The organism is Parcubacteria group bacterium (assembly GCA_041660065.1).
Classification (GTDB): Bacteria; Patescibacteriota; Minisyncoccia; order Moranbacterales.
On the sequence record JBAZXC010000001.1, the window covers coordinates 288,357 to 346,027 of the forward strand.

Below are 57,671 nucleotides of genomic sequence, written 5' to 3' on the forward strand. Positions count from 1 at the left end.
TTTATTATATCATGCCACAGCGCTCTTGCCTTTTTTGTAGCCCAGTAGCCAATTGCGGGGATATGGATCAACCGAACGGTTTTGCCGATATATTTTTTCATCAATGTATTATGGATGGGTTCTCCTCTCCCGTTAATAAACATCAGAATATCCGGCGCTACATACAACTGACCATTCTGATCCTCAAATTGTATATTTTCATTTTTTACCTGCATGATCCCGTCTGCACAAATGATCTCACCAGAGAGAAAACCTCCCCTGCTCTTGAGCTCCACTTTCTTAACAATGGTTGTGCTTATTATGGATCCGCCACATATTGTCGTGAGAGATTGCATGTCATCGCGATCCAACACCTGTCCAATCTGCAGTGCCAGCGTCAACGACCCCGTGATCGCATAGCGGGCAAAATCCTTGGCAGAAATGCCATACCCGATCAAGAGCCCACTTGATCCATTCAAATCAAAAAAATCTCGTGAAATTTTCTCGATGTCTTGTGCAGTGAATTGCCCTTCGAGATAGATGCTTTTACCATTAATCGCAATGAGTAGTGTCGGTGTGATTGGCAGATCATACACACTAAATACATCAAGCTGAATTTCCGGTGCCGCCCTCCCTCCGACAAGATCGGCATCTGCAACAGGGATGCCTGTAATGCGCGATATGAGAAATGACAATCCTTCCGCACCAATTTCACCAGGAATAATACCCGTGATCTCCTTTTGTGTCAGATCTTTATATTTTTGAAATGCCCGAACTACCGCGCGGTCAAAACCATCAGGAATACATGACGGATCACCCACGCCATAGGCAGAGATCAGATAATCCTCATCGGAGAAACTCCTTAGGTCTTTCGGTGAAATTTCTGAATCATCTCTTATGATCTGCGTAAATATTTTTTTGTGCATCTGCAATGGCAAACCGCCACCAGTTGCTAAAAACTGACTACCTTTGAGATATGTGTCCAAATTCTTTTTTGTAATTTTCATTCCAATAGATTTAATAATTAGTAGTATACCTCATCTGCATATATTATGCAGATGAGGTATCGATTATGATAGTGAAACAGTGACGACATCCTTGCGATGTCCGACACCCTTCTTGCTAAACGTCATATACGGATGTGGCACATCCATGACACAAAACCGCACGGGGATCTTGTGTCCCCTCATCTGTTCGGCGAGCATCGTGATCTTTACCTCAACGAGGTCTTCAATGGCAAAGAGAGATGACGCTGTCGCACCGAATTTTTCCGGATACAGATATGGAAAGAGATATGACTCTTCCGTAGTTATTGCACCCACGTTCATTGGAGAGATAAATTCATATCGGTCAAAATCAACACGTTTCATCTCCTGAAAAAAATATGCCTTCACCTTCTCCACGAGATCCGCCAGAATCTGTTCTGCGCCTACAATATTCTTGCCAATAAGTGCTTCCAGATTGCAAATATAGACCAAATATTCATGATGCGGAATGTGAAACAACAATTTCTCCGGCTGCGTTTGTGCAACCGTATCTGCTACAAAAGTGATCAGCTTGCGATGGTATGCTGTAAGTTCTGTCGGAAAGATCACTGCGCTTACTTCAAACCCGCGAGTTCTAATCCTATCCTCCACTCGCTCACGATCAAGAGGCAAGGCAATTGATCGTACACCTCCGGTCGTGAACACAACTCCCCATGTTGTATCCCAAAGACACACGCCCGCTACCGCATGCCTGTGTGCAATAGTAAAATTCCCGTGCACTCCCTCCCCAAAGATACCATCGTCACTTAACTTGATCGGAATAGTCACATTTCCGAGCGATGCGTAACATTCATCGACTTCCCATGCGCCATACTTTTTTTTCATCGTTCATCTCCTTTTTTATGATTTTTCACTATCTATAACCTGTCAAAGAACACCCTTCCCACAATTTTTGCATGCACAAAAAAACCCTTTTGGGAAGGGATTGGGTATAAGTATCATGTTTCTATTCTTTGCCAAGAAAAATCATAACCAATCTCTTCCTAAAAGAGTTGGATATGGCGCCAATTATTTTTTTGTAGACCAGAATAATTCATAATGTTCTCATTGTACATTATATATAGCACACAAATAAAATTTGTCAAATTTCTGAATCACACATTCGCTTTTGCATCCATAACAACACCGCTTTCAATATGCCATCCGCCATCCGGACACTTTTCTGTAAAAGTAATCATACATGTGACAGGTGTTAAAAACTCATTCGTCGCATGACCAATCGCTGTTTGCTTATTGATCGCATGTTTGCCACATGAGCAATGCTCGATCACATAATTCACTTTCGGATCGATCGCTTGATGCTTTCCACCACAGTGATGCACGTTGTGTACATCGCCCTCATGATGAATATGATGGAATAACGACAAGATGTCTGACATAAATATTGAACTAAACATATATGCTCACTATAGCAAATGACACCTCTAACTACAAATTAAAAACAGTATTGTGAAAGAGTTCTTTCACAATACTGTTTGATTTTTATTCTTCTTCAAGTGCGCTACAAAAACCCTTCTTTTCCCTTTTGATAATTTCCTCAGGAAGATATTTCTTTGCAATGGTGCGCAGAGGGATCTTACTTTCATCAAATGTCGTACGACTTTCCAGTGGGATCTTTGTAATATACGTTACAACATTTTTCTGCAAGTACGGCAAGATCACAAGTGTGCTAAAATGACGCGCTTTTCTTTCAAGAGGGATGAGGTGCTCTTTTTCAAGTCTCTTCCACAAACTTTGAAACGCTCGCGTCTTTTTTTGACCGTCCTCGTGTCTGCGATGCTCCCAATACCCGCCCAACAGTTCATCGATCCCATCATGTGTGATGACATTCACAAATCCATACTGGGAGATATGTTCATAGGTCAAAAATACTGCCACATCACCCAAAGAACATGGATCGTCTTTCCAGATAAAGCGCAACTGTTCCTGCGCCTTTTTGATCTCTTGTTGGTTTGGGATCAACTCGTGATGAATTGTCTTGAAACGCTGTGAAACGATACGAGCAAACTGTATGTCAGGCGTTTTTTCACTTCCTCCCGTTGTAAATGTGTGGATCGGGATATGATATCCCAATAACTCCCGCATTATCGCCAAACAAAATGACGAATCCAATCCTCCGGACAAGGTCGTACAGATTATGCCATCATTATTCCTCAAGCACTTCACCGCGCACCAAAGAATAGCCTCTGTCAAAACCTCCTCAAGCTTTCCATAGCCCCACTTTGATCTGGTGCCAACCACTGGTAATGCAATGACATCCTTCCAATCATTCACTTTCATATCCACCACCTCCGCTCTCGTAAGTTGTTAAGAAAACAGTCACGCAAGCATAATATGGATTTAGCCCCTTGTCAAACGTCAATACTTTTAGATTTATCGACACTTTGACACAAATGAAAGTGGCGCTTCTTTATAGAAAGCGCCACGACATGCTCAGTTATGTTTTACCTCGCAAATTAAAGATCTCAACGATATATAACCCATTTTCATCCGCACCCACATGCATGAGCCCATCGCCATTCTCAAAATGCAAGTCAGGCAATGATACGTATTCTTTGTCATTTTTTACCATTGCTCCTCGCATGATCTGTGAGAGATTTATGATGCTTTGTACGTTTTGATCGACCTCTAATTTGACATGATGCACATCTACGTCTTTCGCAATACCCCGAATGAGATAGCCTCGCTCGGTCACATGCCACTCTCCCGCAAGTATCTCATTGGCAATGCGCATCGCCACGCCGACCTTTTCGATCTGATCCTCAGATGATTCCAAAGGACCTTTTTCAAATTTCGTTTTGTAGCAAACGACGCTGATCATAAGATTGAATAATATTCCTCCCATATCACATCTGTTTTGCATGATATTCTCTCCTTGTATCGTTGACTATGCATTTGTGAACAATATTCGCCATTAGTAAAGAACGCCGTAATAATATGACGATGCCAATCCTCTGTCAACACAACTTGCGCCACATTCGTAAAAATTTTTATCTATCGGGCAAATCCCAGCATAAGAACACCCGCGACTGCCAATCCCGCTGATAGGATTTTCCTCATTGTGCCTTGTGTGTGTTTTAATATAAAAAATTCAAACAAAATAATTAAGAATATCTGAGAGTTATTTATCGCATCGATCCGTCCAACTTCTCCCCCAAGTCTGTAAGCGGTAAAAGTAAAAAAGTTATACAAAAAATAGCCAACACCCGAAATGAAGATCGGTTTATATGCATTCAGTTTTTTGTCCTTCAGAGAACGCACCACCCTCTTTGTTCCCAAAAGAAAACCCCACACGGCGATCATGGAGAATGTCCAGAATATATACACCAATGGATGAATATCCAGTATGATGCTTTTGTCAAAAGTATAACAAATACCAAAAATGCACCCGGCAACCAGACCATACCAGTGATTTTTTTCTAAAATGACATTTTTGTAATTTGCCATGATGATCGCCATCAGGATCAAAAAAATACCAAAGAATTTCACGACACTTGTCGATTCTGCGAAAAAAATGATACCCAGAAAAGTTGAGACAATCGCTGAAAAAGAAACAAAGATCGCGGAGATGCTGATATTTTTTACCTTGAAACTTTTTAAATAAAAGATCATCGCCACAGAAGAGATGAGCGACACTAAAAGAACTCTGGGAAAAACCGTCGGATCAAAAACAGAAAAAACCTGATCCGCGACCCCAAAGAGAAAAAGAAATGGAACTGTTATCAATGACTGCACTAAGAAAGTCAAAACGGCACTCGCTCTTTCATCAAAAGCGTTTTTTGCATTCAACAAATGCTGTTGCATCAATTCCGCCGTTGCCAAAGCAAAAATTGAAAGGATAGTAAGAATAAACCACATCATTTATCTACATTTACGAGATTTTTTCTTTAGAAAGAAAGGATTGTATATCATTGACCGTACCCATAAATTGCGCGGGGAAGATAATTGTGGAATTCTTTTCTACGCTGATCTCCGCCATGGTCTGCAAATTACGCAACTGCAATGCGATCGGATGTGCCGCCATCACATCTGCTGTCTATGCCAATTTTTGACTAGCCAAAAGTTCTCCCTCTGCCGCAATGATCTTTGCACGCTTTTCTCTTTCTGCCTCCGCTTGCTTTGCCATCGCTCGTTGCATATTTTCTGGAAGTTCAATATCTTTGATCTCTACCACAGAAACCAAGACGCCCCATGGCTCTGTGTTACTATCGAGCACGGTACTGATCTCTCTGTTGATCTCATCTCGTTCAGAGAGCACTTCATCCAATTGAAAGCGCCCTACGATATTTCGCACTGTCGTCTGCGCGATTTGATTGATCGCACTGCGCACATCTTCGATCGATACGATACTCTTTTCCGCGTCGACAATTTTATAATATGCTACTGCAGAGATGTCCACCGATACGTTATCCTTTGTAATGATCTTTTGTGGTGGGATTGGCAATGTCACTGTACGAAAATCAATTTTGCGCATCCGATCGACATATGGAATGATCCAATTAAGCCCCGGATCTCTACTGGAAATGATTTTCCCAAATCGAAAAACAACACCTTTTTCATATTGTTGCACCACACGAAATCCGGGAAGAATGAGAAAAACAAAAATCGGGAGTGCAATCGTAATAATAAAGCTCATAAATTCACATGTAAATAATTATACTTTGATTATAGCACGACTAAACAATAAATGCAGAGTTTTAAAAAATTATATTTTAAACATACCTACAAACCCCACATTTGTAACTATTTTTATAAGAGACGCCTATTAAAAACCTTTCACGTATGTGATCTCTGTCTCCCCTAAAGAAGTTTTCTGAAATGGTCCGAGATATGCTTTGGCGATCAACTTTTGTCCCGTCAATAATTGTGGAAACCACTCCTTGTCGGATGGCATCATTTCGTCAAAAGGAAGATGGTCTCTATCAAACCACGTAGGCGAAAGCATCTCTTCGGTTTCTTTTGGCTCTCCCGACCATTTGGTTGCCAAATACACATGGACTTTGCAAATAAAGATTTTTCCATCACTTTTTGTATTATGAAAATCGATGATAGCCACTTTTTCCAAAAATTTTTCTGATAACGTCAGATGTCCTTCTTCTTTTGTTTCTCTTATTACTGCTTGCAGTTCCGTCTCATGCCCATCGATACCACCACCATAACCGCTCCAACAACCCTCACCGATCTTTTTTGCCTTTCGCGCCAACAAGACTTTGTCATTCTTAACTAAATAACAAAGCACTGCATCCGTCAAAACTTTTTCTTCTTTCATGATCGTAATTTAGCCAATATACATCATTTTTATTTTTTCTTCCAATCACTGATCTCGATCTTTCCTCGCCCTTTATCCGTAATGACAAGTTTCTGATGTTCTTTCCAACCATACTTATCCACCATCTCTTTGGGGATGGTCACAGAATAACTATACGCACTGGACTTCTTAAGTTTATGGATAGATTTTTTGTCATTCATATGTTTTTTTAATTATCTTTATAGAAGCTTCTATAGAGGCCTCTATTACTATTTTATCATTTCTCTCCAATAAATCATCAATTAAATTTCTTCCAAATACCTTCAGAAACCACCTCAACCTTGCCGTCCACAACTTTGATGGCTGTGTTATCATCAATGGCATAAAAAGTTTCCGGCACTTCTTTGGATATTTTTTCCATGTTATTTAATGTTACTTCAGGGAAATATTGTGAGTTGAGATGCGGACGAACTAAAAATTCGATAAATCCAAGACCCTCATCTTTTTCATCACCCTTAAGCGGTTCAAAGTAAAATCTTTCCGCAGTGCTAAGATCCAAATTTGGGCACATCACCATACTGCCCGCGCTAATTCCGACATACACTTTTGTCTTAAGCATTTCTGGTAGTAATTCTTTTAATCCAGATTTTTCAATCCAGGACATCAAATAGTATGTGTGCCCACCTTCAAAAAGTAAAATGTCTGCAACTTGCAACCTCGGCAACCAAAGTTCTTTTGGAATAGCAGAGATATCTACGATATCAATTGAGTTAAATCCAAGGTCTTTGCAATAATTCAAATCATCAATCACCCAGTCCTTGTCGCCAATTTCCACATTGGCCGCTGTAGGAATAAATGCCAAATTCAACTCCGCAAAGGGACGTTCGGTCAGTTCCAAAAGCGCGTTGGAAATTGTTTTATTGGTCAGCCCAGCTGATGTGAGAAGTAGTTTCATTTTTTTAAATTATATATTATAGAAGCTTCTATAGAGGCTTTTATCTTTTATTATTCTAGCACTGCATATAGAGAAAAGCCAGAAAAAAGCTCACCTGTATCACTGCATAAGTAGTGGATAAATAGCTCAAATTTCTCACAAAAAAGTGACTCTTTCACGAAAGTGATCATCTAGAATTTTGTGAAGACAGACTCTCGCCTTCTTTTGTCACATGTGCACATAATTTGCTTTTTCGCACGATATTCACTATTCTGTGTACTAAGGAGATTGCGCTATCTCTCTCCTCGTTCATTGATAATACCGTGTATATACACTTCATGACATTCATAACCCAGATCGCTTAGATCATCAAAAGGAGAATTGCCCTATGACCCCATCGCCAGAGAAGATCTTTACAGCAACTGTACTATCCAATCATCCGGAAACAGAAGGTTCACATGTGCATGAATTGCAACTGCGTTTGGACAAAGATCATTTTTCGGCGACGGCAGGACAATTTATCAGTCTGGCCCCCATTGACCGAACGACAATCGCCCCGCGACCATTCACGATCGTTTCCTATCATGACACCGTACTCACACTGCTGATCAACACGATTGGCACAAACACGCGCGCATATGCATGTATGCAACCAGGAGAACAGATCAATCTCTATGGTCCTTATGGAAAAGAGATCGATCTTGGTCAAAATTGCACATCCTGCATTTTCATTGGTGGCGGGATCGGCAATGCGGCACTGGTCCAACCAATGCACAAAGCACTGGATCAGCACATGGATGTGACTGTCTACCTTGGCGCAAGAGAAGAGGGATTGATTCCCGCTCTTGCACAATTCAATAACCCTCCCATCAATCTTGAAACCATCACGGAACGCGGATCTGCGCGCACAGGCCTTGTCACGCAACTTCTGCATGACGCTCTGCGCACTGACAACGGTCGTTCAACGGTTGTTGCATGCGGTCCAAAGATCATGTTGCGAAAAGTCCACGATCTCTGCGAAATGCATGGAAATCCCTGTATCGTGATCGTGGAAGAGGTCATGGTCTGTGGCATGGGCTCGTGCAAAGAATGTGCGATCTTTGGTGGTGTTGATGGCAAGGAGGTACGCCATGTATGCGCTGACGGTCCCGCATTTGATTCCCAGTGGATCTGTTGGGATCTATTCTCACCTCGATCTACACCACGCATAGTTACGCCTCGCACAATCATTAACAAAAAGGACATCGACACACGATGTACGATTGGCAATCTCATGCTTGCGACACCATTTATGAATTGCTCCGGCACATTGGATCTTGATGCGTGCATGGACGGTAGTGTCGATCTTACAGGGTTGGGCGCATTTGTCATCAAGGGACTTTCACTTTACCCTCGATCCGGTAATCCCATGCCACGTGTGTGCGAAACACCCTCCGGCATGCTCAATTCGATCGGTTTGGAGTATATCGGCATTGATGCTTTTATCACAGATATACTACCGCGTCTGCTTACACTAAACATCCCGATCATCGCAAACATCAACGGCATTTCGATCGAGGAATACCAGGCAATGACAGAACGGCTCAATGACACAGATATTGGCGCTCTGGAAGTAAACATCTCCTGTCCGAATGTAAAAGAAGGCGGAATGATCTTTGGTGTAGATCCCCATTTTGCAGCACGTGTGACATCTGCAGTAAAAAACATTTCACGCTTTCCCACCATCGTCAAACTCACCCCAAACGACACTGATATTGCAATGATCGCACGGGCTGTAGAAGATGCTGGTGCTGATGCGATCTCAGCCATCAATACTGTACTTGGCACTGCGATTGATATATGGAATCGCAAACCCGTACTTGCCAAGGTTGTCGGCGGACTATCGGGGCCGGCAATTCGCCCCATCGCCTTGCGCTGTGTGATGAGTATTGCACAAGCCGTAAAAATCCCGATCATCGGTATGGGCGGTAATGAGAATGGGTACACGGCAGCGGAATTTATGATGGCAGGTGCGACGGCAACAGCCTTTGGCACATCAGGATTTGCCAATCGCACGATCTTTCCCCAAGCGCTTGAAAAGTTGCGAGAAGTGGCGCATTTTCACGGATATACGTCAACGTCTGAGATTGTAAAAAGTCTCAAACGTTCCTAAATGTATGATGATCTCATCATATAAAAATAGAGGCAGTCGACACCTTTGTCGCACTGTCTCTTTTATTTCTTTACTCAACACAAAGCCTTCCATGGAAGCTTCTATCCCGGATCATTAAACACTCACTCTGTAAAAAACCACTCGGCGTCCTATGCATGCCGTTGCACATGATTTGATCTTTCGTGAACCATATTTCCCTTATGCACTTTGACCTCATATGTACATCCTTCTCCACAGACGTGATCCACCGCCTTTTTGATCTGTTCATCATGATCATCATGAGATAATTCATGTAATGGCTGGACATTATCAACCCATATCACAACATGTGTTGCCTCCTGAGAAACGTCCACAACATGTGTTGTAAAAAGATCTTGCGTTTGTTTGCGCGTCATAGACTCTACAAATGCTTTGATTTCATGCTTCATAAACACGTTCTTAATAAATTATTTAACCTACATAAAAAATCACAATGCACCGGATTGCATTAGTAGTACATAAAAAAACATTTTTTATTTCATGATCACTATGATACATAAAAATAGAAGATTCCCCAGAGATCTCCAACCAGTTTTCATCACACTCTGCTGAGCATGATCAATTCCTTGAGTCTTTCATCCATATCTTCACTAATATCCAAATGTTTGGGAAGAATACTCTCATATTTTATATCTTCACTCCCAAAAGGCAGGACGAGAATATTGCCACTTTTTGGATCTATCCCAAAAGAAACTTTCATGCCCTCCTGTTTGAATCTTTCTATCAATTCATCTATCAGCGTAACAAATCCTGGAAATTCCTCTTCCTCTGCTTTTAATTTTGCATAACTATGTGAATTGATTCCGGGAAAAGGAAACCTTTCACCACTTTCACTGCATTCTTTTGTCAAAGCGATGCGTCTTTCTCTCCTCTGTATTTTTTCAATGTCCAAATTTCTTTTTTCTTGTTCCTGCGCTCCGCCAATATTTACGCTTGGGATTTCGTAATTTACCATAATTATGTGTTTAAAAAATAGCGATTCTCATACCAATATTACTATAGATAAAAAATAGAAGCCAATCTCATGTTCTGAGATTGGCTTCTGACCGGGATGATCGTATTATTTTTTCTCCAACCAGTTGGAGATTGCCGTATCGTAGGCGGCGGTGAGGGCAAACACTTTCTTCATAAGCATGAAGCGCGTTTCCGGGTTGGTATTGCCCGTTGCCCAGATCTCCTCCAGCACTTGTGGATAATCTGCCGGGTCGACAATGACCGTTACATCATGCCAATTTTTTGCCGCTGCACGCAGAAGCGTCGGTCCACCGATGTCGATGTTTTCGATGGCATCCTCCAATGAGCAGTCCGGGTTGGCAACAGTTTTTTCAAACGCATACAGATTGACTGCAACGAGATCGATGGGTTTTATGCCATGCTTCTCGCACGTCAATTGGTGCTCCGGATTATCTCGCTGATGCAAGATGCCACCGTGGACCATGGGGTGAAGCGTCTTGACCCGTCCGTCAAGCATCTCGGGAAATCCGGTGAAATCAGAAACATCGATGACGTCTATACCGAAATCCCGCAATTTTTTTGCAGTACCACCAGTCGACAAGATCTCGATGTCCACTTTTGCCAACTCCGCGGCAAATCCTTCAATCCATGTCTTATCTGTCAGGCTAATCAGTGCACGATCAATTTTTCGTTCCATTACATTCTCCTTTCTCTTTGTCCCTGATGACAAAAAGATCTGTGATTTTTTGACGCGATCAGGCGCGTACGAAGACATGCTTCAGAAACCTTGCCGGCGGACCGATCTCGTCTGAAACTTTTTTTAACAACTTTTCGGCAAATGTGTTACCGCTGATTTCCAGGATTTTATGAATCTCGGATGTGAATGATGAGATGTTAAATGTATACATACCCGAAACAAGCGCCACACCCTCATCCTCAAGCGCTCGCAATCCGGATGCTGCAATCCCCCATCGTACACCATGAATATTTAGTACGATGCCGCCACCGTACTTTTTATTTTCATCATCGCGCGTCTGGAACGAGCTGAGATGCCCATTGGCAAATGTTCTGCCGATCTTTTCCGGCGCAAGACCAAAACAACCCGTAAAAAACACATCGTCTGGAAAACTGTAGCCGATCTTACTCACCAAGCATGGCACTGGCATCTCTTCATGTTGCAATGCCAGCACTAAAGCCAGACGGTCCGGCACTTCAAGAATTTTCGCCTCTAGTGCGATGTCAAAGATCGTATGTGCCACCTTCATGATTCTCATATGAAGCGCCAGGCTATCAGTGTGAAAATTCGTGCATGGAAAATTGTGAAAATGATCCATTTTTTCTTCCTCCTCAATCTAAGTTTTTGCGATAAATTCGCATTTAACCTACGTTTTTTGACAAAAACTACCTGAATATTTTATTAACGAACGACGAGGAATAATAACAAATGTTATCCAATCCGTCAAGCATCGTTCAAAATAATGCTCCTCTACATTTAAACAAAAGACCCAAAAGAATATTCATAAACTTTTGGGTCTTTTTTTATCTCATCAAATACAGCTCAATGACTCTCCGCTGTCCTACAGCTCTACAAAGCAAAAATGATGTTTAATGGATCGGGATCACATTTTTCGTATATGTGTTATTGCCTTCATCGCTTTCATCGACATCCGTATCAGAATCTACGACTGCTTTTGTCGTATAGTCTGCCCAGCCACCATATGTATAGTCACACTCTACCGTCTCACTGTCACCAGCCTTGAGAATATCAATTTTTTCGCGACATGCCCTACTACCTGTCACTGTCCCCCACCATTCCCAATAGAAATCCTCTGCATCGGTTTCCCCTTTGTTCTTGATCTTTATTCTTACCGTGAATTCCTCCCCCGAAACCGGATCATGATTAAAATCATAGTCACTGACATAGAGATCGGCTTTTTCTGCCACGTTAATTTTCTTTGTGCTCACGTTATTGTTTTCATCACTTTCATTAACATCATCTTTTGAGTCAACGATGAATTTCGTAGAATATTCGTCCGTTTCATCATACGTATATTCACACTCAATAAGCTTCGTCCCGCCGACAGCTAAACTGTCTATATCACCCTTACAATCACGACCGGAACTTGTCGGCCACCATTCCCAACTGAAACCTCCTGCGGCAATCGTGCCTTTGTTTCCCACAACGATCTTTGCCGTAAATTCATCACCGATCCGCGGAGTTTCACCGAGATCATAACTTTTCACATAGAGATCCGGTTTTTTTACCACATTCGTCACGGTTTCATCTGAATTTGCAGGTTCGCTCACAGAGGGCACGCTTGGCGGCTTTACATTTGTGTCGACAGCATCCTCACTGGTTGTTGTCGTCTTTTGTGCTTCCTCTTCAATCGCACGATCATTATCCGATTTTTTCAACGCATAAACAACAAAAAATCCAACCAATACCAAAACTAAGACACCTAGGAGAATCATTACTGCCCACTGAAACGGAGTAAACTTTTTTGTCGGCTGTTCGTCCGAAACGTGTTCGGATTCCTCCCCCGACATTGATTCGTTTTCTTCTACTGGCGTTGGTTCGTTTTCCATAGATTTATGGTTAATTTTTATACCTTTTCATTTAATAACATTATACCATAAAAAATGTAGAAAAATAATATTCATTGATGTAAATATTCACCTTTATCCCATAAAAAGAAGATGCTCCGTGGGAGAAAATAATAATTATTTTAAAATCGCTTCAATTAACTCTGGAAATTCAATCGTCCCCATATCTCCCATCGTATAATGTCCGCGTCCTTTCAGAACAATAACTTCACCGCCCAATGCTTCGTGATAAATTTCAAGACTTTTCTTGCCATTATCCTCCTCATCATCCGCCGTGAACATTACAATTTTTTGAATCCTATCTTTGATCGTTTCGTCAATCGGATAGATATAGAATTTTTTTCTATCCTCATCATCCCCATCACTCTCATCAGGTATTTTCCAAGGAGCCACCAATATCAACTTTGCCACCTTTTGTTTTGTTTCCCCTAACCAGCGGGCTAAAAAAGCACAACCACAACTGTGTCCAATTAGGACAGCATCTTCAGTGACTTCATATTTTTCAAATTCTGTCTTGAATTTTTCGTAATTTGGATACCACGGTTCTGGCATAAGTGGGGTTTCAACTTTTATACCTTTTTCAGTCAGTTTTTCTTTTATCCAAGGAATCCAGTGCTTATCATAAGTCCTCGTTTCAGAATTCATTGTCTTTTCTACATCAGACGGGCAGCCGTGAATGATTATACATTCCATAATTATTGCAAAAAATTAGTTAAATTTTTTTCCAGCATTAAATTTTTACCCTTAAAACCTCCTCAGATCTCCGCTTTGACTTTTTGAATTTCCCCAACTGTTTCCAAATGAAAATAACCGCTTTTTCAAAAACATCTGTTTTTTCATTTACAATCTCGCAAGATTTTTCCAAAGCTTCTTTGATTCAAAAGTCATTATAATAGTAAAATTTTATGCCTTAAATGTAACATTTGTGTTACAATCGATCAACTAAAACACTGATTTTTTCATTCCTATTGCAAAAATTTATGAATCATTATATAAAAAGGGGCTCGTTTTTTTACGAGCCCCTTGAGATCAATATCAATAAAATTTGTCACTACGGAATTACTGCGGACCACTCCTCCTATTCTTGATCGGTTTTTTCTTTTTCTGTAGCATGAGCCTCTGCTTCAAGTTGCTTGGAAGTAATGCCCAGTGCATTGAGACCGGCCTCCATCATAGTGCCGGGAACCATTGCCTTAAGGGCATCCAAACCCTTGTGCCCCAGCAGAAATCCCAGAGCTCCACCGGCCTTTGGCAGATTTTCCGCCAACGCCGTAGCCAACTCTTTGTTTCCGAGAGCTTCCAGAGCTTCCACCAAACGTGGTTGAATGGCCTTAAGTCGGGATACATCAGCTGCAGCCGTTGCCTCAATAATGGCCTCTTCAATGTCAGCCAGGGATTGACGAAACTCAACCAGCTTCTGACGTCTTGTTGCAATCAGATTGATATCCTGATTATCGTCAGCAAAACTACGTTTGCGCAAGGCATCGGCCTTAGCATTAGCCAGATTTTCCTCAACCTGAGCCAAAGTACATGCAAAGTTCTTCTCTTCCAGCTTAATGACTGAAGTTAAAGAATTCTGCAGCTTGATTACCATATGCTGTTGGCGCGCTTGAATTGACTCAACATTTCGCTTACGCCTGGCACTGATGATATCCAATGCATCGCTGGACTTTTGTATGCCTTCCAGCAATTCTTTTGCATTGAGTTTTACTCTTTCCTTGGCTGTAGTGATTTGACTCTCAACAATCTCCCGATTGCATTGCCGTAAAGCATCGGCGATATCATCATCCGGAATTTCATATGAAATCACCTCAACCTCATTGACCAACATGTTATTTTCCTTGAACAGCAGTCCAGCACGATGACCTTCGCCATCAGGTTTTTTGCCCAAGATAACATCTCGCACAAAATCAGAGATCCTAGGATAAAGATCCTGCAGAGATACCGTTCGTGATGCAGCCTTGAGCCGGCTACGTACCTGGGAACAGAGGAGGCCTATCGGATCTTTGTAATTGAACCAGGCCACCCGCTCTTTATCCGAATCACCAACGAAACTGACACCGAAATTTAACCGCAGATCGATCGTCACAAAATCTGATGTTTCAAGATGGATCTCATCACTGATGCGGTTACCGGAGATACGCAGAAAGCATGTTTCCAAAGTTCGAACATCACTCTTCGGAGTATCCATAGAAAGTTTTAAGATTTCAAAAACTTCCTCATAATTGAGAAGTGCTACCTTGGGACCCACGACTACCTCACGCCGATCTTTTCCAATGATCAGTGCTGCTTCATTATTTTGAACAGGTATGGAGAGCGCCCAAGGTGTCTCAACCATCATATCAGATACTTCTCGCACCATTTTGTGCGGTTCCCCATGTCCAACCATGAGATTCCACAAATGAGCAGGCACTTTACGCTTGACATGCTTACTCTTTCTGGGATCAAGAAGTAGCTTCGCCTCACCTTTGATTGTGGGAATATTACCAGTGTTGACATCAGCTACATATATACCACTTTTTTGATCGACACCGATGGCTTTGATATATACATCCGTATGATCATTCCCGATGTGGGGCTTTCTGGTCTCTGGATTGATAACCTCAAAAGACTTGGACGGCACGACGAATGTGTCGAAGCCGGCCACAAAAATTTCATCGCCCTTTGAGTACTCATTTTTCTCGAAAACATCCTTGGGACAACTCGGTATTTGCCTCTCGATCTCGGCTTTGGACAACCCATCGATCAAAACGCGCAACAAAATTCCACGATCTTGACGGATATGATACGCTTCGTACAAACCATCACTCGTTCCTTCGGTGCGGAATCGATCATACGGTCCAGGAAAAACACGGCCAGAGCCTTTGTAGGATTGGGGAATTCCTTCGGGATCAACCAATACGCAGAACTGGGTCGGTCCGGGAACCTTTGCTTTCCGCACATACGGGTCGTCGGAAGGTTTTTTGCCCTCAGTTTTCACGAAAACGTCAGCGGGTCTAACCAACCATGTTCCAATTTTATCAAAATCATCCGGATCCATGTGATTGATCGCTTCTTTGAGTGCCTTGTGTTCACTCATGTCATTTTCATCCCGAAAACGATTTGCCAATCTTTCGGTATTATAAGCACGTGTCTCATGCACACCAGCTTCTTGGCATACAGCCGAAAAACATGAGGCGGTAATTTTCCCGTTACTGATTGCCTCATCAATTTTGGCAAGAACTTGACGAGAATCCATCTTCAGCCTGGAAACATCAATCTGAGAAAGTGCATCTTTTGATGTTTCAACTGAACGCATTTCGGAAACCAACTCAATGCCAGTAGGCGGAATGTACGTCGGAGTCACTGACCCCGGAATAACAATCCGTTGACCAATCTTGTAGGTGATTTCCTCTACCATGTCCGTTTCAGTTTTTGGAATACTGGGAGATGATGATCCTTCGCTAACACTTGCTTGTTCAGCGTTCTCTCCTGACTCTTCGCCCGTTTTAAGTGGCTCAACATCCTTCGCTACGGTTGCCTGATCGACAACGGCTTTAACGATGCGAGCGCACGACTCGGTGATAGAATAATACGGAGCGGACTTATCAACTTCACCGACGACCTCAACGATGAGGTAATCATCACTGGAAAGACGGTGAATCTCTCGCTCCTCTTTACTTTGTCCGGGCCAGATAGGAAAATTACCATGAGTAATCACCCTCTTGATCCCGAACGAGAGGTCGGGAATCTCATTTTCACCCGGTTTCCACGGTCCATTAGGATAGTCCGTTTTAGCCGTCTCAGACGGGTTTGTGATGACCACATACTTTCCGTATGGGACGATAACAAAAGGTTGAATAGCCTTTGACGCCTCATCTGCCGGAATAACCTTGGTTGGATCGGCAGGGTCGGGCATTAAACCGACATCATCGCCAGTTGTGACCAGGGCCGCCGGACCGATCAAACATTTGGTCTTACCATCTTTTTCGTTCATCACCCAAATACATTCCCGTACCATCAATGATTTACGTTTGGTTTCTGCCATAACTTCCTCCAATAATGGATTTTCATTTTACCTACGTTTAACAACATCAACACGCAACTCACTCTACCTCTCACAATCTTTTTTCTTTTTTTAATCCACAAAATCTATTGTTAAATTACCTTCTAGACACGAAATGCCTAGACTAATTAGTAAAGCATACAATGTGGAGAAATGTCAAGGGTGTGTGGTAATATCCACATACATATGGCGGTTTTTTTAAGATAGGTATATCTATGTTACTGAATCATAAAAAGTAAATCTTTTTTAATAACAAAAAAACCGTAGTTCAAAAACTACAGTACGTTTGTCTAGCAAAGATTCCTGCCTACGCAGGAATGACAATTTTTTCACAAACTTTTGCGGTTAGTCCTATTCCATAAATTGAGTCACGAATGTACATTATAAAAGATGTACAAACGACCATTATGGGTTTAAGAATTTGAGATGACTCTCAACTCTTTTCACCTTTACTCCCTAGAAAGGAGGTGATCCATCCACAGCTTCCGCTACGGATGCCTTGTTACGACTTCACCCTTATTACCGATCCTACCGTAATTCCCGCTTTGACACGGGACCTTCGGGTATTATCAGCTCTCTTGGTGTGACGGGCGGTGAGTACAAGATCCGAGAACGTATTCACCGTGACATTCTGATTCACGATTACTAGTGATTCCAGCTTCATGGAGTCGAGTTGCAGACTCCAATCCGAACTGAGACTGGGTTTTTGAGATTGGCTCCACCTCGCGGTTTGGCAACCCTTTATCCCAGCCATTGTAGCACGTGTGTTGCCCAGGGCGTCAAGGGACATGCTGATCTGACGTCATCCTCTCCTTCCTCCCAGACTTTTATTCGCAAGCGAACAGATTTGTAGATCAGTAGAACGGTAGATTTGTAGAAAAGTCTACATATCCACATGTCTACCAGTCTAAATTTCTGCGCTTGTGCGCAAAAGTCTGGGCAGTCTCGCGTGACACATATAACACGCGACAAGGGTTGCGCTCGTTTCCCTACTTAAAGGAACACCTTACGGCACGAGCTGACGACGACCATGCATCACCTGCTTAGCACCCTCGAAGGCTACTATATTTCTATAGTATGCAGCTAAGTTTCTAGCCCTGGTGAGGTTTCTCGCTTATTGTCGAATTAAACCACATGCTCCACCACTTGTGCGGATCCCCGTCTATTCCTTTGAGTTTTAAGCTTGCGCTCGTACTTCCCAGGCGGCATACTTAACGCGTTAGCTAAGACACACAGAGGGTCGATACTCCATATGCCGAGTATGCAGCGTTTACGGCGTGGACTACTGGGGTATCTAATCCCATTCGCTACCCACGCTTTCGTATCTCAGCGTCAGAAAAGTGCCAATAACCTGCCTTCGCCTTTGGTGTTCCCCATGATATCAACGCATTTCACTACTACACCATGAGTTCCAGTTATCTCTCACTTTCTCTAGATGTGCCGTTTCGTGAGCGGTTCTCGAGTTGAGCTCGAGAATTTGACCCACGACTAACACACCCGCCTACATACGCTTTACGCCCAATAAATCCGGATAACGCTTGAGGTCTCTGTATTACCGCTACTGCTGGCACAGAGTTAGTAACCTCTTATTCATTAGGTACGCTCAGTACATTGATCCCTAATAAAAGCGATTTACGACCCTAAGGCCTTCATCTCGCACGCGGTGTCGCTCCATCAGACTTTCGTCCATTGTGGAATATACGCGACTGCAGCCACCCGTAGGTGTTTGGCCAGTGTCTCAGTGCCAATGCTGGGGGTCATGCTCTCACACCCCCTACCCGTCATAGCCTTGGTGAGCTATTACCTCACCAACAAGCTGATAGGACGCAGGCTCCTCTCAAAGCGATAAATCTTTACTCCGGAGAGCTTATCGTGTATTATCCATCCTTTCGAATGATTATCCACGACTTTGAGGCAGATTCCTACGTGTTACTAGCCCGTTTGCCATGCCACACCATTCAACTTTCATTTACCGACTTTTGAATTCTCTTTCTTAGCTGAGCGTATGCTTTACTTCTCAATTTCAGGCTTCTCTCCCTGTGTTGAGCTTCTTCTTTTGACGCGTACGCTTCATAATATACAAGCTCCCAAGGAACTCCTCTGCTTGTATAATTTGACTTGCCAGAATTATGATCTTTCATTCTCTGTCGTAAATCTTCAGTATATCCAGTATATACTTTGTGAAGTTTTTTACTTTTAATTAGATAAACATAATACATATATGCCTATTCTAACATAAAAGCTGAATGGTGTGGCATTCGACTTGCATGCCTTATCCACACCGCCAGCGTTCATCCTGAGCCAGGATCAAACTCTCAATATAAACATGACTTTGATTTCACTGTAGGTGTATGAATCACCACGCTACAGAAATTTCCGAAGAAATTCTCAAATGAGTTTGAACCATCTAGTCCGAAAACTAGATTTCTTTTAGACTCAATTTATAGATCAGGACACTATAATAAATTATAGTGACATTTTTAGGACTAACCACAAAAAATTGTGATTTAGTATATTTGCTAGTTGTCATCAAATACTGTTACTCGAGTATTTGATGATCGTCTTATTCTATTTTTAAAGTCCACGTTTTCCTTTACAGAAAGAAAAACACATCTCTAACAACTTTATCATATGATGAAAATTTTGTCCAGAGATGTATCATTCTTTCACTCTCGTGAATGCAGTCAACGATACCCGTATTCATTTCTTAACACTAAAGTCAATTATACATGCATCAAAAATCTTGTCAACCCCGGTTAAATTGAGCACCATTTAACGGGGTCAACCCCGGTTAAATAATAAGGAATTAAAAATGAAGAATCAATAAAAAAATCGGCTTTCCTATTATAGAAAAGCCGACTATGTGATGATGCGTAGTAATACAACCGTCTAAATAACTTTTATACAGGTAGGGATCCCTTTTTTACTTCCTCCTCACCTGCACTGCCGGGGACGTTTTCCTGTGTGGAAACATCTACCTTTGTTTCAGCAGACGCACCGTCAGATGGTTCAACAGAAGCGTCGCCTCCGTTACCTTTTGCCACATCTGCAATAAGGGATTTGAGTTTGTTGATCTCGACCAGGAGCGCGGCCTTGCCGACACCAAGATCGATGGCATCGATGATCTCACGCAGATTCTTCTCTCGTGCAATGACCGGAGTAAGAGTCACGAGTTCACGATTTCTGGCATCAAGGCTGTTGGTAAAACTTTCCAGCGCGCGTTCCCTTACATCAGAAATGTTGGCATCCTCTCGGCGAACTGCGTGGAGATGTTTGATCTCGGCATGCGCCATATCAAGGTCGATCTGCATCTGCGAAATTTTTTCCGCTTGGTCATCTTTGGTCGCAGAGAGTTTTTTGTTGGTCTTTTTCAATTTTTTGATCTCCTCGCGGAGATCGTCGGCCTGCGTGCAATAGAGATCGATGTCGGTACGGAGACCTGCAATTTCCACCTCCATTCCGCTGATCTTACGCTCAGCAATAACGAGTTCGGCCGGCTTGAAGACCTCCTTCACGCCCAAAGCATCCCGAACCTCTTTTGGTAGATCCCTGAGAACTTGTTCACGGATATTTTTTGGCAGTTTGCCAAATATTTTCTTTATTTGATCCAAAGCAGATGCTTTTCTCGCACGAGAATCCCCACTGCCAAATACATTGGATACAGTGTCCAATAAATCATCCAGCGTTCCAAAATCCCCTATTTCCCCACCACAGCCACATGGACATTTTGCCATTATTCTCACCCCTTTGCTATTTTTTTAAGATAACATCATCAAATTTCTGACCCAGCGCCAGAAAAGAAAGCATAGCAAATTTGCCACTTTCTGTCAATGAATATTCCGCTTATCACCAACACAAAAAACAGAATGAGAAATATTCCTCACATCGTATATCTTATAATAAAAAGGCACTCTAAATATTACCAATGTGCCCTGACATCATCTATTATCATGATCTGCATAAAACAAGGATCACTCGTAAAAGATTGCCATTTCTTTTGACCACTTACTCGTGATGAGCTCTATGATCTTTTTTTGCATGTGATCACTTGCAAATAGCTCACTACATCTTCTCATAAAAAAATCTTTCTTTTCCCTCTTTCTCTCTTCCTGCGTCCCTAAATTTCCGACTTCTTCGTCGCTGAAACTACTCTTCATATCATTAAAGAAGCTTTCAAAATCTACAGCTTCATAAATCTCATTGATATCTGCTCGCACTGTTTTTGTAATGAAATTTCTGATGAGATCGTCTGTTAGCCGTGTCGGTTTTTTATCAAGCGTGTTAAATCTGTGCCAAAAAATTTGTCGTCCTTGTGCCAAATTATATTTTTTTACCATTGCATCAAAATCGACGCCTTCATTCTTTAACTCGACACGCAGTTTTTCCTGCACGTTGTTTGGTATATCCGCTTTTTGCAACACAAATATATCCGGATCAATGATCCCCATGCTCATCAAAGAGAACTCTCCCACCGCATTGGAAAATGCATTTTTGAATGATTCCGGCTTGGCGCTATTTATTGACCTTGCCATAAATGCACTGCTAAACCTATTCAATAACCTCTCAGAAATAATAAAATCCAATTTTTGCAATATATAATGATCGTTAAGAAAGGACATGATGGACTCACCTTCTTGATATTCTGTAGTCAAAACATACTGTAATAATAGTTTTACATCTGCAACGTTATCTCTCAATGAATCGGTGACGTTCAAAGCATTTTGCAATCGACGCCTTTCCTGTAATGTTCCGTCAACATTGCCTTCCAGTTTTTTTAATATTTTATCTAGGTTTTCGATTTCTCTTATGGTTTCATCACGATTGCGGAGTGCTTTGTCAAATTGATGCAGATCCACTTCAAGTGCCTCTGTTGCGCCATCTTCATTTTCCACCACCATCTTACCGGCTGTGTTTTTTTGCGTGATATATAAATAATTCACTACGATTTTTTGCAGATATTTTTCAAGTTGTATGATGTTATCCTCTGCTTGCAGTAAAAACGCATACACCTCATCTGATGACAAAATTAGATCGATAAGATCCTTATACTCTTCCCCCACAGCATTTTTTAATTTTTCAGCAATCTCTTTTAAAATGTCCTCAGGAGGCTTTGATGTTTCATTTCGGATATCTTCAATGTGTGTTTTTACTGATAGCAACAATTCTAACTTTTCTTGCAAAGTTAATTTTTGATCGATCTTTTGTTTTATTTCTAACGACTGCCGTAATTCTAATCCGCACATTTTTTTATGTAAATTCCTTAATTCATAGTCAGTATAGAACTTTTCACTATACGGGTCAACAAAAAATTCTTGCCCTCCGCACATGCCTATGCTAGGCTGGATAGCAAATGAGCTGTTCTTTTACTCTAACATCACTATAACCAAATGAGGTGCTCTTATGTTGACGATTTTGGCATATGGATTATCTGTAGCGTGGCTCACGATCAAAGTTATTGTAATCGGTCATCTCATAAAATTCATTCTCTATGACAGTGCGACAGGCATGATCAATAAGCCACCATGGCGTACCGGTATTTTCATATTCAATCAAAATGCCGAAAAAGAAGGTGCGTTTATGGCCATTCTCGAAGTAATGATCGATATGATGAAATTCATTGGTATAGCGATCATTTTTTTTGCGATTACGTTGACCCTAAGCGATCTATTCACGAATGGATTGCAACCCGTCACCACAGCCACGGCAAAAATCTTTCTCTATAGCATCGGTTTGACAATTTGTTTATGGATCATTTTTGCCGGTATCGCATACCGCCAAAAAAATACCTATTGATCTGCCGGCACATTCCTTACACAAGGTTGCGAAAATTCATTATGATTCGCAACCTTTTTATTTTATAAAAAAAGACCTGTGGATATGGTCAATCATATCCACAGGCATACACAAAACCTCACTCCTCCTTTGGGATAAAACGAAGCAGAGGCACAACCTCAATATCATATTTAAGCGTTTTTAATCTCTTGACGATTTCATCAAGAGGATCATCCGGCGTCACAAACACACGAAAGAATGGCTTTTCATCACCATAGTGATCTCGCACATCTGACAAAACGGATGTTATAACATACTTGTCTTGAAATGACGCTCCGGCGAACACGCATCTCACATCTTTAACCACAACATCTTCATTGTACATCGGAAATCCGTGCATTTCGATATTTGGCATTTTACCCTCCTCCTTGTCGTATGTATGATATGTTATGAAACATTTTTCAACAAAAAGAACTGACTGATCATTGTATAGTCAGTCACTCGCCTTGTCAAATAAGAATCATTCCTCGATCTCTCCGTCATTTTTGATCTGTTCCAATTTGACAGAAAGAATTTGTGATGCGCCATCGTGACCCATTGTCACACCATACATCGTATCAGAGTGTCGCATTGTTTCACGATTGTGCGTAATGATGATAAATTGCGTCTTGTGCGACAATTCTGCAAAGATCTTTGCCAAACGTCGTGAATTGGCCTCATCAAGTGCCGCTTCCACTTCATCAAGAATTGTAAATGGCGGTGGATTATACGAAATGATCGCCAACAACATCGCTACTGATGTAAGTGAGCGTTCACCACCGGAGAGTGATGAGAGGTGTTTGATCTTTTTGCCCGGCGGTGATGCGATGATCTCAATTCCCACTTCGGTTTTTGTTTGATTTTTTCTGGTATTAGCCATCTCTTCATCCGCAATATCTTGCAAAATTTCCAACTCGACGTCACCTTCAATCTCATCCGTTTTCTTTTTTTGCGGCGTAACGTCTACCATCACCTTTGAAAGCTTTGCGTTGCCACCGTTAAACAGAATACGGAAATATTTCGTAAACTCAACATTGATCTCTTTGAACGCGGAGACGAATTCTGTATGGATCTTTTGATCCATTTCTTTGACCACTTCTTTGAGCTGTGTGATCGCTTGCATCAGATCCTCTGACTCGTTGTTGAGCACATCAAATCGTTCCTGCATCTCCTCATACTCTTCGATCACCATCGGATCGATCCCGCCGATCTGCTCATATTTACTGCGCAACTTGTACATCTCTCGCTCCATGTCCTCGCGCGTTGCGGTCGCATCCGTGCATGCACCGAGCGCATCCACTTCCACACCGAGTTCCTGTCGCACCTCCGTAACCACATCTTCCTCACGCACTTCTATACGAGCGATCTCCACCTTGGTCTCATTGAATCGTTCCCGCACGGCATCGAGAAGGCGCTGTTTCTCCCGCAATTCTTTCTCCAATGCAAAAAACTGCATGCGCGCATGCTTGTCCGCGGCAACAGCTTCCGTGATCAGATGGTCTAATCGTTCGATCTCTTTACGAATTCCTATAATATTTTTGGCATGCTCCGCAATTTCACGATCCAATTCTGCGATCTTATCATCATATTTTTTGACACGCGCATCATAATCATCCTGCACAACATCAATATGCTTTTTTCCCGCATCATCATAGAGACGGTCCACCTCCTTGTGGATCGCTTTTAATTTTTTGACAATTGCTTTTATTTCACCGATCTCCACTACAGCATCCAACTCCGCGACAAGCGCATCTTGCTTTGTGCGAATATCCGATAGTTGCTTTTGTACATATTGCAGATCCACCGGGATACTTCGCACTTTCTTTTCGTGATTGCGCCGTTCTTTTTGGATCTCAATATGCCCCTCCGCTACAGCAACCTTTTTTTCCAGTGATTGCAATTGCACATAGACAGCCCGCTTTTCTTTTTCGTACTCCCCAATCTTTTCCGCATCTTCCACCTTTTTGGATTCCGCCATGATCTGATCGTTGAGCTTATCTACGTCACGTTCCGCGTTTTTTAGTTCGATCCCGATCCGCTGTCGTTCATCTTCCAAGCGCACTTTCTCCCCGTACAGATTGTTCCACATGAACGCAAAATAATTGCGTTGCGATTCTTTGAGTGCTTCATGGACCTCTTTTCCTTGCTTTGCCTTTCCCGCTTGTCTGCGCAAAGAGCGCAAATGTGGCGTCACTTCGGTGATGATTGCACGTACTTGATCGAGATTTTCTTTGGTGCGATCAAGTTTCTTAAGTGCGCGCATCTTGCGAATCTGAAAATGTTTGACACCGGCGGCTTCCTCGATGATCTCGCGTCTTTCCAATGCACTCGCGTTCAAGATCGCGTCGGTCATACCTTGCCCCACGACACAATAACTTTCCTTGCCAATACCAACGCGCGCCAAGAGATCCACAATGTCCAATAGTCGCACATGCGCATCGTTGATAAGATATTCACTCTCTCCATTGCGATAGACTTTGCGCGTCACGATCACTTCATCAAACTCGATCGGCATCACTTTGTCCATATTGTCAAAAACCAACGACACCTCCGCCATTGATAATTTACCGCGCTTTTCTGATCCCGAGAAAATCACATCTTCACCCTTTTTTCCACGCAATGTCTTCATGGATTGCTCGCCCATCACCCACCGCACCGCATCGGACACATTGGATTTACCGGAGCCATTGGGTCCGACGATCGCTGTGATACCACAGGTATGCATGGCACCATCCTTATGCGTACCTTTACACCGTGGCGAAAAATCAAATGTCGTTTCCGTAGCAAATGATTTAAATCCTTTAATTTCGAGTCTTTTGAGAAACATATGGCAAATGGATGAGTAACCAGTAATTTAATACGATAAAATTGTTCTATATCATACTATCATAATATATAACATTGTGTTAGGGCAAGTTTTCATATTACTCTGCAAATCTAAAAACCCCTTATCGCTCCCGCAAAGATTGCCTTCAAAAAATCGGAGAATGAAAATTTTGCATCAATCCTTATTACATGTAGCATGGTCCTGGATTCCCGTTTTCACGGGAATGACAAAACGATCATGCACAGGAAAAACAAGAGAATAATTGTATATATTTCATAAGTATTTTTATTAAAATGAGATTTTTAGACTCATGACATTACGGATTGCATATTACTGATAATTGAAACCTGTGGTAGAATGCGAGTATATTCGTTACTATTTTTTACTGCAATGGACATTGTCAAGCGCCCACAATCTGCAAAATCATTTCCACCCCGTCGCGCCACAATATCACAACATGCTGTACAGCGTCCGCAAACGCACAGTACGCCCTCTCAGCACAGAAACGCCCCTGCACGTACAGAATCTTCCGCACCGCCACAACACTCCTCCGTCGAAACATTTGACGCATACATCCGCCGTACAAAGATCGTGGAGAAACCTCGAAGAAACTTTGCTTTTGGCAAATGGCTTCTTTGGATCGCATGTGTCATTTTTCTCCTAAGTATTGGATGGGCGACATACGCATTTCTGCACAAAACCAATGAGACCCTTGCACGAATATCCGACGACAAAGAGCGACCGTCGGTCATGCAGGCGATCGCCAATATCGCCAATCCGCACTCATACAGATCATTAAACGGATTTGACGATGGACGGATCAACATTCTTTTGCTTGGTAGAGCCAATACACAAAAATCAGGCAAAGACCTCACAGATACAATTATCGTCGCAAGCATCAATACAAAAAGCTATACGATCGGACTTCTTTCCATCCCCCGCGATCTCCTCATACACACGGACACTGGCTATGTCAAAATCAACTCCCTCTATCAAACCGGCTTGCGTACTGACGTTGGTGCAAAATATATCATTGATACGATTGAAGACATCACCGCACAAAAGATCCATTATTATGTCGTTATGGATTTTGAAGGGTTTACAAAGATCATTGATATATTGGACGGCATCAATATTGATGTGCCCCATCACATCAAAGACGAGCGTTATCCCGGACCGGGATATAGCTATGAGACATTTGAAGTGTACCCGGGATTGCAGAAATTTGACGGAGAAACCGCTCTCAAATACGCACGCACGCGCCATGACACTGAGGGTGATTTTGGACGTGCCAAAAGACAGCAGCAGATCATGCAAGCCGCCAAAAACAAAGCGTTCTCCCTCGGCACGATCGTGAATCCAAAGAAAATTGCCGAGATCTTTGACGCACTTGGCGACCATCTCCACACCAACATTTCTCCCAACGAGATCGAACCCTTCATTGCACTTATCAAAAAACTCGACACACAAAACATCACAACAGTTGTCGTCGACGCATGGCAACCTGGTAGCCTCCTTATAAGCACGCGACAATTTGGTTCCAGCGGTAGCATTTCCGGACTTACGCCGCGTACAGGAAACTACAAAGAGATCCGCGAACGTGCAGATCTCATCTTTGACCTCCAAAAGATCGCGCAGCGTGAAAAAGATATTGCCAACGAAGAGCCCACAATCACTCTCATCAATACTACTGCCGACACGAATCTCACAGAACGCGTATCTACTCTTCTTCAAAAGATCGGCTTCCAAAAGATCGCTGTATTTTCCGATCCAAAAATCAAAAAAATTGTTCCGCAAGAAACAACCATTGTTATCGATCGCACATCCGGCGCAAAACCATTTTCACTCGACGAGCTCATCAAAAAAGTCCCTGCAACAAAAGGCGATGCAACACTCGACAAAAAGATCACTACGGACTTTGCAATCATCCTGGGAAATGATATTCTCGATACATACGCCTACACGGAAATTTCCCGTGAAGATTTGGAACAAGAAAACACATTAAATAATAGCGATCAATAAACCACATTTATGAAAATCATCTGCGGACTCGGTAATCCCGGCACACAATATCATGCAACACGACACAATGTCGGATTTCTCTTTCTCGACCGCTTGGCCGAACACCTACAACTTCCCTCTTTTGATTCTGACAAAAAGCATAACGCTCTCGTGAGCGAAGGACACACGTCGCACAAAGAAAAAATGCTTTTGGTCAAACCACAAACATTCATGAATCGTTCCGGCGTCACAGTGGCCGCGATCATGAATTTTTATAAAATATCTCCATCCGACTTGATCGTGATCCATGATGACTTGGATATTCTGATCGGGAAATATAAAGTATCCCGCGACACACACGCCGTGGGACATAACGGTGTGCAGAGCATTATCGATATGATCGGCACCCAAGACTTCATGCGCATTCGCATCGGCATCGAAACGACAGGAGGCAAAAAAGAACGCGGCCAGATTTCAGGAGAAGCCTATGTACTCCAAGACTTTCTCCCCGAAGAGCAGAAAATGCTTGATCCTGTGTGTGACGCGATCATTTCTGATGTGTTTTCTGCATTATAAAAAAAATGCTGTGTACAAGAATTCTTGTACACAGCAGTTTTACTGTCTCGGGACATCTTTGTATCCCTCGAAAAGACAACTTAAGAAGAACATGCCACTATTATTTTGTGTTTGTTCTGATAGAGCAGTCAACTCACCATCCGTGACATTGCCATCACCATTGCCGATAGCATCAGCATATACACCTACAGCTTTCTCAAAATAATCCAGCGCTCGCGCAATATGTTGACGGGATGTGCCGCCTTCATACTGCCTCGTAAATTCTCGGATCATTTTTTCGATCTCCGGTTGCATAACATGGCATTCTCTGTTCAAAAGATCATCTTTTAAATATTGTAATGGCACCAATGTTGCATTTTCATATTGTAATACGATGAGATTGATCACTGTTACCGCATCGCGCATCCTCATCTGGTCCTGTGTCAGATCTTTGGCCGCAACAGTGCCACATGAACAAAAAAACAGCAACAGCATTATGATCAAGTGCATAACATTCCCTCTTATATTGATCTTTTAAAAAACGGTATATTTCCCCTATCTATCCATAATTCCGCCTACGTGTGGCTCCTATCACACTAATGCAACAAAAGAACGAACATCCAGGTAAGGAGGAGATAACCTGCACATTCCCCACTGTAGACGGAACTATGGACATATATTATGCTGGAAGGTAGTGAATTATGATAACAAAATTACTTCATTATGTCAATATCACGCACACCATCACTTTCTGACCACTCCTACGTCAATGCATTCAATGTGATCCCCGGCATTGGCGCACAAAAACTCTTTCTTCTTTCCAATTATTTTGATTCTTTTGCAGATGCATGGATTGCACCTGTTGATCAATTGATTGAAACGGGATTTTCTCCAAAGCTCGCCGACAGTGTCGTTGCATACAGATCACAGATCGACCCGTCTGCCACATGGCAAAGAGTGGCGCAGAGTGACGCACAACTGCTTACGGTCAAAGACCCACGATTTCCCGTGAGATTACGTGAGATCGACCATCCGCCATTTTGTCTTTATGTCCGTGGCAATATCGATCTCCTATCATCGCCATCTGTCGCAATCGTCGGATCACGCAAGGTCAGTGAGTATGGCACGCGCGCAACAACACTCTTGGCCGGTGAGATCACGCGCAGTGGCATCACGATCGTTTCAGGACTTGCTCTCGGCACCGATGCACTGGCGCATCGCGCCACACTGGAAAATAACGGACCCACAATAGCCGTGATCGCAGGTGGCGTGGATGACGACGCAATTGCCCCGCGATCACATCTCTCGCTGGCGCGCAAAATCCTCGCACGTGGCGGTGCGATCATTTCTGAATACCCTATCGGGACGACACCAAGCCGTGGCACATTTCCGGCACGCAATCGCCTCATGGCAGGATTATCCGTCGCCACGATCATCATCGAGGCCGCCAAAGATTCCGGTACATTGATCACTGCCGCGCACGCATCACAATTTCAGAGGAAAGTTTTTGTCGTCCCCGGATCGATCTTTGCAACACATGCCTATGGATCAAATCATTTGCTCCGCAATAACATCGCAAAGCCCGTCCTCTGTGCAAACGACGTCCTCTGTCTATTCCATAAAAACAAAAAATACACAGGAGAAAATATCTCTCCAACATTTTCCTCAACAGAAGAAAAAGATTTGTACGAACACATCAAAAAATATCCCGATGGCATCCAGATCAACCGTCTCATCAAGGAATCACCCCTTGATACAATAACCATCTCCAGCACATTGACCATGCTTGAAATTGGCGGCACGATCAAAAACATCGGCAACCAAACATACGTCGTCACATAAAAATTCGATAATTATTTTCACTCCTCATCCCATCCCCTACCTTATTTGGTGATCACGTTTTTTCCTCCCGGCATATATGATCGCAAGACCTCCGGTACGATCACACTGCCATCTGCTTGTTGATAGTTTTCCAATACAGCGATAAACGGCCGCGGTGACGGTAATACGGTGTTGTTGAGCATGTAGACATATTTTTTCTTGCCGTCTTTATCCTTGTAGCGCACATTCAAACGACGCGACTGCCAGTCAAGGAAATTGGATGCACTTGCCGTCTCACCCCACCGATCCATGCCGGGCATCCATGCTTCGAGGTCAAACATGCGGTATTTCCCCGCACTCATATCCCCTGTACAGATCGCCAATTTGCGATACGGAAGACCTAATTCTTGATGGATCTCCTCGGAGATCGCCACCATTTCTTGTTGGATTTTTTCTGTCAGATCGACATCAGCCGGTGCAAGCACAACTTGCTCGATTTTCATGAATTCATGTACACGATACATACCTTTGGTATCTTTGCCATAACTGCCGATCTCGCTGCGATAACACTGGCTATACCCGCAAAGTTTCATCGGAAGTTGTGACTCATCTAAAACCTCATCGGCGTAATACGCAAGCAATGATGGCTCTGCCGTACCAACCAAAAATTTCTTTTCTTTGGCATCCGCACCGTCTGCCGTTTTACTTTTTGATGCAACCTGATAGATCTCATCAATTTCTTGATCGTATTCCGTCCCTTTGAAATATCCACTGCCAAAAAGTGCAAATTCTTTGACCAGTGTCGGCGGGATCATCGGTGTGAACCCTTTGGAGATGATCTTGTGAAGTGCATACATCATGAGCGCCATTGTCAATGCCGCGCCATCACCCTTGAGATAATATCCACGATAACCCGCGACCTTTGCGCCACGTTCAAAATCAATGATGTCCAAATCTCTCCCGAGAGTAATGTGATCCTTGGGCACAAAATCAAACTGCGGTTTCTCACCTTTTTCATAGACCACAACATTCTCACTCTCATCTTTGCCACGTGGCACATCATTGGCATGCACTGTCGGCACTTGCACCATAAGCGCGTCAAACTCTTTTTGTAACTTTTGTAAGACAGGCTCCTTTTGTTCCGATTGCTCTTTGACTACTTTCCCCTCCACAATGATCGCCGGACGTTCATCTGCAGTTGCTTTTTTCATGCGATCATTAAGCACATTTTTCTGCGCCTGAAGCGCTTCGATCTCTTGCATGAGTGCACTGCGTTCCTTGTCCACTGCAAGTAAACCCTTGATAGAAATCGTAAGATTTTTTTCTTGAGCCGCTTTTTGCACTGCTTCTGCGTTGTCACGAATATATTTGATGTCTAACATAGCTAAAGTTCTAAAGTTTATGAAGTTAAAAGTTTATAAAGTGAAAATGTGTCATCTTGAACCCTGCCTACCGGCAGGCAGGTCGTTTCAGGATCTCAATCACAATGACCCTGACAAATCCCTCCATTCATTATTGAATTCTGTTATTAAATTAATTTTCCATTCCCTATGCCAATTTTTCAACTGCTTTTCACGCCTCAATGCACTGAATACATCTTCCGTTTGTTCGTAATATACTAATTTATCTATATTATATTTTTTTGTGAATCCTTCTGCTAATTTATTTTTGTGTTCATATATCCTTTTCTGTAAATTTCCCGTTACGCCAATATAAAAAACTTTATTATGTTGATTCGTAAGAATATAAACACAATATTGTTTCATAGCTATATATGCTCTACACTACTATATTTGAGATCCTGAAACGACCTGCCTGCCGGTAGGCAGGGTTCAGGATGACAACATGAATAAAACCTTACTGCAATGGTAGCAAAGAATATGCCTATTTGCAAAAATCCTACCGTCAAGTTATAAAATCAAATTGATAATATACAAAGTAAAATAAAAGAAGCTTGACTGAATTGTTTTTCGGCAAGCTTCTTTGGCGGCATTATGCATCGACCCAAAACCTCTCTCCTTTTTCAAAGAGATAAATTTTTCAATGCCTAAACCCTTCGCTTCTATATCGGATCGTTCGCCAGCAACGCATAAGACATATTGTTATTCTGATCGTACTCTGAAAATAAATTTTTATCAACAAAAAAACGACAAATAAATGTCGTCTTCAGAGTCAATTTCCAAATTTACCAAATCTGACAAACTTAGAAATTGGGAGAAGGAACTTTTTTGAAGTTCCTTCTCCAGAACATCATGGTTTACTACGTTGAAGCGCTTCGCCTACTGCAGGTCGGTTTTGGCCTTGGCGGAAAGACTCTTTGTAGGGTCGATTTTGGCGAGCAACACTCGAAGTTTGCCCTTTACCGACCAGGATCGAGCACTCAGGATTTTCCAAAGGAACACTTTGGTTTCATCCAGCTCGTTTGTTGTCCTTTCCAGCTCAGCCGAAAGCATGTTTATCCTTTCCTGAAGAGCAATCTCTTTCCCTGCGGTAGCATCGAGCTGCTTTTTCATGGTAAAGGTTTTCTCGACCAACTCCTGCTTTTCAGCTTCGACCTGAGGTAAGCATTCGAGCGCCGATTTCTCAGCTTCGAGCGTGGTGGCCTTTTCTTTGACCATCTCGGCCTCAATGTCTCCCACAACATACTGGCACATGACGTCGCCGTCAACGATACGAAACGGAGGATACTCATCACTTTTACAAGGCACTCCTGAAAGAAAAAGTATTCCCTCAATTGTGGTCTGGAGGATGCCCTTGGAAATCTGGCAGAGACGCCCCCGTTTCGTCATTCCGTGGTTATCACGGTCGATATAAAAAGCTTCTTCGCCATTCCTTCGGACATTCAGCAGAAAATCAACTTCTGGTGTAAGCGCATACTTGTTCTTGGTATCCTTATGGCTCTTGGCATAAACGCGTATGGCCACCATGCCTTCCTTTTCGGGGCTGATCATCAAAAATGAAACAGTTTCGCCAACCCTGCAACTGATAGGAACAGAAGAACCAAGCAGTTTAATTGTGTTAATACCTGATCCATTGATGATAATCTGTCCGTCCTCGGTCATATTTCCGATACTTAATACATTGTCAGGTCTCATACCTTTCTCCTTTGAAGTGTTTCCTGGTAAACCAGGTGTTAAAGGACTTTTCGGCTCTGCGAAGCAGCAACCTAGGCAAATTAGCCCTTGCCATATAGGGTGTCCAATAATGAACTCCCTATATTAGCATAAAAATAGCTCAAAGTCAATAGCTATGCTTGAAAAAAAATCCAGCCATGAAGCACATTCTTGGCTGAATTTTCTGATTTGATATGATTTTGATCTGTTTAATCTACATGTTTATGTTGTTCCGGTCGAAATGCCGGTGCACATGTTACGACGAGCGATAACTCTTTCGCATCCACCCAAAACTTCTCCCCTTTGTCAAAAAGGTACATGTCCCCCGCCTCGATCTCACAATCGCCTTTTTCAGAATGAATACTGGCAGTTCCAGATTGCACATAATAAATTTCTTCTACTTCAAGATTGACCACCCGTCCTTCATCCGGAAACCGTCCATTGATGTATGCCGTCGCGACATTGAAATTTTGGTTATGCATATCGTACTCCCATACAGTGCACTTCTCTGAATTAGAGACTTTTTTTGCGTGTGCTTTTTTGACCAACATAATGTGATTGTAAAAATATTTACGTTATAACCCCATCATAACACAGAAAAACTCTTTCGTGATCACACATTTTTGCTGCATAAGTTATACACACCCTCTCCTTGCACACTTTTTGCCTTTTGTTGTATAATATACTCATAGAGGTGTTATTGGGAGGTTCTCACGAAACGAGGTAAAACAAATAGACAATCGCATATCCGCTATCAAAATGTGTATTTTGAAAACAAAAGACAGTTTCATGTAAATGGGGATTGTCTTTTGTTCTTTTAAAAATCCGTGTCAAAAAACAAAAAATTATTTTACAAAAAAGGAGGACTTTTCTATGTACTACTCAAATGACGGAGAACTGTTCTCCATTGTACATCCACACCAACATCTGTTAAAAGGCTGTGTAAATTGCAAGTTGTTGTGGATCAACACAGAACAGAAAATTCATCTTGCTGAAGAAGAATTTTGGATTTTTTGCAAAGCGATGTACACACTCAATCAAAGACGGTTGACTGCGGATGAACTCGCCCAACACAATATCCATTTTACCAGCATGATCTGCGCGCCATGTTTTCATGTTTCTCGCGGTGAAAAATATCGCGAAAAACAACGCACTGAAGGAAATTTTCCATGTTTTGGCAGTGCAATAAACGGGTATTGCGATCAAAGTTCCTGCACGTACAGGAGCAGATGCATCACGTGGCAAAGTCGTAGTGACCCAAGTAGACAGGATTACTATGAACATGTTTCCCATCAAATTGCACATCGCATGCCTATATCCATGAAGCATTAGTGCGCCATGCACAAAATAATTCCCTACAAAACATCTTTCCGTTAATTGGAATGACGTTTCTGCAGGGAATTTTATTTTGTTCCAAAATTTTTTTGTTACTGTATTTTTATATTTGTCACGTCTTTATATTTTTCATGGTCTTGTCCATATCTCTCATGTGTCAAAAAAACAAAAACCACACACCCCATTGCCAAAAGCACAATGATGTATGTGATAAATTTCTCCATATGCACAGATAAAAAAATTATATTTTTCACTGTTATCGTCTTGAGAGGAATGTTTCTACAGACCGAGACTCGTCACATGGTAGGAATAGGTATAAGCATTTTTTATCGCAACCTCTTCGATCGCTTTTCGCACAGCACCCCACTCAAATGTATAGGTATATTCTTTGCCAAACAGATCTGACTGTTCGTTGATGTTCTCTTCCCGTGGTTGACCAAATCCTGTTTTGTATGTTGTGGTCTTAAACCCAAATCCCGGACTCATATCCATATCCGTTCCGCCGGACAATCCCATACCGGACTCTTTGAGATATTCCGTAAACCGCACTTCTTTCTTTTCTTCATCGATACGAAATCGCGCCACGTACGTTAGTTTCTTTTTTGAGAGAAATGCTTTACGTTCCGCGATCACAGCGGAAAATTCATGGATCCCATTTTTTTCACTCCATGTGCCTGCGATAAAAGACAGAGCATTTTTTATATCATTGATCATACAGCCTATTATTATATGTGATTCCATTATACCATAAAAAGTACCCTCTCGTGCAATAAATCAATCCCTTATCGGCACTTCTTCCGGCGGTGCTGACACTGACGTTTCCTTTGCTTTTGCATCAAAAACACTCATATCGCGTCCACCATACTGCCACATATACACATCACGCGCAACAGGAACCGTCGTGGAGGATAATTCACCGGTTTGTCCTTCTACCATGATCGCCAAAACCATTTCCGGATGATCATACGGCGCATAGGACACAAACCATGAGTGCACACTGTCCCCATTGCCAAACTGCGCCGTACCGGTTTTTCCCGCAATGGCAACATTTAAATTTTTGAGCATTGTCGCCGTCCCATCAGTCACTGTTTGTCGCATTCCTTCCTGAATAATTTTGATATCCTGCGGATCACCCAAGTGATCGCGGATGATCTTTGGTTCAATTGTAGTTGTCGTGTCCGTCGTTTTATGCACAATATGTGACACAACATGCGGTTCATATAATGTCCCTCCATTTGCAATTGCCGCAATTGCATTTGCAACTTGTAGCGCAGTTGCCGTCACAAATCCCTGCCCGATCGCCGCATGATATGTGTTACCAACATACCATCTTTCTCCGAGCGTATCTTCCTTCCATTTTTTGTCAGGATAAAAACCGCTCACTTCTCCGGAGAGATCGATACCCGTCTTTTCTCCATAGCCGAATTTTGTCATGTATTCTTTCATCCGCTCAATACCCAAACCCACCACATCCCCATTGCCTCCGCCGACAGTATAAAAATACACATCGCTCGATACAGCGATTGCTCGCCGCAGATCCGTAAAACCGTGTGCACGCCAATCTCCAAAGAAAAACGATCCAATTTGCAGTCCGCCACGACTCTCGATTTGATAGTCCGGTGAAACGATATGCTCTGCCAACACCGCTGCCGCCATGATCGGCTTTACCGTTGATCCCGGCGCATACGCCCCACCGATCGCACGATTGAAAAGCGGACGATTCTCATCGGTGATCCAGTTGTTATATGTATCATGATCAATACCCTGCGCAAAAACATTGTTGTCATATGATGGCAAACTGACAATCGCGCGCACCGCACCGTCACGCGGATCGATCACTACCGCAGTAGCACGCTTGGTCTTGGCACGTTCCAACTCTTTGCTGAGACGATCAAAAAGAAACTTCTGTAATTCCGCGTCAATATTGAGATAGAGATCCCCACCGGCAACTGGCGCAACGTCAACCAGATCTTTCACAACATTGCCACGACTGTCCACAAGCATTTGCTGTGCACCATGTGTCCCGTGGAGATCTTTTTCGTAGTAGTATTCCACACCGGTTTTACCAATGCGATCGATCAACAAATAATCCGGATGCTCCTCATGTTCTTCTTTTTTGATCAGACCTTCATATCCGATAATATGCGCAAACTTTTCTCCATCCGCATAATGACGAATTGCAAATTGCTGAATACGCACACCGGACAATTCACTTTCCTGCGCCTTGAAATCCAACGATTGTTCATGGGTGATATTTTCTTTGACAACCGTTTCGCTGCCAGACGCACGTGCCATATCAAAAGCCTCCGCAACATCGCTTTCATTTATCGCAAGAATTTGTGCAAGACGCGCGACAATGTTACGTTGCATCTCTTCATCGTGTGGCAACAACTTCGGATCGACGACGATACTGCGACTTGGCATATTATTTGCCAACAGCGTTCCATAAAAATCAAAAATTTCTCCTCGCGGTGCAATGATCGGCACAGATTGCACACTATTTCCCGATGCGACAAATGCATAATAATCACCTTTCACCACAGAAAGATAAAATACCCGCGAAGTAAGTGTGATGAGACTGCCGGCAATAACGATCCAAAAAATCGTCAACCATCGCCGGTCAAAATCAAATGACATGCGCGCAATTTCTTTTTCAGACGCCGTAAGTACGGCGTCTTCAATTTCATTTCTGTATTTTGAAATTTTTTGTAATCGCATATGGTTTCTTATATATGTCCGCGCGCGTCATCATGCGCATATACTCTGATAATTTTTTCGACAAAACCGATACCCCGCAAAAGTATTATAAAGACACATGCCGTCAAAGCGATCGCCCCGCCATACATCCATACCCCATAAGACACACGATGCACATAGATCATATTTACACAGAGATCAGCGACAAGAGCGATGCCTTGTATTACAAGAAAAAGCCATACCGCGCCCGCATTATTACTACGCACCAATTGTGTCCTTACTGTATCAAAAACATATGCGGAAATGATCATTGCGCAAAAAAATACACCCCACCGATCATACCACATGACGCTCAAACACAAGGCGCACACAATGATCCATATACCGATTTCTTTCATGTCACGCACGCAGAGCCATATGCATATGAAAATGACACCACCAAAAAGCGGGATACTCCCAATGCCCGCATAAATACCCGCAAGCATACATGCGACAAGGAGAAGGATTGTGCGCAAAATCGACTGAACCATATTATTTTTTTATGACAAAAAGCGTCCGCAAATCACCCAAAGCAACGAGTGGTACAATTGTTGCTTTTTGGAACAATTGATCCTCTGTTGTGGAGACATTTTGTACGTGACCGACTGATAACCCTCGCGGGAAACGCGTACCGATCGACGATGTGATGAACATTTCCCCGTTTTCCACCACATCATCCTTTTTTATATCCTCAACAACTGCCGAAAGTCCATGATTGCCCCGCATGATCGCCTCAGCGCCACCTTTTGCGCCAACAACGTTTACTACACTGTCAGGATGCGTGATCAAACGCACGCGTGAAACTGTTTGATTGACATCATCAATATACCCCACAAACACACGATCATCGATGATCACGGCCATGTTTTCTTCAATGCCTTGTTCTCTCCCCTTGTCGATCATCACCCACTGACTTCCGCCGAGTGAGTCTCTCGCGATGACATCTGCACCGATCAATGTATATTCTTCCCGTGGCAGGAGATCCAATTCTGTACGCAACAATTGATTCTCCTTTTTGATATCCATACTATATGCATTTTCAGACTCCATCCGTCTCACTGTAGCGCGCAAATCCTGATTTTGCGCATAGAGATTGCCCATGTCTGCGATCAGACCCACTGCGCTACGATATTTCACGCCAACACCATAACCGATATTTGACAATGGGGATAGAATTACCATGATACCGCTACGAATTTTTGTCATTATCCCAAACGGATTGGCAACCATCACGAGAAAAATGATCACGATGTATACACTGATATTTTTGGTTCTTTTGTTCCTATGAAGTGATTGCATGTTTTTTGTTGATACTTTTTGTTAGTCACAATTTAACGCAGTGGCGCGCCTTGATCGTTTTCGATCAGAACATCACGGAGATTTTCCAAATCCTCCAAAACAATACCGCAACCGCGCACAACAGCAGTGAGAGGATCTTCCATCATCATCACCGGCATTTTTGTTTCATTGGCGATCAATTTATCCAATCCGCGCGTCAATCCGCCACCACCGGCCAAAACGATTCCCCGTTGCATAATATCAGAAAGTAATTCCGGCGGTGTTTCCTCAATGATCGTCTTGACCGTATTGACGATAATGCGAATGCTACGTGACATTGCATCACGAATATGCTCATCAGTCACCACCACCTCTTTGGGAAGTCCTGTCACGAGATCGCGACCACGCACCTTCACGCGTAATTCCGTCTTTTGCGGATACGCACTGCCTACAGTGATTTTTGTTTCTTCTGCCGTCCGCTCACCAATAAGCAGGTTGAATTCATCACGCATGTAGCGCACGATATCTTCATTCATCTCATCACCCGCCGTACGAAGTGATCGCGCCGCCACAATACCTCCGAGAGAGATCACCGCGATCTCGCTCGTACCACCACCAATATCAACGATCATATTTCCCCCCGCATCTGTCACAGGTAGTCGTGCACCAATCGACGCCGCCATCGGCTCATCGATCAAATATGCCTCTCGTGCGCCGGCATTGATCGCCGCATCGATCACAGCACGCTTCTCCACTTCTGTGACGCCGGATGGAATACCGATAAGCACCCGTGGCCGTGGCAAGATCGAGAATGATTCTTTGTGCACTTTATCAATAAAATATTTCAACATCTGTTCTGTCACATCAAAATCACTCACTACGCCATCTACAAGAGGACGCGTTGCAACAATGTGTCCCGGCGTCTTGCCTACCATGCGTTTTGCTTCCTTACCAATCGCCAAAATTTGTCCTGTACGATTATTGACCGCAACAACAGACGGCTCATTGATCACGATGCCCTTGCCTTGCACATAGATCAGCGTATTTGCCGTACCAAGATCGATCCCAATATCTTTGGAAAGATGTCCAAAAAGCATTCCCGTGAACTTTTGTGATATTTTTTTCAATTTATTAAAAAGTCGAACCATAGTGATTGCATATACAAAATGAGAGATAAAAAAACGCCAGTCATACAACAAACTGTCTCAAAACCCCATTTGTATTTTTATTTTATAAACACCACTTATTCTACAAGAAAAAAGCCCAAACGTCAAAGCTTTTTAAAAAATCCCTCCGCCCGTTGGGCACCTCCCTTTGAAAAAGGGAGATTTAAAAATTTCCTCTTTTGTAAAGAGGCCTGCCTGCCACCTGCCTGCCGGTAGGCAGGGACTGAGGGAGATTTAACCAATTCCGCAATAAAAAAGAAAATATTAGAAAAAATGTCATTGCAAGGAACGAAGCAATCTTAAACTACTGCACCGCTCTTATACGAAAAAATCCCTCCGCCCTATCAGACGCTTCCCTTTTCAAAAGGGAAGACTGTACGCCACGATCAGTCATCCTGAACTTGTTTCAGGATCTAAATCTAAAAAAACTCTGTAACATTTAAAGATTCTGAAACAAGTTCAGAATGACATATTTTAAAATAATATTTCAATTACACCTCAAATTATTTTCGCAGAATCTTCAAAAACGCTTCCGGCGGAATTTCCACACTACCGGATTGTTTCATACGTTTCTTTCCCTTTTTTTGTTTTTCCAATAACTTTCTTTTGCGCGTAATATCACCGCCATAGAGTCCCGCGATCACATCCTTGCGAAATGCACTGATCGTTGCGCGTGCGATCACTTTTGCGCCGATCGTTGCCTGAAGCGCCACGGCAAAGTTTTGTCGCGGAAGTACTTCTTTGAGCTTGTCAACGATTTCTTTGCCGATGTGAAACGCACTTTTTTTCGGTACAATGCGAGAAAACGCATCGATCAATTCCCCGGCAACCATAATGTCCAATTTGATCAGATCGCTCTTGCGATAGCCCGACATTTCGTAATTCATCGATGCATATCCACTTGAAATACTTTTCAGTTGATCATGGAAATCCACGATCACTTCCATAAGCGGTGCATTGAAAGTCAGTTGCACACGGTCCGCATCGATATAATTCGTGTTGACATATTCTGCACGCGTTGTGTTCATGAGCTCCATGATATTTCCCAGATATGTGGACGGTGCAATAATATCCAATTTTGCATATGGCTCATGAATTTCCTCGACAATTGATGCATCCGGCAACTCTGCCGCTGAATAAATATCGATCAGTTCATCAGAATTTTTCTTTCGTATTTTATACACGACACTCGGCGTTGTGATCGTCGGTTGCAGACCGAATTCACGATCCAATCGCGCTTGGATGATCTCCAGATGAAGCAGTCCCAAAAAGCCACAACGAAATCCCCGCCCCAAGGCTTGATTGCTCTCCGGCTCAAAACGAAACGCCCCATCATTGAGTGTGAGTTTATCCATTGCATCCCGCATCACATTGTATTCCCCACCATCCACAGGATAAAAGCTCGCATACACCATCGGTTTGACCACGCGATACCCGGGAAGCTGTACAATGCGATCATAGTTTTTTTCTTTATTGCTCTGTTTCAATGTGACCGTATCACCAACCCTGCACTCCACAACCGTTTTGAACCCCGTGGCGATATAGCCGATATCTCCCATCGTGAGCGTGTCGCATGCATCATATTGCGGACGGAAGTGCCCGAGCTCAACGATACCACTATCTTTTTTTGTCGCCATCATATGAATGTCGTCCCTTTTGGAAATCGCGCCATCCACCACCCGCACATACGCCAAGACACCCTTATACGAATCGTACACGCTGTCAAAGATCAATGCGCGAAAATCAGCATTTTCATTTCCCCGCGGTGCCGGCACACGATCGATCACCACTTTCAATAACTCCTCCACGCCCTCGCCCGTCTTCCCGCTCACAGCCAAAATCTCCTCCTCTTTGCATCCGAGGATATGGATCACTTCTTTCTTTACTTTTTCCACATCCGCATTTGGCAGATCGATCTTGTTGAGCACAGGAATGATCTCCAGATCATGCTCCAATGCAAAATAGAGATTGGTCAATGTCTGCGCTTGCACACCCTGTGACGCATCCACAAGCAAGATCGCACCTTCTACAGCTGCAAGTGATCGTGACACTTCATAGGCGAAATCCACATGTCCCGGCGTATCGATCAAATTCAACGTGTATTCAATTCCTTCCTCTCCCCCTTTCGTAAAGGAGGATCTGGAGGAGGATTTATATGTATATTTCATCTGTACCGGTTGTAATTTGATGGTAATGCCACGCTCTCGCTCCAAGTCCATCCCGTCCAGCATTTGCTCCTTCATCTTGCGCTTCTCCACAGTACCGGTCACTTCCAAAAGACGGTCAGCCAACGTAGACTTCCCATGATCGATATGCGCAATAATACAGAAATTTCGAATATTCTTCATAATAGTTTCAGAGCTACATTACTTATATTATACCAAACAACTAAATACAGCGTCTTTCATCCCTCGAAGCTTTAGCGTAGTGGGACAAAAATTTCTAATTTTTTTCATAAAAAATAGCTTACGTAATTTTGTTAATCTCTCTTAAAAGTGCCTTATCAAAAGTCTGAACATGATAAAACTTTGTCAGATACAGAAGTGAGCAATCAACAAAGGAAAGTTTATTGGTCTTCATTTCTTGAAAGACACTCACTGTCCCGACAAAAAAAACATTGTCCGACAAAATGATTTCTATCTCATTATTATCCAAAGCAAAACGCAAAAATTTATCAGCGGTTTTTTTATTCACCCGCAAAGATAAAACCGAGCAGATCTCCGCCAGTAAATATTCCGGCAGAACAATTTTCTCATCCACATTCTCAAAAATTTCCTTGGCTTTTTTATGCTGATTGTCCGCTTTACTTAAGTAAGCGATCCAAATATTCGAATCTAAAATACGCATACTATTCTAGTAAATTTGTTTGTCAATTTTGCTACTCAAATCTTTATCCTTAACAACAAATTGGATTTTCTTTGCATCGCTTAGACTATACTGCTTATTGGTCGTATCTTTTATAGGCTCTATCCTGAATATGGGTTTAGAGTTTTTGACAACCAAAAAGGACTGTCCGCGAAGGACTTGATCAGAAATCTTTTTGAGATCTTTATATAATTGCTTCACCCCAATAATTTGAGCTTCCATAAAAATAGGTCGACTAATTATCTAACTATAGTTTAACTTTTATGTGGGAAATAGTCAATGATTCAAAGCATCTTCTAGTATTATGTATCTTGTTTTAAATCTCGCCTCCCCCAAATTGCGCTGTGGTAAGTCAAGGTTTAATGATATAATCGAAATAGGTGAATGTTTAAAGTTTTTTGAAAAACGCCCTCTGGGAGATTATCCCAGAGAGCGCAACTGCGATGTGAAAAAAGGTTATTCGACGGGTTGAAAATATCCGGACAGATGATCATATCTGGCTTTTGACCCGTCACTAAATGACAACACGACCGGTTCCGCATCTGTCACTTCAGGATGAACATCTGTTATCTTGCCAAAAAAATATTTCATCTCTTGCCAAGTTTCAGACCCGAATATTCTCGGCTTTGTCTGCTGTTTGATAGTATTCCAAAAAATCGAAAAATCGACCACCTCAACGCTATTATCTTCAACAAACTCACAGAACCTTTCTGCCACTGTTTCCATTTTTACTCCATTGCTCGGTTTGACCACCAACCAAGCCAAGGCATGATTGAAGGAACTAGCCTTAATCCAGAACTTACACTACCATCGTAATTGACTATTATACCAGCTTTTAACAACCGTGTCAAGCCAAAATTCAAATAATTTCAAAAAATGGCTTACATTAAGGAAAATATTTGTAATTTTCATATCTCGTCCACCCAAATTGCGCTGTGATAAAACAAAGTTTAATGATATAATCAAGACAGGTGAATGTTTGAAGTTTTAGCCAATAAACACAGGCGTAACTTCAGATATTCGGAAACGTTATGAAAAATATCGCTTCGCTCATTTTTCATAACGTGCGCGAATATGCGAAGAGGGCTCAGCAATACATCTCATAACAACGGATATGCGGCATATCGCCCAAATTTTCTGAGCCAGCCACCCTTTGGGATGTCTGTCTCAGAAAACTTCGCATATTCGCGCACGTTAGACGAAATAAATTTATTTTATTTTTAAATTCGCTTTTTATAATAAGGAAAAATAAGTTTTTTTTATCTATTTATAGAGGGGGAATAAGGTGTTTTTTCTGCTCTGGGAAGGCTGCAGAAAAAAATTAATTAAAAAACTATGAAATTAATTACAATAAATGGACCATGCGGCATTGGAAAAAGTACTTTATCGGAAAAAATACATGCCAACATGCCACTTTCTTTTCTTTTAGACATTGATGCCCAAAGAAGATTCATAAGTCAATACAGGGAGAAAAAAGAAGAAAGCGGTAAGATAATGATGACTATCTCAAAGGCGATAATTAAAAGTTGCCTAGAAGACGATCGCGATATCATTATTGATAAAATAATGCTTGATAATGATGTTCTTGATTTTTATTATGAAATTGCAAAGATATATGGCGCTGATGTTTATGAAATTATTCTTTGGGCGCCAAAAGAAGTTGTTATGAAACGTGCTAATGAGCGTGGTTGGCGAGAAGGTGGATTATTGACGCCAGAAAAATGCGAAATATTTTGGGATAAAATTGATGTATTAAAAAATACTCGACCTCAGGCACATATTATAAACATTGATAAAATGTCTGAGGATGAAACTTATCTTGAGGTAGCTAAAATACTATAATTTTTTTTAGGCTATGATATATCTAATTGGTGGTCCTCCAAAATGTGGAAAGACGACACTGGCAAAAACATTATCAAAATCATTGGGAATTCCGTGGGTTTCTACTGACACCCTTCAATGTGTGATTAAGCCGTACATGAATGAAAGGGATTTTTCAAAAAAATTTCCTACAAGCTATCAGCGCGGTAAAGATAATGATGAAAAATACTCTAAATTTTCATCGAGGGAAATTATTGAAGCCTATCAACAACAGGCAAAAACTGTTTATGAGGCAGTAGATATGTTCACGGTTTGTGAAATTACTGACGGCAATGATTTTATTATTGAAGGCTATCATGTTGAGCCTGAGCTTGTTGCAAAACTAAACTTGAAATATCCAGAGAAAATTGAGAGTATTTTTCTTGTGAAATCTGACAAGGAAAAATTTATTTGCGATATAAAGAAAAGTACAACCACAAATGATTGGATAATCGCAAGAACAAATAATGAAGAAACTTATCAGAAAATCGCAAACATGATTTGTGAGTACGGAAATTTTTTTGAAAAAGAATCTGAAAAGTACGACTTCAAGGTGTTAAATATGGACAATGATTTTGATAATCAGATCAAGGAGGCAATTAATTATTTAATAACCGCCTAAAATAATTATTATGAATTTTGATTTAAACAACTTAGAAGAGTATTTAAAAGAAAAAATACTACCAGACTTAGAAAATAGTCGCGGTGGTTTTGACAAAATTCACACATTGGAAGTCGTTGATTGGTTAAAGCAGATTATTCGCCACAATCCTGAATTAGAACTAGACGAAACGGTTTTGCTAATTGCGGCGTATGCTCATGATTGGGGTTATGCGGGTCTTTTTAGAGACGGGCAGGTGATGAATTCTGAAATAATTGAGAACGCCAAAAAATTGCACATGGAGTTAGGCGCAAAAAATAATTGAAACCTTGCTGAACAATAATTTTTTCTCTTTTTTGACCGATGCGCAAAAATCGCGTTGCGTTCACCTTGTAGCTGTTCATGACAAGAAGTTTGAAATTAAAGATGTTGACGAAATAATTTTAATGGAAGCTGACGTGTTGAGTGGCTTGGATGTAAATACTGAAAAACCTGTGATAGACGCCAAATCTAATATATATCTCATGAAATCGGCGCTTAATGTAAGAATTCCGAAGTTTATTACTGATTTTAGTAGGAATGAGGCGAAAAAACTGCTCCTAGCTAGAAAAAATTACTATGAGCAAAAAAAGAGAAAGCTAATAAGGAGTTTTGAATTTTTGGCATTCACCCCTGACCCCTCTGCCAAAAATCCAAAACAAAAAAGCTTATTTAATCTATTTAGAATAAAAAGCGAATTTAAAAATAAAATAAATTTACATCGTCTAACAACCCATATCTGGTTACAGAAATTTGCATCAATGACTAATAATAAGGAGTGCAAATTTCTTCCACCCAAATTTTTGCCTTCCCTTTCTTTATATATTACAATAAGGAAGGAAGACAAAAACTTCAGATATGAGTAACGTTATGAAAAATATCGCTTCGCTCATTTTTCATAACGTGCGCGAATATGCGAAGAGGGCTCAGCAATACATAACACTGGATATCAGGTTCCGTAAAAAGAAATTATTATAGTTTTTTGTTAAAAAACGTAATACTAATATCAACGTACTGACATTAGGAGGATTCATTATGAGTCAAGATGGGGATGATAAAATCATCAACGAAGAGTTAGACAGACTTGAATCTGAAGGTAAAGATGTTGATGATCTACGAAAGTTTTTGCTCGATAAAGACAGAGGCAACTCTTTGGTTGATCCAGAGCTAGAAAAATACGGATGCTTTGACTAAGCACAAATGCACAACCAAGCCCTGTTTATGAAAATATATAAACAGGGCTTGAATCTTATTTAAGAACGCTATAATAATTTCTTTTATTCCATTCAAATATTTGATATTATTTATAAATAATATCAGGGGTATCAAAAACTTTTGATACCGAGAAATATTTTGCAATATCCGCTTCACTCATTTTTCATAATACCGAATAGCTGGTTACACAGAAAAAAAATCACAAATATCCTTTCATTTTTAAATAGCCCTTTTTTGAAATTCTTTGAAAAAAGTCCCCAGCAGAAATAGAATCTGCCAGGGACAAGACGTGGGCTTGCGCGCTGTTCACAAAAAAACAGAACGCAGTTCGCCAAATGTGTTTGATCCGCTGCTTGACGACACTGATGAAAGAACGATCGGAATGAAGATGGGGAGTAACTGCGACATTGGCGTTACATACACCATCGCTTCAGCAGGCACAAAATGTGGCAAGACAGTAACGTTGATAATTGCTACCAACGTGTTCCAAACCGCAATCACGAGAAATATTTGTCTCATATAACCCTCCTTGTATAGTATGTCAGCAGGAAATCCACTGAACCGTGCATCGTAGCATATTTCAAAGCTTTTGTCCATAGGCGTTTCAAAAAATTTAAAATAAAGACTTATGATAAGGAAAATATTTGCAATTTTCATATCTCGCTCACCCACGTTGCGCTTTGGTAAATCAATGCTTGGTGATATAATCAAAATAATTGGATATTGAAGTTTTGGCCGATATGCACAGGTGCAACTTCAGATATTTGAAAACGTCAATTGAAATTTAATCATCAAACATGAACAACATTAGAAATAAAAGCATATCTGCAGGTATTAAGATAGAAAAAATGACCAGAAAAGATCTGCCTATTCTATTTCATTTTGGCAAAGATCAGTGGAAAAAGTCTGATTGGCTTACTATGGAATATTTGCGCTCTTCATTCGAACAGAGCGGCCCTAGTTATGTGGCAAAAATTGGAGATGATGTGGTTGGCGGCGTGATCTTTGTATATGAAGACATCGTGAGGAACTGGATCCGATATCTGATCATCAATAAAAAATTCCGAAGACAAGGGGTTGGGACAGCGTTGCTCCAAAAGATCTTTGAACAAATGAAGTCTGGCGAGAGCATTTTTGTCGATACGGGCGTCAGCGATAAAGATGCGATCAACTTCTATGAAAAATGCGGCTTCAAAAATCGCGGAATGGTCAAGAGCCTCTATGGAAACGAGCCGGCCTATTTTCTAGAAAAGACGTTCAATTGAATTTCAAACGAAATTTTTGGCAATATTACACAACAAAAATACGTATTAGCCGAGACGCATTAATTTACTGCTATGGAGATGATAAAACATTTTACTGCCACTACTTATGTTGTGCACGAAAAGAAAGTGCTTTTGCATTTTCACAAGAAACTTCACATGTGGCTGGCAATTGGTGGTCACATCGAGGACAATGAACTTCCCGAGGAAGCTGCCTTACGAGAAATAGCTGAAGAAACCGGTTTGATCGCAACCCTTTATGATCCGGATGGACAAATTGGCGTTAGTGATGTTGAGCAATTAATTCGCCCGATGCATATCTTGCTTGAAGATATTGGCGGGACGCATAAACATATTGACCTTATCTACTATGCGAGAACTGAGTCCGATGTATTAAATCCGCAAGACGGAGAGACCGCCAACATAAAATGGTTCACAACTGATGACATACAAAACCTTGATGCGCCGGAAAATGTAAAGACACTTTCTTTAGCAGCAATTCTTCTTTTATGCCCTACCGATTAACATTATACAAAAAATAAAAAGGTCTTTCATGATACTAATGAAAAACCTTTGTGAATCGTAAGGATCGTCACCTAAATGTTAAAAATATTTTTGGTAAGAATTCAGTGTTGTGCCGATATCTCGCGCTTCCCGAAGATACGCATAAATGCTGGGAAGTTTGAATCCCGGAATGTCCATACTTTCTTCCCCCACTTTGATCTGATACAACGTTTTGCTATCGACACACAATGCTGCCAGTTCCGTTAAGAATTCTTCGATCTTTTCCACTGCAATGGCACACCCATGACCATTGATGCCATACAAATGCACTTCTGCGCTACCGTTTTTCGTCGCAACCATCATGACCGCCGGTGGAGTATCTCCTTCACTTAAAAACTTGATCGCATCTGAAATATCCATATTCTTCTCCTTCTTCTGTTGAATGATCTCGCTATTTTTCGACTATTGCAGTCGTCACGAAAATATCGTCGATTGACATGCATATTATGCCACAGCCTGACTCTCAAGGAACTTTTGAATATTGACGTCCCATGCGCTGTTTACCCTCGGACAACCATGTTCACATCGAATAACCTTGTCAGGATTTTTTTGCTTTTCCGATGCACATGCCGGACAGACTACCGACCGACAGATTATCCTGACGTTTGCAAATGCGGGATCCAAATCTGCAATTATTTTTGGAAGACCATCCTTCACCTCATCCATCGTAGCCGCTAAGAATACCTCTTTGGGACCATCAATCGTCTTGCCACAAAACTGCACGTATTCCGCCGATGAAGCCTCGGGGAAATTCTGAACGATCTTCAAAAACTCATCTGAGACTGCCACAACCTCAAACCACATTATAGATGATTTCATGCTCTGCCTCCTTTTTATGAAAATAACTGTATATTTGCAAACGTTAATATAGTATAGGCAAAAAAGTAATGAAAAGTCAATAAAATAATGTGACCGTGGCCAATTTGTGTTTGACTGCACCATCAAACCCTGATACTGTGCTTATAAAGTTCTTTAACCATATTAACAACATTTCAGCAAATTCCACGGAAAAGAGGAGTCATTATGGGACCATTGCTTATTGAAAACATACAGGAAATCGTCGAGAAATACCCTTTCCCCAAAATTCACAGAATTCTTGCATGTCTTATCGTCGCCTTATTGAAGATCAGACATCATCCCAACTACCTATCGGAAAGCATAGAAGCGACAACAATTGCAAAAAGAGGCATGACCAAGGTCTTGCGAGATCTTGATCATGCGATGCGAGTTGAATTCGAAATGAAAATATTTGCAATCATTCAAATCATGGCCCTTTTTGCAGAATTAAAAGACGGTGACGTTGATGCGATCAATCAGTATTGCGAAAAGATCACACCGACCAGCGAGGAAACATTGAAAGGTTTTATGCGCAACCATTTTAATGCTGACCTTAAGATCGACCCCGTCTATTCGGACAGTGACTTTGCAATTCAATTGGCAATTCTTGAGACAATGTCAGGACTTTATGACGAGAAATTTGTCTTGTGTCCATCAGAAAAAATTACGGATGAGATAATCACTCAGACGATCATCGATTTCTTCGCAAACAAAGGATTTTCGTTGTACAAAAAAAGCAATCATTTTGTACTCATGAAAAAAGATGACGAGCTGATCAACATTGTTTTTTCAAATTATGACGACTCTATTCATATCACAGTAGAAAATGTCAGCTGATCTTTGTCGTTTAGACCATCCTTGCGGAGCAGGCACGTAGCCTTCTCCGCATTTTTATTTATATCCCAAAAAACCCTTCGAAAAAATGGCATTCAATGTTATGCTATTATTAGCAAACGAGTAAATTTTAATCATGCATCATTATGCGAACAGAATTAAAAGAGGATGAAAAAGTTTTTTTGATCATACGCCGGCATTGGCTCATTCTCATGTTGCCGATCACGATCGCAATCATTGGCCTCGTCATTGGCTTTTTCTTCAGAGGTTATTGGCTCATTGTTCCCATCCTTCCACTTTGTTATTTGCTCTATCGCGTGATCGAGAGACGAAATGATCTCTGGGCAGTGACAAACTTACGCGTTATTGATGAGTATGGTGTTTTCACATTGAACTCCAAAGAGAGTCCTCTGGACAAGATCAACAACGTCAGTTACAGCCAATCCATATGGGGCAGACTCCTCGGCTATGGCAATGTACAGATCCAGACAGCCGCAGAGGTCGGAGCAAGCACATACGAACAAGTAGAAAAACCGCAAAAGTTAAAAGACGCGATCACAGAGATGCAGGAGGAATACAAGAAAACGCAGATATCTGCACAAGCACAGGAATTGGCAAAAGCAATTGCGCATAATTCACAAGATCACGATAATAGCGATATCACACACGAGATCGAAAAGATCTTTGCATTGAAACAAAAAGGAATGATCACCGAACAGGAATTCATTGATGCAAAAAAGAAACTGCTTGATCTCTAATAAACACAAAAAAAGGAGCATGTTGCAAACACGCTCCTGCAAAATCAACTTTAATTAAAGAATCGGACATCCCCACATTGTGCCGGCACATGAACAGCCAAAATAGCTGTCTCTTTCATGATTTCCGGGAAACTCACATTTAACAACGACATTACTACATTCTTTACATCGCCAGAAATACATGATATTTCCATCCTTGCCGACGAGCTTTATACCCTCTTCATCAGGTATTGTGTCTTTGCTGTTATAGCGCCACACGACAAAACGATGCGCCCACCCATTTGGCGAGTAATCCTTTGCATCCAGAACATCGAGAAATTTGCTTTTGAGAAATTCGCGAATATCCCTCATGTTAGGCGTCACATCCGCAGGACATAAAACTTTTAAAAAAGCTCTGCCAGTACTCATTATTGCCTCCCTCTCGTAATATTTTGGGTTAAAAAACTTAGACAAAGTTAAACATGTTTTTTTTAACATGTCAACAAACATGCTCTCTCAAAGATTCCCATGATCCTGAGCTATTTTACGATTATTTTTACAAAAAAGTGTTTACCGATCTTCATCACTTTGCCATTATCATCAGCGGTCAATACGCAGTTACTGTCAGTAACCTTTTCCCCGTCGATCGACACGCCACCTTGTGCGATCTTCCGTCGTGCGTCACCTTTACTTTCCGCACCGCCACAGGAAACCATGTAATCCACAAGACTCATTAAAACACTGCACGCGCACTCTTGCACATCTTCGGGAATTTCTTTTTTGGAAAATGTGTTGATGAAATATTCCTGCGCTTTTTGCGCCGCATCCTCTCCATGAAAGATCCGCACCAGTTCATGTGCCAGTAGGATCTTTGCATCGCGCGGATTTTCCATTTGCATATACTCCTCCACTTTTTCCATGTCTATACGCGTACACCCGACAAAAAGCGGTCGCAACATGCCATCCGATTGCGCCATGATCGCGCCAAAGAGGTCTTGAGCACTTAGATCGAGAAATACCCCCGTACTGTTTGACTTGGACATAAGCGTGCCCGTTTTTTCATCGGCGATCAGTGTTGTCGCGATCACAAATTTATCTTTCCCTTTCAATTTTTGCATCAATGTCCGTCCGGCAAGCGCGTTAAAGATCTGATCCGTTCCACAGAGCTCCACATCCACATCCATCGCCACACTATCATAGCCCTGCATCAGCGGATACAAAAACTCATGGAGATAAATCGGGCGCTCCTCTTGTATGCGCTTGTCAAACATATCGCGCTCAAGCATTTGTTGCACCGTGAAATTACTTGCGAGTTCCAACGCTTCCGCAAAATTCAACTTGCCGAGCCATGCGGAATTATATCTGATCTGAAACGGGTTTTCTTTATCGTCAAAATCTGCGATATTTTTTACCTGATCTTTCCACAGTGCAAAATTCTCTTGCACTTGCTCAGGTGTTTGTTTGACGCGCGCAGATGATTTGTCCGTTGGGTCGCCGATCATACCAGTAAAATCACCAATGAGAAAGATCACCTCATGCCCCAGATTGCGTAAATCCTCCAATACCATGAGCCCTTGTGCGTGCCCCAAATGCAATGATTTTGCCGTTGGATCAAACCCCATATAAAAACGCATCTTTTTGCCAGAAAGCAATTGATCACGAAATTCCTGCTTGGTCGGGAAAAACTGCGACAGCACCCCGCGATCAAGAATACGATCAACCTGTGCCTCGATATCTTTATTTTTCATAATTTTTCACGTAAAATTAGCCAATATATACTCTCATACTACCAATTTACCACTGGAACTACAAGTATTGACAATTTGTCTTTTTTGTGATATAATCGGCGGTTAGTAAAATTTCTGATATTTACACACATGACATCAACAGAAAACCTCAAAAAACATATTGAAGATCTGGAAAAGCGCCGCATGGCACTCTTTTTTCACATGCAAAAAATTGCAATCGACATCAATGCACGCCTCTATGGTTTTAATACCGTGTTGGGCATTTGCGCACTCGTGCTCTTTGTTGTCGCATTTTTTGCACTACAGAAAGATCCTTTCTTTCTTTTGTGGAGCAAAATATTTGCCTTGATCACCATCGTGATCACTCTGACACAACATCTCTATATCCTGGATAAAGTCTCAACAAAGATCTATCGTGATATTTGTACGATCTACACCGGTTGCGATGACGAATACTTTGTCCTCAAAAAATACAACATCGGCGAACTTGATGAACGCCTGATCCGCCAATTTTATGTCAATAAAACACATGAAATGGGACGCTACACCTGCACAACAGCAACGCCGGGTTGGCTTGCATGGCTTAGCCTTTCTTCATTCCTCGTAGCGATCATCTTACTCTTTTTTGCATAGGTCACTGAGAAAATCTCGTGCTTCGTACAAATTGTGTACGATCAGATCAGCCTCATCAAAATTGAGGCTGATATTTTTTGCATTGATTCGCACGATACAGACCATGCCCGCACTTTTTGCCGCCACAACACCGACAGGTGAGTCTTCGATCACAACGCACTGCCCTGGCTCGACACCCAGTTTTTGCGCTGCCACAAGATAGGGATGCGCACTGGGTTTGCGGATAGCACAATCTTCAAATGTCACAACTGCGTCAAACAAATCTGCGAGATGATGTTCTGCCAACACACTCATTGTCGTCGGATGATTTGCGCTTGTCACAAGTGCTGTCGCAAGCATGAAATCCCTCTTGGCACGCAACAGAAATTTGACCGTATCATCAAAAACGATCGCATTTGCCAAAAGATCATTATACAGTTTTGATCGCAAAGCAAGAAATTGCTCACCGTTGATATGATACTTCCCCACAAAGAAATCCACATAATCCAGTGGATGTTTGCCCATGATCATCATTTCATCCTCCTCATCCGGATGGACATCGAGCACTTTCAACGTTTCAAGCGATGATTGAATATTGACAATTTCAGAATCCAACAACACGCCATCACGATCACATAAAATTGCCTTGATCATATTCTTTTTTATTTACTGAGACTTTGTCCCCCATCTACCATGAGATTTTCTCCCGTGATACCACTGGCATCCTCTGATGCGAGAAAGGTGATAGCCTTCGCGATTTGAGAGGGTTGGATCAGGTCACCAAGATAAATTTCCTCTTTGATCTTTGCGATAAAATCCTCTGAATATTGCTTTGTCATCTCTGTGTTTGCGACACCGGGAGATACACTGTTTACACGGATCGCTGGTGCGAGCTCCTTTGCCATCGTTTTGGTAAAACTGATCACACCGGCTTTGGCCGCACAATAATCAGCGATCGGTGGTCGTCCAAAATTGTACACACCACGGATCGATGCAAGATTCACGATTGCCCCGCCATGTGTCATAAGTGGCACGATGTGTTTTGTACACAGAAATGTGCCTGTGAGATTGACGGCAAAAGTCTTATTCCATTTTTCCAAAGTCGTCTCTTGCAAATTTGCCGAACTGACAATGCCCGCATTGTTGACAAGCACATCAACCGTATTGCGTAAGGCGTGAATTTCAGCGCTCATGCGCGCAACATCTTCTTCGTTACTGATATCTGCATAGACACTGGCGCATTTTTCTCGCCCGATCTCATCCATAAGCATGTCGATCTGCTCATGTGGTGCAAGATCATTGATCACGACAAAACCACCCTGGCGCGCAAATTCTCGTGCCGTTTCCGCACCAATACCGCGCCCCGCACCTGTGATAACGATCGTTTTCCCTGCAAAGTCTTGCATAAATTTCTATTGAGAAGCAATTAATAATTCTCGCACTGCACTTCAAAAAATGCTTGCGGATGCAAACATGCCGGACATTTTTCCGGTGCACTTTTTCCTTCATGCAGATATCCGCAATTACGGCATTTCCAGACGATCACATCGCCACTCTTAAACACATGCCCTGCATCCAACTTCTGATATAATTTGCGATACCGTGCTTCGTGCGCTTTTTCCACCAGTGCAATATTTTCAAATGCAAGTGCTACATCCACAAAACCTTCTTCACGCGCCACACGTGCAAATTCCGGATATAACTCTGTCCACTCTTCTTTTTCACCGTCTGCTGCCGCTTTGAGATTTTCCAACGTCGAACCGATCTTCCCTGCCGGATATGTCGCAGTAATTTCTACCATGCGTCCCTCGAGAAATTTGAAAAATCGTTTCGCATGCTCTTTTTCATTGAGTGCCGTCTCGGCAAAAAGCGCGGAGATCTGCTCCAATCCCTCCTTTTTTGCAGCAGATGAAAAATAATCATACCGCATACGCGCTTGCGACTCACCGGCAAATGCCTTTAAGAGATTTTGTTCTGTTTTTGTGCCTTGTAATTGTGCCATATAAAAACTTAAAATAATTATCGTCTTTTTTTATCCTCTTATGATCGTTACAAAAGATGGGGGCGTATTTCACCCAACGGCCCCCATCTTGTGTCACGACACAAAAAGATCACCGTTTCAATACCCCCTCTTATACTCTTATTGTATAGAAAAAAAGAAATCACTGCAACAATACTATCATTGTTCATTTATCAGCGATGATTTATATTTTTCCGGATGAAATGATTGACCGCGCACAATTGTGCACGCCATTTTTTCGCGTTCAATAAAATCATACAATTCATTCACAAACGCCTCCTGATCATATCCGAGAAGAATGACATCCGGCGTATGATCGCGGATAACTTGAAGTTTATCGTCTCCTTCATATCCAAAGATCACATCGTCGATCTCATCCACGCGCAACATCGCCGCGATACGCTCACACTCATCACATACGGGCATCTTTCCCTTAACGGCATGCACTGTCTTATCCCGCGCGACAACAGCCATTACATGATCACCATGCTCTGATGCCTGACGAAAGAAATCCCGATGTCCTTCATGAATGCCGTCAAATGTTCCAAAAATCATGACTTTGCGCATATATTTTTGTGTTACGTATTATTTGTACGATTTATTCATCTTGTGCTCGTGGCTTCATAAGAGGAAATAACGTCACCTCACGCAAGGTTTTGTCCTCCAAGAATGCAAAGAGTCGTTCACCGGCACCAAACCCGCATGTGGGCGGCATGCCATATTCCAGCATCTCCACAAAATCCCAGTCCGGCATCATCGCCTCTTCATCGCCTGCCTCGATCAATTTCTTTTGCTCTTCAAAGCGCGCACGCTGATCGATCGGATCATTGAGCTCACTGTACCCATTACCCACCTCAGCACCGCCAATGATCACTTGAAATTTTTCTGTTTGTTCCGGTTTATCTTTTTTCCTTTTGGCAAGCGGTGCCATCGCTACCGGATGATTGACGAGGAATGCCGGACCGGAAATTTTTTGACGGCAATATTTCCACAGCGAATCCGTCAAACGTTCTCTATTTTCACCCTCATATTTTACATGCAATGCGTCAAGTTTCTCTCTCAAATCACCCTCAGATGCTGTAATCACATTCACACCAGTTTGCCGCAAAACCTCATCCACATAATCGATCTTTACCCATTCATCCGCCAGATCAAACGTGAGTCCGCGTGTGGTAAATTTGGTGCGTCCATACACCTCCTGTGCGATCGTACGATACATTTCCTGCACAAGCGCCATGCCATCATCATAATTCGCATACGCCCAATAAAATTCCATATTGGTAAACTCCTGCAAATGATTGGGACTGGACCCCTCATTACGGAATGCGCGCCCGATCTCAAACGTTTTTTCAAAACCACCCGCCATAAGTCGTTTCTGCCACAACTCACCAATACTAATGCGCATATATACTGGCAGATCAAAATCATTATGATGCGTCGCAAATGGCCGCGCTTCTGCACCGCCAGTTGTCACTTCAATGTATGGTGTTTCCACTTCGATAAATCCTTTGGCCTCCATGAATGAGCGCATCACGCGCCAAAACTTCGCACGACGCATGAACAATGCGCGCAATTCTGCACTAAGTACAAGATCGATATACCGTTTACGAAATCGTTCATCCTCATCCTTCAGTCCGAAATGTTCTGCCGGTATGGAGCGCAATGCCTTGGCAAGCATTTGCCACTGTTGTACCATAATTGTCTGCTGTCCGGCTTGTGTCGTAAAAACAGATCCTGTCACACTCACAAAATCACTCGCGTCAATCAACTTGACAAATGCTTTGTATGACTCACCCACCTCTTTTTTAGATATGGCCACTTGCATACGTCCGCTCATATCCTCAATATCGGCAAAAGACAAATTTCCATGTGTGCGCTTGGATCGCAGACGCCCGCATACCGTGACGGTTTGCGCACCTTTTTCCAACGCAGAAAAATCATCCAAAACCGCGCCGACCATATGCGTCCGATGTGCTTGTGCGGGATATGGTTCAATGTCCTGTTCTTTTAATTTTTGCAATTTTTCAATGCGCTCTTCATATTCTGTCAGTGCTTCAGATTTTTTCTCGTCCATAAGATTCGTTATATTCTACTCATTATCTCTTCTACCACTGTAACGCAAATACACAAAAAAATCAAAGCCTCAAAAGAAAAAACAAAACACCACTCAGGTGATCCCGCGTGGTGTTTTTGCTTTAATTTTTTTGATCAGTTTATGGAAGTAATTTCATACTGCATCACACCGCTCGGTGTATTTACATCAATCGTATCACCCGCACGTGCACCGATAAGAGCTTTGCCAATTGGCGATTCATTGGAAATTTTTCGCTGTACAGGGTCAGCCTCATTTGATCCAACGATCTCAAATGTCATCTCTTGATGGTTTTTTGTCCGTACACCAACTTTTGAACCAATCTGCGCCGAATCATCACTCGCATCATGCTCCACGACACGCGAGTCTTTGATCATGCCTTCCAACTGCGCAATACGCGCTTCATTTTCCGTTTGACGTTCTTTTGCAGCAGAATATTCCGCATTTTCTGAAAGATCACCCTGCTCCTTTGCCTCTTTGATCGCAGCCGCAATCTCTTGGCGCACAACAGTTGTGCGTTCATCAAATTCCTTCTGCAATTTTTCCAAGCCTTCTTTTGTAACTAAACGTGCCATAGCATTTTCTTTTTTACCAATTAAAAACACACGTTATTCCCGTATGCTTCTTTTCAAACATGATTACACTATAGCAAATACGCCACCTCTGTCAAATACAAAAGCAACTAACCCTATAGCTGGTTGCCTTTGTCCCAGTAAATAATTTTCACTACAAACGAGCACC

The 57,671-nt window shown here is 42.1% G+C and carries 64 protein-coding genes, 1 rRNA gene and 1 pseudogene (2 of these 66 cut by a window edge); 15 read left to right on the plus strand and 51 right to left on the minus strand.

The window, feature by feature from the left end; all coding sequences use genetic code 11:
- From WC819_01420 to WC819_01470, 11 genes are all read right to left on the minus strand, one after another.
- Positions 1 to 986: the 5' portion of a DUF917 family protein gene (locus WC819_01420; GenBank protein ID MFA5985991.1), read on the minus strand. Its footprint begins 4 nt before the window's first position; only the first 986 of its 990 coding nucleotides appear in the window; it begins with the start codon at positions 984 to 986; the stop codon falls past the left edge of the window.
- Positions 987 to 1,049: 63 nt separating this feature from the next.
- Complete coding sequence (locus tag WC819_01425) at positions 1,050 to 1,850, minus strand: hypothetical protein (protein ID MFA5985992.1); 801 nt, start codon at positions 1,848 to 1,850, stop codon at positions 1,050 to 1,052.
- 269 nt (positions 1,851 to 2,119) lie between these two features.
- A complete protein-coding gene (locus WC819_01430) occupies positions 2,120 to 2,404 on the minus strand; it encodes a hypothetical protein (GenBank protein ID MFA5985993.1) in 285 nt (94 codons plus the stop codon).
- 103 nt (positions 2,405 to 2,507) lie between these two features.
- Positions 2,508 to 3,305 (minus strand): asparagine synthase C-terminal domain-containing protein, encoded by a 798-nt coding sequence (locus tag WC819_01435; GenBank protein ID MFA5985994.1) that lies wholly within the window; start codon positions 3,303 to 3,305, stop codon positions 2,508 to 2,510.
- 157 nt (positions 3,306 to 3,462) lie between these two features.
- Entirely contained in the window at positions 3,463 to 3,888 is a 426-nt protein-coding gene (locus tag WC819_01440) for a hypothetical protein (GenBank protein MFA5985995.1), read from the minus strand.
- Positions 3,889 to 4,019: 131 nt separating this feature from the next.
- Positions 4,020 to 4,886, minus strand: coding sequence for an EamA family transporter (locus tag WC819_01445; protein ID MFA5985996.1), 867 nt, complete (start codon positions 4,884 to 4,886; stop codon positions 4,020 to 4,022).
- A 10-nt stretch (positions 4,887 to 4,896) separates the two neighbouring features.
- On the minus strand, positions 4,897 to 5,052 hold the full coding sequence (locus tag WC819_01450; GenBank protein ID MFA5985997.1) for a hypothetical protein: 156 nt from the start codon (positions 5,050 to 5,052) through the stop codon (positions 4,897 to 4,899).
- Positions 5,053 to 5,061: 9 nt separating this feature from the next.
- On the minus strand, positions 5,062 to 5,661 hold the full coding sequence (locus WC819_01455) for a slipin family protein (GenBank protein MFA5985998.1): 600 nt from the start codon (positions 5,659 to 5,661) through the stop codon (positions 5,062 to 5,064).
- 129 nt (positions 5,662 to 5,790) lie between these two features.
- Positions 5,791 to 6,294, minus strand: a complete 504-nt coding sequence (locus tag WC819_01460; GenBank protein ID MFA5985999.1) for an NUDIX domain-containing protein — start codon at positions 6,292 to 6,294, stop codon at positions 5,791 to 5,793.
- Positions 6,295 to 6,323: 29 nt separating this feature from the next.
- On the minus strand, positions 6,324 to 6,494 hold the full coding sequence (locus WC819_01465; protein MFA5986000.1) for an AbrB/MazE/SpoVT family DNA-binding domain-containing protein: 171 nt from the start codon (positions 6,492 to 6,494) through the stop codon (positions 6,324 to 6,326).
- 77 nt (positions 6,495 to 6,571) lie between these two features.
- Positions 6,572 to 7,228 carry a Type 1 glutamine amidotransferase-like domain-containing protein gene (locus WC819_01470; GenBank protein ID MFA5986001.1) on the minus strand — a complete coding sequence of 219 codons (657 nt, stop codon included), beginning with the start codon at positions 7,226 to 7,228 and terminating at the stop codon, positions 6,572 to 6,574.
- 367 nt (positions 7,229 to 7,595) lie between these two features.
- Here WC819_01470 and WC819_01475 point away from each other — a divergent pair, with 367 nt between their 5' ends.
- Positions 7,596 to 9,359 carry a dihydroorotate dehydrogenase gene (locus WC819_01475; protein MFA5986002.1) on the plus strand — a complete coding sequence of 588 codons (1,764 nt, stop codon included), beginning with the start codon at positions 7,596 to 7,598 and terminating at the stop codon, positions 9,357 to 9,359.
- A 149-nt stretch (positions 9,360 to 9,508) separates the two neighbouring features.
- Here the strand turns inward: WC819_01475 and WC819_01480 are convergent, their stop codons facing one another.
- The 10 genes and pseudogenes from WC819_01480 to WC819_01525 form a co-directional block, all read right to left on the minus strand.
- On the minus strand, positions 9,509 to 9,787 hold the full coding sequence (locus WC819_01480; GenBank protein MFA5986003.1) for a hypothetical protein: 279 nt from the start codon (positions 9,785 to 9,787) through the stop codon (positions 9,509 to 9,511).
- 149 nt (positions 9,788 to 9,936) lie between these two features.
- Positions 9,937 to 10,353, minus strand: a complete 417-nt coding sequence (locus WC819_01485) for a hypothetical protein (GenBank protein ID MFA5986004.1) — start codon at positions 10,351 to 10,353, stop codon at positions 9,937 to 9,939.
- A 117-nt stretch (positions 10,354 to 10,470) separates the two neighbouring features.
- Positions 10,471 to 11,049: pseudogene (locus tag WC819_01490) on the minus strand (IMP cyclohydrolase).
- Positions 11,050 to 11,107: 58 nt separating this feature from the next.
- Entirely contained in the window at positions 11,108 to 11,626 is a 519-nt protein-coding gene (locus WC819_01495) for a hypothetical protein (GenBank protein ID MFA5986005.1), read from the minus strand.
- Positions 11,627 to 11,957: 331 nt separating this feature from the next.
- Positions 11,958 to 12,938: a CARDB domain-containing protein gene (locus WC819_01500; protein MFA5986006.1), complete on the minus strand. Its 981-nt coding sequence runs from the start codon at positions 12,936 to 12,938 to the stop codon at positions 11,958 to 11,960.
- Between the two features lie 135 nt (positions 12,939 to 13,073).
- Positions 13,074 to 13,649: an alpha/beta hydrolase gene (locus tag WC819_01505; protein ID MFA5986007.1), complete on the minus strand. Its 576-nt coding sequence runs from the start codon at positions 13,647 to 13,649 to the stop codon at positions 13,074 to 13,076.
- 385 nt (positions 13,650 to 14,034) lie between these two features.
- Positions 14,035 to 16,983: a hypothetical protein gene (locus tag WC819_01510; protein ID MFA5986008.1), complete on the minus strand. Its 2,949-nt coding sequence runs from the start codon at positions 16,981 to 16,983 to the stop codon at positions 14,035 to 14,037.
- Positions 16,984 to 17,461: 478 nt separating this feature from the next.
- Positions 17,462 to 19,324 (minus strand): 16S ribosomal RNA (locus tag WC819_01515).
- Positions 19,325 to 19,901: 577 nt separating this feature from the next.
- Positions 19,902 to 20,735 (minus strand): hypothetical protein, encoded by an 834-nt coding sequence (locus WC819_01520; protein MFA5986009.1) that lies wholly within the window; start codon positions 20,733 to 20,735, stop codon positions 19,902 to 19,904.
- 237 nt (positions 20,736 to 20,972) lie between these two features.
- On the minus strand, positions 20,973 to 22,328 hold the full coding sequence (locus WC819_01525; protein MFA5986010.1) for a hypothetical protein: 1,356 nt from the start codon (positions 22,326 to 22,328) through the stop codon (positions 20,973 to 20,975).
- Between the two features lie 73 nt (positions 22,329 to 22,401).
- On the opposite strand from WC819_01525, the gene WC819_01530 reads away from it, so the two are divergent.
- Positions 22,402 to 22,794 (plus strand): hypothetical protein, encoded by a 393-nt coding sequence (locus WC819_01530; GenBank protein ID MFA5986011.1) that lies wholly within the window; start codon positions 22,402 to 22,404, stop codon positions 22,792 to 22,794.
- 118 nt (positions 22,795 to 22,912) lie between these two features.
- Here WC819_01530 and WC819_01535 read toward each other — a convergent pair whose 3' ends face one another.
- Both WC819_01535 and WC819_01540 read right to left on the minus strand, forming a co-directional pair.
- A complete protein-coding gene (locus WC819_01535; protein ID MFA5986012.1) occupies positions 22,913 to 23,188 on the minus strand; it encodes a hypothetical protein in 276 nt (91 codons plus the stop codon).
- 105 nt (positions 23,189 to 23,293) lie between these two features.
- Complete coding sequence (locus WC819_01540) at positions 23,294 to 25,639, minus strand: AAA family ATPase (protein ID MFA5986013.1); 2,346 nt, start codon at positions 25,637 to 25,639, stop codon at positions 23,294 to 23,296.
- A gap of 390 nt (positions 25,640 to 26,029) precedes the next feature.
- Between WC819_01540 and WC819_01545 the strand changes: the two genes are divergently transcribed.
- Entirely contained in the window at positions 26,030 to 27,661 is a 1,632-nt protein-coding gene (locus WC819_01545) for an LCP family protein (GenBank protein MFA5986014.1), read from the plus strand.
- 9 nt (positions 27,662 to 27,670) lie between these two features.
- Positions 27,671 to 28,216 (plus strand): aminoacyl-tRNA hydrolase, encoded by a 546-nt coding sequence (gene pth, locus WC819_01550; GenBank protein MFA5986015.1) that lies wholly within the window; start codon positions 27,671 to 27,673, stop codon positions 28,214 to 28,216.
- Between the two features lie 39 nt (positions 28,217 to 28,255).
- Here the strand turns inward: pth and WC819_01555 are convergent, their stop codons facing one another.
- The gene (locus WC819_01555; GenBank protein MFA5986016.1) at positions 28,256 to 28,705 is read right to left on the minus strand and encodes a hypothetical protein; all 450 of its coding nucleotides are present in this window, start codon (positions 28,703 to 28,705) and stop codon (positions 28,256 to 28,258) included.
- Between the two features lie 213 nt (positions 28,706 to 28,918).
- Here WC819_01555 and dprA point away from each other — a divergent pair, with 213 nt between their 5' ends.
- A complete protein-coding gene (gene dprA, locus WC819_01560; protein ID MFA5986017.1) occupies positions 28,919 to 30,037 on the plus strand; it encodes a DNA-processing protein DprA in 1,119 nt (372 codons plus the stop codon).
- 41 nt (positions 30,038 to 30,078) lie between these two features.
- Here dprA and serS read toward each other — a convergent pair whose 3' ends face one another.
- The 15 genes from serS to WC819_01635 form a co-directional block, all read right to left on the minus strand.
- On the minus strand, positions 30,079 to 31,398 hold the full coding sequence (gene serS / locus WC819_01565; GenBank protein MFA5986018.1) for a serine--tRNA ligase: 1,320 nt from the start codon (positions 31,396 to 31,398) through the stop codon (positions 30,079 to 30,081).
- Positions 31,399 to 31,497: 99 nt separating this feature from the next.
- Entirely contained in the window at positions 31,498 to 31,782 is a 285-nt protein-coding gene (locus tag WC819_01570; GenBank protein ID MFA5986019.1) for a GIY-YIG nuclease family protein, read from the minus strand.
- A gap of 513 nt (positions 31,783 to 32,295) precedes the next feature.
- The gene (locus WC819_01575; protein ID MFA5986020.1) at positions 32,296 to 33,111 is read right to left on the minus strand and encodes a hypothetical protein; all 816 of its coding nucleotides are present in this window, start codon (positions 33,109 to 33,111) and stop codon (positions 32,296 to 32,298) included.
- Between the two features lie 227 nt (positions 33,112 to 33,338).
- Positions 33,339 to 33,680, minus strand: a complete 342-nt coding sequence (locus tag WC819_01580; protein ID MFA5986021.1) for a hypothetical protein — start codon at positions 33,678 to 33,680, stop codon at positions 33,339 to 33,341.
- Positions 33,681 to 34,059: 379 nt separating this feature from the next.
- Positions 34,060 to 34,413 carry a hypothetical protein gene (locus tag WC819_01585; GenBank protein MFA5986022.1) on the minus strand — a complete coding sequence of 118 codons (354 nt, stop codon included), beginning with the start codon at positions 34,411 to 34,413 and terminating at the stop codon, positions 34,060 to 34,062.
- A 143-nt stretch (positions 34,414 to 34,556) separates the two neighbouring features.
- A complete protein-coding gene (locus tag WC819_01590; GenBank protein MFA5986023.1) occupies positions 34,557 to 34,688 on the minus strand; it encodes a hypothetical protein in 132 nt (43 codons plus the stop codon).
- A gap of 55 nt (positions 34,689 to 34,743) precedes the next feature.
- Positions 34,744 to 35,178 carry a ribonucleoside-triphosphate reductase gene (locus WC819_01595; protein ID MFA5986024.1) on the minus strand — a complete coding sequence of 145 codons (435 nt, stop codon included), beginning with the start codon at positions 35,176 to 35,178 and terminating at the stop codon, positions 34,744 to 34,746.
- Between the two features lie 60 nt (positions 35,179 to 35,238).
- The gene (gene mrdA, locus WC819_01600; GenBank protein ID MFA5986025.1) at positions 35,239 to 37,182 is read right to left on the minus strand and encodes a penicillin-binding protein 2; all 1,944 of its coding nucleotides are present in this window, start codon (positions 37,180 to 37,182) and stop codon (positions 35,239 to 35,241) included.
- 8 nt (positions 37,183 to 37,190) lie between these two features.
- Entirely contained in the window at positions 37,191 to 37,691 is a 501-nt protein-coding gene (locus WC819_01605; protein MFA5986026.1) for a hypothetical protein, read from the minus strand.
- 1 nt (position 37,692) lies between these two features.
- Positions 37,693 to 38,499, minus strand: coding sequence for a rod shape-determining protein MreC (mreC, locus tag WC819_01610; protein ID MFA5986027.1), 807 nt, complete (start codon positions 38,497 to 38,499; stop codon positions 37,693 to 37,695).
- Between the two features lie 32 nt (positions 38,500 to 38,531).
- The gene (locus tag WC819_01615) at positions 38,532 to 39,575 is read right to left on the minus strand and encodes a rod shape-determining protein (protein MFA5986028.1); all 1,044 of its coding nucleotides are present in this window, start codon (positions 39,573 to 39,575) and stop codon (positions 38,532 to 38,534) included.
- A 572-nt stretch (positions 39,576 to 40,147) separates the two neighbouring features.
- Positions 40,148 to 41,992, minus strand: a complete 1,845-nt coding sequence (gene lepA / locus WC819_01620) for a translation elongation factor 4 (protein ID MFA5986029.1) — start codon at positions 41,990 to 41,992, stop codon at positions 40,148 to 40,150.
- A 118-nt stretch (positions 41,993 to 42,110) separates the two neighbouring features.
- On the minus strand, positions 42,111 to 42,491 hold the full coding sequence (locus WC819_01625; GenBank protein MFA5986030.1) for a type II toxin-antitoxin system VapC family toxin: 381 nt from the start codon (positions 42,489 to 42,491) through the stop codon (positions 42,111 to 42,113).
- A 6-nt stretch (positions 42,492 to 42,497) separates the two neighbouring features.
- Complete coding sequence (locus tag WC819_01630; protein ID MFA5986031.1) at positions 42,498 to 42,731, minus strand: hypothetical protein; 234 nt, start codon at positions 42,729 to 42,731, stop codon at positions 42,498 to 42,500.
- A 234-nt stretch (positions 42,732 to 42,965) separates the two neighbouring features.
- Positions 42,966 to 43,235, minus strand: a complete 270-nt coding sequence (locus WC819_01635) for a hypothetical protein (GenBank protein ID MFA5986032.1) — start codon at positions 43,233 to 43,235, stop codon at positions 42,966 to 42,968.
- 609 nt (positions 43,236 to 43,844) lie between these two features.
- On the opposite strand from WC819_01635, the gene WC819_01640 reads away from it, so the two are divergent.
- From WC819_01640 to WC819_01660, 5 genes are all read left to right on the plus strand, one after another.
- Entirely contained in the window at positions 43,845 to 44,351 is a 507-nt protein-coding gene (locus WC819_01640; protein MFA5986033.1) for an AAA family ATPase, read from the plus strand.
- Between the two features lie 13 nt (positions 44,352 to 44,364).
- Positions 44,365 to 44,991 carry an AAA family ATPase gene (locus tag WC819_01645; GenBank protein ID MFA5986034.1) on the plus strand — a complete coding sequence of 209 codons (627 nt, stop codon included), beginning with the start codon at positions 44,365 to 44,367 and terminating at the stop codon, positions 44,989 to 44,991.
- Between the two features lie 10 nt (positions 44,992 to 45,001).
- Entirely contained in the window at positions 45,002 to 45,295 is a 294-nt protein-coding gene (locus tag WC819_01650; protein MFA5986035.1) for an HD domain-containing protein, read from the plus strand.
- Positions 45,296 to 45,326: 31 nt separating this feature from the next.
- Complete coding sequence (locus WC819_01655; protein MFA5986036.1) at positions 45,327 to 45,875, plus strand: hypothetical protein; 549 nt, start codon at positions 45,327 to 45,329, stop codon at positions 45,873 to 45,875.
- Positions 45,876 to 46,044: 169 nt separating this feature from the next.
- Positions 46,045 to 46,203 carry a hypothetical protein gene (locus tag WC819_01660; GenBank protein ID MFA5986037.1) on the plus strand — a complete coding sequence of 53 codons (159 nt, stop codon included), beginning with the start codon at positions 46,045 to 46,047 and terminating at the stop codon, positions 46,201 to 46,203.
- Between the two features lie 327 nt (positions 46,204 to 46,530).
- Here the strand turns inward: WC819_01660 and WC819_01665 are convergent, their stop codons facing one another.
- The gene (locus WC819_01665; GenBank protein ID MFA5986038.1) at positions 46,531 to 46,743 is read right to left on the minus strand and encodes a hypothetical protein; all 213 of its coding nucleotides are present in this window, start codon (positions 46,741 to 46,743) and stop codon (positions 46,531 to 46,533) included.
- 278 nt (positions 46,744 to 47,021) lie between these two features.
- On the opposite strand from WC819_01665, the gene WC819_01670 reads away from it, so the two are divergent.
- On the plus strand, positions 47,022 to 47,489 hold the full coding sequence (locus WC819_01670; protein ID MFA5986039.1) for a GNAT family N-acetyltransferase: 468 nt from the start codon (positions 47,022 to 47,024) through the stop codon (positions 47,487 to 47,489).
- A gap of 72 nt (positions 47,490 to 47,561) precedes the next feature.
- Positions 47,562 to 48,011 (plus strand): NUDIX domain-containing protein, encoded by a 450-nt coding sequence (locus WC819_01675; protein ID MFA5986040.1) that lies wholly within the window; start codon positions 47,562 to 47,564, stop codon positions 48,009 to 48,011.
- 78 nt (positions 48,012 to 48,089) lie between these two features.
- On the opposite strand, the gene WC819_01680 is transcribed toward WC819_01675, so the two are convergent.
- Together WC819_01680 and WC819_01685 are read right to left on the minus strand one after the other, a co-directional pair.
- Entirely contained in the window at positions 48,090 to 48,410 is a 321-nt protein-coding gene (locus WC819_01680) for a hypothetical protein (GenBank protein ID MFA5986041.1), read from the minus strand.
- An 84-nt stretch (positions 48,411 to 48,494) separates the two neighbouring features.
- Positions 48,495 to 48,869 (minus strand): hypothetical protein, encoded by a 375-nt coding sequence (locus tag WC819_01685; GenBank protein ID MFA5986042.1) that lies wholly within the window; start codon positions 48,867 to 48,869, stop codon positions 48,495 to 48,497.
- 204 nt (positions 48,870 to 49,073) lie between these two features.
- Between WC819_01685 and WC819_01690 the strand changes: the two genes are divergently transcribed.
- Positions 49,074 to 49,724 carry a hypothetical protein gene (locus tag WC819_01690; GenBank protein ID MFA5986043.1) on the plus strand — a complete coding sequence of 217 codons (651 nt, stop codon included), beginning with the start codon at positions 49,074 to 49,076 and terminating at the stop codon, positions 49,722 to 49,724.
- A 143-nt stretch (positions 49,725 to 49,867) separates the two neighbouring features.
- A complete protein-coding gene (locus WC819_01695; protein MFA5986044.1) occupies positions 49,868 to 50,479 on the plus strand; it encodes a PH domain-containing protein in 612 nt (203 codons plus the stop codon).
- Positions 50,480 to 50,533: 54 nt separating this feature from the next.
- Here WC819_01695 and WC819_01700 read toward each other — a convergent pair whose 3' ends face one another.
- Both WC819_01700 and tyrS read right to left on the minus strand, forming a co-directional pair.
- Positions 50,534 to 50,887, minus strand: coding sequence for a hypothetical protein (locus WC819_01700; GenBank protein MFA5986045.1), 354 nt, complete (start codon positions 50,885 to 50,887; stop codon positions 50,534 to 50,536).
- 110 nt (positions 50,888 to 50,997) lie between these two features.
- Positions 50,998 to 52,206 carry a tyrosine--tRNA ligase gene (gene tyrS, locus WC819_01705; GenBank protein MFA5986046.1) on the minus strand — a complete coding sequence of 403 codons (1,209 nt, stop codon included), beginning with the start codon at positions 52,204 to 52,206 and terminating at the stop codon, positions 50,998 to 51,000.
- Between the two features lie 129 nt (positions 52,207 to 52,335).
- Here tyrS and WC819_01710 point away from each other — a divergent pair, with 129 nt between their 5' ends.
- Positions 52,336 to 52,839: a hypothetical protein gene (locus WC819_01710; GenBank protein MFA5986047.1), complete on the plus strand. Its 504-nt coding sequence runs from the start codon at positions 52,336 to 52,338 to the stop codon at positions 52,837 to 52,839.
- Here the strand turns inward: WC819_01710 and WC819_01715 are convergent.
- The 7 genes from WC819_01715 to WC819_01745 form a co-directional block, all read right to left on the minus strand.
- Positions 52,822 to 53,472, minus strand: a complete 651-nt coding sequence (locus WC819_01715; GenBank protein MFA5986048.1) for an HAD family phosphatase — start codon at positions 53,470 to 53,472, stop codon at positions 52,822 to 52,824. The genes WC819_01710 and WC819_01715 overlap by 18 nt on opposite strands.
- A gap of 8 nt (positions 53,473 to 53,480) precedes the next feature.
- Entirely contained in the window at positions 53,481 to 54,224 is a 744-nt protein-coding gene (locus tag WC819_01720; protein ID MFA5986049.1) for a glucose 1-dehydrogenase, read from the minus strand.
- Positions 54,225 to 54,244: 20 nt separating this feature from the next.
- A complete protein-coding gene (locus WC819_01725; protein MFA5986050.1) occupies positions 54,245 to 54,820 on the minus strand; it encodes a rubrerythrin family protein in 576 nt (191 codons plus the stop codon).
- A gap of 177 nt (positions 54,821 to 54,997) precedes the next feature.
- A complete protein-coding gene (locus WC819_01730; protein MFA5986051.1) occupies positions 54,998 to 55,405 on the minus strand; it encodes an adenylyltransferase/cytidyltransferase family protein in 408 nt (135 codons plus the stop codon).
- Positions 55,406 to 55,436: 31 nt separating this feature from the next.
- A complete protein-coding gene (lysS, locus tag WC819_01735) occupies positions 55,437 to 56,912 on the minus strand; it encodes a lysine--tRNA ligase (GenBank protein ID MFA5986052.1) in 1,476 nt (491 codons plus the stop codon).
- Positions 56,913 to 57,046: 134 nt separating this feature from the next.
- Entirely contained in the window at positions 57,047 to 57,505 is a 459-nt protein-coding gene (gene greA, locus WC819_01740) for a transcription elongation factor GreA (protein MFA5986053.1), read from the minus strand.
- A 151-nt stretch (positions 57,506 to 57,656) separates the two neighbouring features.
- Positions 57,657 to 57,671: the 3' end of an HPF/RaiA family ribosome-associated protein gene (locus tag WC819_01745; protein MFA5986054.1), read on the minus strand. It continues 339 nt past the right edge of the window; only the last 15 of its 354 coding nucleotides appear in the window; its start codon lies off the right edge, out of view; the stop codon is at positions 57,657 to 57,659.

Coding starts and splice junctions, on each gene's coding strand:
- WC819_01595 (MFA5986024.1), bottom strand. CDS start 35,178: ATGATCAATGATATAAAAAATGCTCTGTCTTTTATCGCAGGCACATGG.
- WC819_01470 (MFA5986001.1), bottom strand. CDS start 7,228: ATGAAACTACTTCTCACATCAGCTGGGCTGACCAATAAAACAATTTCC.
- WC819_01665 (MFA5986038.1), bottom strand. CDS start 46,743: ATGAGACAAATATTTCTCGTGATTGCGGTTTGGAACACGTTGGTAGCA.
- WC819_01695 (MFA5986044.1), top strand. CDS start 49,868: ATGCGAACAGAATTAAAAGAGGATGAAAAAGTTTTTTTGATCATACGC.
- WC819_01725 (MFA5986050.1), bottom strand. CDS start 54,820: ATGGCACAATTACAAGGCACAAAAACAGAACAAAATCTCTTAAAGGCA.
- WC819_01485 (MFA5986004.1), bottom strand. CDS start 10,353: ATGGTAAATTACGAAATCCCAAGCGTAAATATTGGCGGAGCGCAGGAA.
- WC819_01645 (MFA5986034.1), top strand. CDS start 44,365: ATGATATATCTAATTGGTGGTCCTCCAAAATGTGGAAAGACGACACTG.
- WC819_01730 (MFA5986051.1), bottom strand. CDS start 55,405: ATGCGCAAAGTCATGATTTTTGGAACATTTGACGGCATTCATGAAGGA.
- WC819_01510 (MFA5986008.1), bottom strand. CDS start 16,983: ATGGCAGAAACCAAACGTAAATCATTGATGGTACGGGAATGTATTTGG.
- WC819_01465 (MFA5986000.1), bottom strand. CDS start 6,494: ATGAATGACAAAAAATCTATCCATAAACTTAAGAAGTCCAGTGCGTAT.
- mrdA (MFA5986025.1), bottom strand. CDS start 37,182: ATGCGATTACAAAAAATTTCAAAATACAGAAATGAAATTGAAGACGCC.
- WC819_01430 (MFA5985993.1), bottom strand. CDS start 2,404: ATGTCAGACATCTTGTCGTTATTCCATCATATTCATCATGAGGGCGAT.
- WC819_01520 (MFA5986009.1), bottom strand. CDS start 20,735: ATGGCAAAATGTCCATGTGGCTGTGGTGGGGAAATAGGGGATTTTGGA.
- WC819_01625 (MFA5986030.1), bottom strand. CDS start 42,491: ATGCGTATTTTAGATTCGAATATTTGGATCGCTTACTTAAGTAAAGCG.
- WC819_01630 (MFA5986031.1), bottom strand. CDS start 42,731: ATGGAAGCTCAAATTATTGGGGTGAAGCAATTATATAAAGATCTCAAA.
- WC819_01535 (MFA5986012.1), bottom strand. CDS start 23,188: ATGCCAAATATCGAAATGCACGGATTTCCGATGTACAATGAAGATGTT.
- WC819_01545 (MFA5986014.1), top strand. CDS start 26,030: ATGGACATTGTCAAGCGCCCACAATCTGCAAAATCATTTCCACCCCGT.
- tyrS (MFA5986046.1), bottom strand. CDS start 52,206: ATGAAAAATAAAGATATCGAGGCACAGGTTGATCGTATTCTTGATCGC.
- WC819_01425 (MFA5985992.1), bottom strand. CDS start 1,850: ATGAAAAAAAAGTATGGCGCATGGGAAGTCGATGAATGTTACGCATCG.
- WC819_01475 (MFA5986002.1), top strand. CDS start 7,596: ATGACCCCATCGCCAGAGAAGATCTTTACAGCAACTGTACTATCCAAT.
- WC819_01720 (MFA5986049.1), bottom strand. CDS start 54,224: ATGCAAGACTTTGCAGGGAAAACGATCGTTATCACAGGTGCGGGGCGC.
- WC819_01445 (MFA5985996.1), bottom strand. CDS start 4,886: ATGATGTGGTTTATTCTTACTATCCTTTCAATTTTTGCTTTGGCAACG.
- WC819_01570 (MFA5986019.1), bottom strand. CDS start 31,782: ATGAAACAATATTGTGTTTATATTCTTACGAATCAACATAATAAAGTT.
- WC819_01525 (MFA5986010.1), bottom strand. CDS start 22,328: ATGTGCGGAGGGCAAGAATTTTTTGTTGACCCGTATAGTGAAAAGTTC.
- WC819_01715 (MFA5986048.1), bottom strand. CDS start 53,472: ATGATCAAGGCAATTTTATGTGATCGTGATGGCGTGTTGTTGGATTCT.
- WC819_01460 (MFA5985999.1), bottom strand. CDS start 6,294: ATGAAAGAAGAAAAAGTTTTGACGGATGCAGTGCTTTGTTATTTAGTT.
- WC819_01690 (MFA5986043.1), top strand. CDS start 49,074: ATGGGACCATTGCTTATTGAAAACATACAGGAAATCGTCGAGAAATAC.
- WC819_01505 (MFA5986007.1), bottom strand. CDS start 13,649: ATGGAATGTATAATCATTCACGGCTGCCCGTCTGATGTAGAAAAGACA.
- WC819_01455 (MFA5985998.1), bottom strand. CDS start 5,661: ATGAGCTTTATTATTACGATTGCACTCCCGATTTTTGTTTTTCTCATT.
- WC819_01495 (MFA5986005.1), bottom strand. CDS start 11,626: ATGAGAATCATGAAGGTGGCACATACGATCTTTGACATCGCACTAGAG.
- WC819_01555 (MFA5986016.1), bottom strand. CDS start 28,705: ATGCACTTGATCATAATGCTGTTGCTGTTTTTTTGTTCATGTGGCACT.
- WC819_01590 (MFA5986023.1), bottom strand. CDS start 34,688: ATGGAGAAATTTATCACATACATCATTGTGCTTTTGGCAATGGGGTGT.
- pth (MFA5986015.1), top strand. CDS start 27,671: ATGAAAATCATCTGCGGACTCGGTAATCCCGGCACACAATATCATGCA.
- greA (MFA5986053.1), bottom strand. CDS start 57,505: ATGGCACGTTTAGTTACAAAAGAAGGCTTGGAAAAATTGCAGAAGGAA.
- WC819_01480 (MFA5986003.1), bottom strand. CDS start 9,787: ATGAAGCATGAAATCAAAGCATTTGTAGAGTCTATGACGCGCAAACAA.
- WC819_01500 (MFA5986006.1), bottom strand. CDS start 12,938: ATGGAAAACGAACCAACGCCAGTAGAAGAAAACGAATCAATGTCGGGG.
- WC819_01710 (MFA5986047.1), top strand. CDS start 52,336: ATGACATCAACAGAAAACCTCAAAAAACATATTGAAGATCTGGAAAAG.
- WC819_01605 (MFA5986026.1), bottom strand. CDS start 37,691: ATGGTTCAGTCGATTTTGCGCACAATCCTTCTCCTTGTCGCATGTATG.
- WC819_01700 (MFA5986045.1), bottom strand. CDS start 50,887: ATGAGTACTGGCAGAGCTTTTTTAAAAGTTTTATGTCCTGCGGATGTG.
- WC819_01675 (MFA5986040.1), top strand. CDS start 47,562: ATGGAGATGATAAAACATTTTACTGCCACTACTTATGTTGTGCACGAA.
- WC819_01685 (MFA5986042.1), bottom strand. CDS start 48,869: ATGAAATCATCTATAATGTGGTTTGAGGTTGTGGCAGTCTCAGATGAG.
- lysS (MFA5986052.1), bottom strand. CDS start 56,912: ATGGACGAGAAAAAATCTGAAGCACTGACAGAATATGAAGAGCGCATT.
- lepA (MFA5986029.1), bottom strand. CDS start 41,992: ATGAAGAATATTCGAAATTTCTGTATTATTGCGCATATCGATCATGGG.
- dprA (MFA5986017.1), top strand. CDS start 28,919: ATGTCAATATCACGCACACCATCACTTTCTGACCACTCCTACGTCAAT.
- serS (MFA5986018.1), bottom strand. CDS start 31,398: ATGTTAGACATCAAATATATTCGTGACAACGCAGAAGCAGTGCAAAAA.
- WC819_01640 (MFA5986033.1), top strand. CDS start 43,845: ATGAAATTAATTACAATAAATGGACCATGCGGCATTGGAAAAAGTACT.
- WC819_01435 (MFA5985994.1), bottom strand. CDS start 3,305: ATGAAAGTGAATGATTGGAAGGATGTCATTGCATTACCAGTGGTTGGC.
- WC819_01540 (MFA5986013.1), bottom strand. CDS start 25,639: ATGTTTCTCAAAAGACTCGAAATTAAAGGATTTAAATCATTTGCTACG.
- WC819_01660 (MFA5986037.1), top strand. CDS start 46,045: ATGAGTCAAGATGGGGATGATAAAATCATCAACGAAGAGTTAGACAGA.
- WC819_01615 (MFA5986028.1), bottom strand. CDS start 39,575: ATGCTTTTTGGACATCTTTCCAAAGATATTGGGATCGATCTTGGTACG.
- WC819_01680 (MFA5986041.1), bottom strand. CDS start 48,410: ATGGATATTTCAGATGCGATCAAGTTTTTAAGTGAAGGAGATACTCCA.
- WC819_01650 (MFA5986035.1), top strand. CDS start 45,002: ATGAATTTTGATTTAAACAACTTAGAAGAGTATTTAAAAGAAAAAATA.
- WC819_01585 (MFA5986022.1), bottom strand. CDS start 34,413: ATGTTCATAGTAATCCTGTCTACTTGGGTCACTACGACTTTGCCACGT.
- WC819_01530 (MFA5986011.1), top strand. CDS start 22,402: ATGTTGACGATTTTGGCATATGGATTATCTGTAGCGTGGCTCACGATC.
- WC819_01635 (MFA5986032.1), bottom strand. CDS start 43,235: ATGGAAACAGTGGCAGAAAGGTTCTGTGAGTTTGTTGAAGATAATAGC.
- WC819_01440 (MFA5985995.1), bottom strand. CDS start 3,888: ATGCAAAACAGATGTGATATGGGAGGAATATTATTCAATCTTATGATC.
- WC819_01670 (MFA5986039.1), top strand. CDS start 47,022: ATGAACAACATTAGAAATAAAAGCATATCTGCAGGTATTAAGATAGAA.
- WC819_01580 (MFA5986021.1), bottom strand. CDS start 33,680: ATGTTGGTCAAAAAAGCACACGCAAAAAAAGTCTCTAATTCAGAGAAG.
- mreC (MFA5986027.1), bottom strand. CDS start 38,499: ATGCAATCACTTCATAGGAACAAAAGAACCAAAAATATCAGTGTATAC.
- WC819_01575 (MFA5986020.1), bottom strand. CDS start 33,111: ATGAGACCTGACAATGTATTAAGTATCGGAAATATGACCGAGGACGGA.